General features: G+C 61.1%; 53 protein-coding genes (1 of these 53 running past the window's edge). 28 read left to right on the top strand and 25 right to left on the bottom strand.

All coding sequences use genetic code 11. From position 1 onward, the window contains the following. The 4 genes in view from EN845_RS14380 to EN845_RS14395 are tightly spaced (at most 52 nt apart) and all read right to left on the bottom strand, a layout consistent with a single transcriptional unit that may run on beyond the window. Positions 1-170 carry the 5' end (the start) of a tetratricopeptide repeat protein gene (locus EN845_RS14380; RefSeq protein ID WP_167531359.1) on the bottom strand. The gene continues 391 nt to the left of window position 1, outside the view, so the window shows 170 of its 561 coding nt (coding positions 1-170); the start codon lies at positions 168-170; its stop codon lies off the left edge, out of view. A 52-nt stretch (positions 171-222) separates the two neighbouring features. Beyond that, positions 223-1,173, bottom strand: a complete 951-nt coding sequence (locus EN845_RS14385; RefSeq protein ID WP_127870467.1) for a type II secretion system F family protein — start codon at positions 1,171-1,173, stop codon at positions 223-225. An 18-nt stretch (positions 1,174-1,191) separates the two neighbouring features. Then, the gene (locus EN845_RS14390; RefSeq protein WP_127870466.1) at positions 1,192-2,163 is read right to left on the bottom strand and encodes a type II secretion system F family protein; all 972 of its coding nucleotides are present in this window, start codon (positions 2,161-2,163) and stop codon (positions 1,192-1,194) included. Next, entirely contained in the window at positions 2,163-3,551 is a 1,389-nt protein-coding gene (locus EN845_RS14395) for a CpaF family protein (RefSeq protein WP_127870465.1), read from the bottom strand. Before EN845_RS14395 ends, EN845_RS14390 begins: the two co-directional genes overlap by 1 nt. A gap of 540 nt (positions 3,552-4,091) precedes the next feature. On the opposite strand from EN845_RS14395, the gene EN845_RS14400 reads away from it, so the two are divergent. The 11 genes from EN845_RS14400 (at position 4,092) to EN845_RS14450 (ending at position 12,484) form a co-directional block, all read left to right on the top strand. After that, entirely contained in the window at positions 4,092-4,307 is a 216-nt protein-coding gene (locus EN845_RS14400; RefSeq protein WP_127870464.1) for a Flp family type IVb pilin, read from the top strand. 51 nt (positions 4,308-4,358) lie between these two features. Further along, positions 4,359-4,574 (top strand): Flp family type IVb pilin, encoded by a 216-nt coding sequence (locus EN845_RS14405; protein ID WP_127870463.1) that lies wholly within the window; start codon positions 4,359-4,361, stop codon positions 4,572-4,574. A gap of 93 nt (positions 4,575-4,667) precedes the next feature. Continuing rightward, positions 4,668-5,702 (top strand): Flp pilus assembly protein CpaB, encoded by a 1,035-nt coding sequence (cpaB, locus tag EN845_RS14410; RefSeq protein ID WP_127870462.1) that lies wholly within the window; start codon positions 4,668-4,670, stop codon positions 5,700-5,702. A gap of 63 nt (positions 5,703-5,765) precedes the next feature. Further along, on the top strand, positions 5,766-7,211 hold the full coding sequence (locus EN845_RS14415) for a type II and III secretion system protein family protein (protein WP_127870461.1): 1,446 nt from the start codon (positions 5,766-5,768) through the stop codon (positions 7,209-7,211). A 4-nt stretch (positions 7,212-7,215) separates the two neighbouring features. Beyond that, positions 7,216-7,491: a hypothetical protein gene (locus EN845_RS14420; protein WP_245511741.1), complete on the top strand. Its 276-nt coding sequence runs from the start codon at positions 7,216-7,218 to the stop codon at positions 7,489-7,491. Positions 7,492-7,535: 44 nt separating this feature from the next. Further along, on the top strand, positions 7,536-9,077 hold the full coding sequence (locus EN845_RS14425) for a pilus assembly protein TadG-related protein (protein ID WP_127870459.1): 1,542 nt from the start codon (positions 7,536-7,538) through the stop codon (positions 9,075-9,077). A 4-nt stretch (positions 9,078-9,081) separates the two neighbouring features. Beyond that, on the top strand, positions 9,082-9,576 hold the full coding sequence (locus tag EN845_RS14430; RefSeq protein ID WP_167531360.1) for a TadE/TadG family type IV pilus assembly protein: 495 nt from the start codon (positions 9,082-9,084) through the stop codon (positions 9,574-9,576). Further along, on the top strand, positions 9,570-10,205 hold the full coding sequence (locus tag EN845_RS14435; RefSeq protein WP_127870457.1) for a TadE/TadG family type IV pilus assembly protein: 636 nt from the start codon (positions 9,570-9,572) through the stop codon (positions 10,203-10,205). Before EN845_RS14430 ends, EN845_RS14435 begins: the two co-directional genes overlap by 7 nt. Next, complete coding sequence (locus tag EN845_RS14440) at positions 10,202-11,365, top strand: AAA family ATPase (RefSeq protein ID WP_127275395.1); 1,164 nt, start codon at positions 10,202-10,204, stop codon at positions 11,363-11,365. The genes EN845_RS14435 and EN845_RS14440 overlap by 4 nt, the downstream gene beginning before the upstream one ends. Next, positions 11,352-11,924, top strand: coding sequence for a L,D-transpeptidase (locus EN845_RS14445; RefSeq protein ID WP_127870456.1), 573 nt, complete (start codon positions 11,352-11,354; stop codon positions 11,922-11,924). Before EN845_RS14440 ends, EN845_RS14445 begins: the two co-directional genes overlap by 14 nt. Then, the gene (locus tag EN845_RS14450; RefSeq protein ID WP_127870455.1) at positions 11,921-12,484 is read left to right on the top strand and encodes a hypothetical protein; all 564 of its coding nucleotides are present in this window, start codon (positions 11,921-11,923) and stop codon (positions 12,482-12,484) included. Before EN845_RS14445 ends, EN845_RS14450 begins: the two co-directional genes overlap by 4 nt. A gap of 22 nt (positions 12,485-12,506) precedes the next feature. Here the strand turns inward: EN845_RS14450 and EN845_RS14455 are convergent, their stop codons facing one another. The 3 genes from EN845_RS14455 to EN845_RS14465 all read right to left on the bottom strand — a co-directional run bounded on the left by EN845_RS14455 (position 12,507) and on the right by EN845_RS14465 (position 15,114). Then, a complete protein-coding gene (locus EN845_RS14455) occupies positions 12,507-13,043 on the bottom strand; it encodes a hypothetical protein (RefSeq protein ID WP_127870454.1) in 537 nt (178 codons plus the stop codon). A 272-nt stretch (positions 13,044-13,315) separates the two neighbouring features. Then, positions 13,316-13,942 carry an MraY family glycosyltransferase gene (locus EN845_RS14460; protein ID WP_245464228.1) on the bottom strand — a complete coding sequence of 209 codons (627 nt, stop codon included), beginning with the start codon at positions 13,940-13,942 and terminating at the stop codon, positions 13,316-13,318. Between the two features lie 158 nt (positions 13,943-14,100). Beyond that, on the bottom strand, positions 14,101-15,114 hold the full coding sequence (locus tag EN845_RS14465; RefSeq protein WP_127870453.1) for an NAD-dependent epimerase/dehydratase family protein: 1,014 nt from the start codon (positions 15,112-15,114) through the stop codon (positions 14,101-14,103). 380 nt (positions 15,115-15,494) lie between these two features. On the opposite strand from EN845_RS14465, the gene EN845_RS14470 reads away from it, so the two are divergent. Beyond that, entirely contained in the window at positions 15,495-17,510 is a 2,016-nt protein-coding gene (locus EN845_RS14470; protein ID WP_167531361.1) for an acyltransferase family protein, read from the top strand. Positions 17,511-17,610: 100 nt separating this feature from the next. Here EN845_RS14470 and EN845_RS14475 read toward each other — a convergent pair whose 3' ends face one another. The 3 genes from EN845_RS14475 to EN845_RS14485 all read right to left on the bottom strand — a co-directional run bounded on the left by EN845_RS14475 (position 17,611) and on the right by EN845_RS14485 (position 21,948). Further along, a complete protein-coding gene (locus EN845_RS14475) occupies positions 17,611-19,638 on the bottom strand; it encodes an O-antigen ligase family protein (protein WP_127870451.1) in 2,028 nt (675 codons plus the stop codon). Between the two features lie 3 nt (positions 19,639-19,641). Further along, a complete protein-coding gene (locus tag EN845_RS14480; RefSeq protein ID WP_167531362.1) occupies positions 19,642-20,901 on the bottom strand; it encodes a glycosyltransferase in 1,260 nt (419 codons plus the stop codon). A 135-nt stretch (positions 20,902-21,036) separates the two neighbouring features. Beyond that, a complete protein-coding gene (locus EN845_RS14485) occupies positions 21,037-21,948 on the bottom strand; it encodes a hypothetical protein (RefSeq protein ID WP_127870449.1) in 912 nt (303 codons plus the stop codon). Between the two features lie 138 nt (positions 21,949-22,086). Here EN845_RS14485 and EN845_RS14490 point away from each other — a divergent pair, with 138 nt between their 5' ends. Beyond that, entirely contained in the window at positions 22,087-23,895 is a 1,809-nt protein-coding gene (locus EN845_RS14490; RefSeq protein WP_245511742.1) for an ABC transporter ATP-binding protein, read from the top strand. Here the strand turns inward: EN845_RS14490 and EN845_RS14495 are convergent. Continuing rightward, entirely contained in the window at positions 23,892-24,740 is an 849-nt protein-coding gene (locus tag EN845_RS14495; RefSeq protein ID WP_127870448.1) for a class I SAM-dependent methyltransferase, read from the bottom strand. The genes EN845_RS14490 and EN845_RS14495 overlap by 4 nt on opposite strands. Continuing rightward, the gene (locus EN845_RS14500; protein WP_127870447.1) at positions 24,737-25,867 is read right to left on the bottom strand and encodes a glycosyltransferase family 4 protein; all 1,131 of its coding nucleotides are present in this window, start codon (positions 25,865-25,867) and stop codon (positions 24,737-24,739) included. Before EN845_RS14500 ends, EN845_RS14495 begins: the two co-directional genes overlap by 4 nt. Before the next feature lie 238 nt (positions 25,868-26,105). Between EN845_RS14500 and EN845_RS14505 the strand changes: the two genes are divergently transcribed. The 4 genes from EN845_RS14505 (at position 26,106) to EN845_RS14520 (ending at position 31,870) form a co-directional block, all read left to right on the top strand. Further along, entirely contained in the window at positions 26,106-27,386 is a 1,281-nt protein-coding gene (locus EN845_RS14505) for a nucleotide sugar dehydrogenase (RefSeq protein ID WP_127275383.1), read from the top strand. Between the two features lie 200 nt (positions 27,387-27,586). Next, positions 27,587-28,381 carry a class I SAM-dependent methyltransferase gene (locus EN845_RS14510; RefSeq protein WP_127275382.1) on the top strand — a complete coding sequence of 265 codons (795 nt, stop codon included), beginning with the start codon at positions 27,587-27,589 and terminating at the stop codon, positions 28,379-28,381. Between the two features lie 73 nt (positions 28,382-28,454). Next, positions 28,455-30,425 (top strand): asparagine synthase (glutamine-hydrolyzing), encoded by a 1,971-nt coding sequence (gene asnB / locus EN845_RS14515; protein WP_127870446.1) that lies wholly within the window; start codon positions 28,455-28,457, stop codon positions 30,423-30,425. A 176-nt stretch (positions 30,426-30,601) separates the two neighbouring features. Then, on the top strand, positions 30,602-31,870 hold the full coding sequence (locus tag EN845_RS14520) for an O-antigen ligase (RefSeq protein WP_127870445.1): 1,269 nt from the start codon (positions 30,602-30,604) through the stop codon (positions 31,868-31,870). Between the two features lie 51 nt (positions 31,871-31,921). On the opposite strand, the gene EN845_RS14525 is transcribed toward EN845_RS14520, so the two are convergent. The 3 genes from EN845_RS14525 to EN845_RS14535 all read right to left on the bottom strand — a co-directional run bounded on the left by EN845_RS14525 (position 31,922) and on the right by EN845_RS14535 (position 35,478). Further along, a complete protein-coding gene (locus EN845_RS14525; RefSeq protein WP_348631097.1) occupies positions 31,922-32,683 on the bottom strand; it encodes an alpha/beta hydrolase in 762 nt (253 codons plus the stop codon). Positions 32,684-32,746: 63 nt separating this feature from the next. After that, on the bottom strand, positions 32,747-34,234 hold the full coding sequence (locus EN845_RS14530; protein ID WP_127870443.1) for an NAD-dependent succinate-semialdehyde dehydrogenase: 1,488 nt from the start codon (positions 34,232-34,234) through the stop codon (positions 32,747-32,749). A 17-nt stretch (positions 34,235-34,251) separates the two neighbouring features. Further along, positions 34,252-35,478, bottom strand: coding sequence for an iron-containing alcohol dehydrogenase (locus EN845_RS14535; RefSeq protein WP_127870442.1), 1,227 nt, complete (start codon positions 35,476-35,478; stop codon positions 34,252-34,254). Positions 35,479-35,634: 156 nt separating this feature from the next. Here EN845_RS14535 and EN845_RS14540 point away from each other — a divergent pair, with 156 nt between their 5' ends. The 5 genes from EN845_RS14540 to EN845_RS14560 all read left to right on the top strand — a co-directional run bounded on the left by EN845_RS14540 (position 35,635) and on the right by EN845_RS14560 (position 40,594). After that, positions 35,635-36,336, top strand: a complete 702-nt coding sequence (locus EN845_RS14540; RefSeq protein ID WP_127275482.1) for a GntR family transcriptional regulator — start codon at positions 35,635-35,637, stop codon at positions 36,334-36,336. Between the two features lie 11 nt (positions 36,337-36,347). Further along, positions 36,348-37,940, top strand: a complete 1,593-nt coding sequence (locus EN845_RS14545; protein WP_127870441.1) for a sugar ABC transporter ATP-binding protein — start codon at positions 36,348-36,350, stop codon at positions 37,938-37,940. Beyond that, positions 37,928-38,926 carry an ABC transporter permease gene (locus EN845_RS14550; RefSeq protein WP_127870440.1) on the top strand — a complete coding sequence of 333 codons (999 nt, stop codon included), beginning with the start codon at positions 37,928-37,930 and terminating at the stop codon, positions 38,924-38,926. Before EN845_RS14545 ends, EN845_RS14550 begins: the two co-directional genes overlap by 13 nt. 55 nt (positions 38,927-38,981) lie before the next feature. Next, on the top strand, positions 38,982-39,932 hold the full coding sequence (locus tag EN845_RS14555; protein WP_127870439.1) for a substrate-binding domain-containing protein: 951 nt from the start codon (positions 38,982-38,984) through the stop codon (positions 39,930-39,932). 68 nt (positions 39,933-40,000) lie between these two features. Next, entirely contained in the window at positions 40,001-40,594 is a 594-nt protein-coding gene (locus tag EN845_RS14560; protein WP_127275508.1) for a DJ-1/PfpI family protein, read from the top strand. 110 nt (positions 40,595-40,704) lie between these two features. Here the strand turns inward: EN845_RS14560 and EN845_RS14565 are convergent, their stop codons facing one another. The 5 genes from EN845_RS14565 to EN845_RS14585 form a co-directional block, all read right to left on the bottom strand. Beyond that, positions 40,705-41,904 carry a mandelate racemase/muconate lactonizing enzyme family protein gene (locus EN845_RS14565; RefSeq protein WP_127870438.1) on the bottom strand — a complete coding sequence of 400 codons (1,200 nt, stop codon included), beginning with the start codon at positions 41,902-41,904 and terminating at the stop codon, positions 40,705-40,707. A gap of 9 nt (positions 41,905-41,913) precedes the next feature. Continuing rightward, on the bottom strand, positions 41,914-42,240 hold the full coding sequence (locus EN845_RS14570) for an NIPSNAP family protein (RefSeq protein ID WP_127275484.1): 327 nt from the start codon (positions 42,238-42,240) through the stop codon (positions 41,914-41,916). Between the two features lie 104 nt (positions 42,241-42,344). Further along, positions 42,345-43,703: a mandelate racemase/muconate lactonizing enzyme family protein gene (locus EN845_RS14575; protein ID WP_127275485.1), complete on the bottom strand. Its 1,359-nt coding sequence runs from the start codon at positions 43,701-43,703 to the stop codon at positions 42,345-42,347. A 58-nt stretch (positions 43,704-43,761) separates the two neighbouring features. Beyond that, positions 43,762-44,928 (bottom strand): mandelate racemase/muconate lactonizing enzyme family protein, encoded by a 1,167-nt coding sequence (locus EN845_RS14580; protein ID WP_127870437.1) that lies wholly within the window; start codon positions 44,926-44,928, stop codon positions 43,762-43,764. A gap of 56 nt (positions 44,929-44,984) precedes the next feature. Then, positions 44,985-45,695, bottom strand: a complete 711-nt coding sequence (locus EN845_RS14585) for a GntR family transcriptional regulator (protein WP_127275487.1) — start codon at positions 45,693-45,695, stop codon at positions 44,985-44,987. A 182-nt stretch (positions 45,696-45,877) separates the two neighbouring features. Between EN845_RS14585 and EN845_RS14590 the strand changes: the two genes are divergently transcribed. From EN845_RS14590 to EN845_RS14615, 6 genes are all read left to right on the top strand, one after another. Next, positions 45,878-47,356 carry a sugar ABC transporter substrate-binding protein gene (locus EN845_RS14590; protein ID WP_127870436.1) on the top strand — a complete coding sequence of 493 codons (1,479 nt, stop codon included), beginning with the start codon at positions 45,878-45,880 and terminating at the stop codon, positions 47,354-47,356. 77 nt (positions 47,357-47,433) lie between these two features. After that, a complete protein-coding gene (locus EN845_RS14595; protein WP_127275489.1) occupies positions 47,434-48,393 on the top strand; it encodes a sugar ABC transporter permease in 960 nt (319 codons plus the stop codon). After that, complete coding sequence (locus EN845_RS14600; RefSeq protein WP_127275490.1) at positions 48,390-49,280, top strand: carbohydrate ABC transporter permease; 891 nt, start codon at positions 48,390-48,392, stop codon at positions 49,278-49,280. The genes EN845_RS14595 and EN845_RS14600 overlap by 4 nt, the downstream gene beginning before the upstream one ends. Positions 49,281-49,290: 10 nt before the next feature. After that, complete coding sequence (locus EN845_RS14605; protein WP_127275491.1) at positions 49,291-50,388, top strand: ABC transporter ATP-binding protein; 1,098 nt, start codon at positions 49,291-49,293, stop codon at positions 50,386-50,388. Between the two features lie 31 nt (positions 50,389-50,419). Further along, on the top strand, positions 50,420-51,583 hold the full coding sequence (locus tag EN845_RS14610; protein WP_127275492.1) for a mandelate racemase/muconate lactonizing enzyme family protein: 1,164 nt from the start codon (positions 50,420-50,422) through the stop codon (positions 51,581-51,583). Between the two features lie 23 nt (positions 51,584-51,606). Next, a complete protein-coding gene (locus EN845_RS14615) occupies positions 51,607-52,347 on the top strand; it encodes a ribonuclease activity regulator RraA (RefSeq protein WP_127275493.1) in 741 nt (246 codons plus the stop codon). A 97-nt stretch (positions 52,348-52,444) separates the two neighbouring features. On the opposite strand, the gene EN845_RS14620 is transcribed toward EN845_RS14615, so the two are convergent. The 5 genes from EN845_RS14620 to EN845_RS14640 form a co-directional block, all read right to left on the bottom strand. Continuing rightward, positions 52,445-53,497: an ABC transporter permease gene (locus EN845_RS14620; protein ID WP_127870435.1), complete on the bottom strand. Its 1,053-nt coding sequence runs from the start codon at positions 53,495-53,497 to the stop codon at positions 52,445-52,447. Further along, complete coding sequence (locus EN845_RS14625; protein ID WP_127870434.1) at positions 53,494-54,291, bottom strand: ATP-binding cassette domain-containing protein; 798 nt, start codon at positions 54,289-54,291, stop codon at positions 53,494-53,496. The genes EN845_RS14620 and EN845_RS14625 overlap by 4 nt, the downstream gene beginning before the upstream one ends. Before the next feature lie 86 nt (positions 54,292-54,377). Continuing rightward, entirely contained in the window at positions 54,378-55,391 is a 1,014-nt protein-coding gene (locus EN845_RS14630) for a substrate-binding domain-containing protein (RefSeq protein ID WP_127870433.1), read from the bottom strand. A gap of 98 nt (positions 55,392-55,489) precedes the next feature. Further along, on the bottom strand, positions 55,490-56,398 hold the full coding sequence (locus EN845_RS14635; protein WP_127275497.1) for a sugar phosphate isomerase/epimerase: 909 nt from the start codon (positions 56,396-56,398) through the stop codon (positions 55,490-55,492). Next, entirely contained in the window at positions 56,395-57,426 is a 1,032-nt protein-coding gene (locus EN845_RS14640; RefSeq protein ID WP_127275498.1) for a Gfo/Idh/MocA family oxidoreductase, read from the bottom strand. The genes EN845_RS14635 and EN845_RS14640 overlap by 4 nt, the downstream gene beginning before the upstream one ends. Positions 57,427-57,450: the final 24 nt, after the last annotated feature.

A 57,450-nucleotide genomic window follows, 5' to 3' on the forward strand; every position in this document is an offset into this window, starting at 1 on the left:
GTCTTCAATCCGTCGAACGCATCGCCAAAGGACGTCACATCGCCTTTCGACGGTTCATTGGTGCGCACGACACCGCCAGTGGTGTCGGCGCCGTTTGTCTGGCAGCCGGCAAGGGCTGCCATCAACAGACTGGCAGCGACGACGGTTGCGAGGCGCATTGGCCCTGTCATTTTATCCCCCAGAGTCCGGCGACTCTATTTTAGAATCAAAGCATAGAACCGTTTAGAAGAAAATGCCCTTCATGCGGATGATCACCGGCAACATGATCACCATCATGACCACCGGGAAGATGCATAATCCCAACGGGATCATCATTTTGACCGGCAGAGCATTGGCCTTCTCCTCAGCGGTCAGAATTCTTTGTCCGCGCATCTCGTCGCTATAGACGCGCAGCGCCTCCGTCAGGCTGGTGCCGAGTTCTTCCGACTGCCGGAACAGCACGGCCAGGGAGCGCGCTTCTTCCAGCCCGATGCGGTCCGCGAGTTCACGCAGCGCCTCCCGCAACGGTTTGCCGGCCCGTAATTGCAGGTTCATGATCGCAAGCTGGATACCCAGCCATTTGTGGGTGCCTGCCAGCTCGGCGCCGACACGTTCGACCGCCGCCTCCAGGCTCATGCCGGCATCGGCACAGGTGATCATCATGTCCATGAAATCGGGGAACCCGCGACGATAGATCTGTTTTTGGGCATTCTCGAAGCGGTCGAGCAGGATAGCTGGGATCACGATGCAGGCGAGTCCGAACAACGCGGAACCGGCAAAGGCCATGAAAGCAGGGAGTTGAGGCGGGAGTACTCGTACAAGGAGGGCATAGGCAACCAAAAAGCCGATACAGACCGCGCCCAGCCGCGACAAGGTGTAGATGAGCGGAGCACTGGGTTGATAAAACCCGGCGCGAAAAAGCTTCGCCTCGAGCGCATTTGGCTCGTTGCGTTCCTTCTCCATCGATCGAAAGTAGGCGTCAACTGGACGCTGCGCCGAGATTTTGAGCAACTGTTCCTGCCCCGCGAGCGAGCGGCGGTCGACGATGCCTTCCGACGTCAGGCTCTGGGCAACCAGCTTGCGCGTCTGCAACGCCGGCAAGAAGACAAGCGCACCGAACAGAAACAGCGACGCAGCCGCCACGAACACCGCGGTGGAAACCAGGAAACTCAGTCCCTGAATATTCGATAGCAGGTTTATGGCTCGCTCCTGTCAGAAATCGAAATTGACCATGCGATACATGATGAAGTCACCCAGCAGCGCCCATGTTCCGAAGATCACGAACACCGGCATGATCAAAGGGTCGTGCCATATCTGGCCGTAATATGTCGGAGCGGCGAGCTGGAGGAGCAGGAACATTACGAGCGGGAAAAGCGAAATGATCCACGCGGACACCCGGCCCTCCGACGAAAGCGCCCTGATCTTCATCCTGAGTTTTTGACGTTCGCGCAGAACCGACGAAAGATTAGCCAGGATCTCGGTCAGGTTGCCGCCCGTTTTCGATTGGATCGACAGCGACACCGACAACAGGTGGAGGCCTTCGAAGCCCACGCGCTGGGAAAGCTTCCGCACCGCCTGTTCGATGCTCAGTCCGAAGGTGATTTCGTCGGAGACGATGCCGAATTCCGTGCCAATCGGATCGGGCATTTCGCGCGCGACCAGGCCTATGGCCACCGTTGCCGGGTGCCCCGCCCGCAGCGAACGCACGATCATGTCGAGCGCATTGGGGAGCTGTTTCGCGAATTTCTGGATCCGTTTCCTGCGCGCACGACGCAGAAGCAGAAGTGGCAGGACAAATCCGGTCACCAGAAAAATCAGGATGCAAGGCAATATGGAAAAACGCAGAAGGAATGAGAACAGCAGCGCAATCGCAAGGGCTGAGAGCAGGAACATCGCGGCGAAAGTCAGCGGGTTTCCGGTAATGCCGGATTGGGTGTAGAGCCTGTTCAAGCCGACCATGCCGAACAGAAAATCACCGGTATCCGTCAGGCCGCGTTCGCGCAGCAATCCCTGCAAGGTCCTTTCGGCCGGGACCTCATCGGACAATCGCTTCAGCCGCCGGTTGATCATGCCGGCACGGGATCGGCGATCGGCGAAAGACAGATACAGCGCCTCGCCGGCGAGAATGACGGCCGCGGCCGTAAGCGTGTAAATAAAGTAGAGCAAGGTCTGGCCGGTGGGCATCAGAGCGCAACCTGGGGATTGAAGGCGTCCTTGGCGAAATGGTGCCCGAGAGTCGCCGCTTCCGGGGCAAAACGTGGGCGAACGCCGGTAGCGCGAAATTCCCCGACGATCTGACCGTCAACCGTCACCTCGCGACGCACGAAGGTGTAGATCTCCTGCATCTGGACGACATTTCCTTCCATACCGGTAATCTCCGATATCGATGTCACGCGCCGGCCGCCGTCGGACAGGCGCTGTGTCTGCACGATGACGTCGATGGCGGAAGCGATCTGCGCCCTGATGGACTCATGCGTCATCGGCATTCCCGCCATGCCGACCATCTGCTCAAGCCGCGAGATCGCATCGCGCGGCGTGTTGGCATGGATGGTGGTCATCGAGCCCTCGTGGCCGGTGTTCATGGCCTGGAGCATGTCGAAGGCCTCTTCGCCGCGAACCTCGCCGACGATGATACGGTCGGGGCGCATGCGGAGCGCGTTCTTGACCAGCTCGCGCTGGCGAACCTCTCCCTTTCCTTCCACACTGGGCGGGCGTGTCTCCAGCCGGCCGACATGAGGCTGCTGCAGCTGCAGTTCCGCCGCGTCCTCGATGGTGATCAGGCGCTCCCTGGACGGGATGTAGCTCGACAGCGCGTTGAGCAAAGTCGTCTTGCCGCTGCCCGTCCCTCCCGAAACGAGGACCGACTTGCGCGCTTGCACGGCGATCCGCAGCAGATCGACCATTGGCGGACGGATCGAATTGAGCGCCACCAGGCGTTCGAGCGAATAGGGATTCTTGGAAAACTTTCGAATCGACACCAGCGGGCCGTCGACCGAGATCGGCCGCACCGCGATGTTGACGCGCGATCCATCCTCCAGCCTGGCATCGACCATCGGCGAGGATTCATCGACGCGCCGGCCGATGGCTGAAACGATCTTGTTGATGACCCGCAGCAGATGCGCCTCGTCACGAAAGCGGATGGCCGTCTCTTCAACCAGGCCACGCCGCTCGATGAAGACGCGTTTGTGGGTGTTGATCAGGATATCGGTGATCGTGTCATCCTTGAGCAACGGTTCGATCGGGCCGAGTCCCAGCATCTCGTCGGCAGTCTCGCTGGTAATTTGATCAAGCTCGCGTGCGTTCAGCGGCACACTGTGGCTGCGCACGAACTCGCGCACGATCGGGCGGATCTCGTTCAGGATCTCGTCCTTGGACGCGGTTTCGAGCGCGGATAGATTGAACCTGTCAATCAAATGGCGATGCAGTTCGACTTTCAGCGTCAGGAAGTCGTCGCCATGGGGTTCTATATCAACAACTGGAGAAACAGCCGGAACGATGGGCAGTACAGTCAGCGGCTCGGCCTTTGTCGCGGCCTGCTGCTCGCTTGGTCCCTTGATAAACCGCCCCAGCATAATCCCTTATACCCCTCCAGCGCATATTAGCGGAAACTAAACGTTAACCAAGCGACGCACAAGCGCCGGAGCGCCTCACATGCCGGCAATACTTTCAACATAGTTAAGGAGCGCACCCAAAAAATATCGTTTTTATTTATGATCCCCGCGTTGCCAAACATGAGTGTGCGACTATGCTTTATATCCTCCTGTGCCCTTGCGTGCTCCGACATCGGAATCCACTCCATATCTGGCTATAACCCCCTAGATATAAAGGGATATGCTACACATCTAAAGTAGCCATCACTTTATTAGTCCTTACGCATAATTGTGAACGAATGGTTAAGGACGCTTGAAAAATTAGACGAATCAAGCTCTTGCTGAAATTTAAAGCCGCTCTCAACTCGCAAGTTCATGTATTGGGAAGTTAAGGAACCGTTAATCCCGTTTGACTCCGCAATTTCTCGGGACCTAGGATCGAGATGACGGGGGATGCTTGGGTATGGAGTTCATCCTTGGCTCTGTCTCGTCGGGTTCAAACCTCCAAAGGGAGAAATTGACATGAAGAAGCTCATGACGATGACCCGGCAGTTCCGCGACGATGAAAACGGCGCTGCCATGGTCGAATATTCTATCCTGATCGGCATCATTGCAGCGGCATCCATCGTTGCGGTCATCGCTATCGGCGGATGGGTCGGCAGCCAGTTCACCGGCCTCTGCGCGAAGCTGAACACCAAGGGTGTATCAAGCACTGGCTCGGGCACTGGCACCTGCTGACGCTGTAACCAGCTCTTTGGGCCGGAATCGGCCAATGAAGGAGAGATAGGCATGAAAAGGCTTATCGACGTAGCCAGGCGGTTCCACGACGATGAGAACGGCGCTGCCATGGTGGAATACTCGATCCTGATCGGCATTGTTGCCGCGGCATCGATCGTTGCGATTATTGCCATCGGCGGATGGGTCGGCAGTCAATTCACCGGCCTTTGCGCGAACCTGAACACCAAGGGTGTATCCAGCACCGGCGGTGCCGGTGGCACCTGCTAAAACACTCTGGGCCGGAATCATTCGATTTCGGCCCAGTATTCTGCGCTTTGAAGGGGCTTACATTCGCCCGGCGGGCGATGGTGGGGTGGAAAAATGCGCGCTAATACGCTTATCATGATTGTCCTCGCCGGCGTGTTCGGCGTGCTGGCGGTGGTGCTCGCCAATATCTGGCTGGCCAGCCAGCGCAATGCCATGGCGCGGACGGATGACGTCCCGCATGATACGGTGGTGGTGGCAGCCATACCTTTGAAATTCGGTGACACGCTGACCGAGGACAAGTTGCGCGAAATCGCGTGGCCGGCGGGCGCGGTTCCGGCCGGCGCTTTCAAGACAACGAAAGAAATGCTGACTGGCGAAGGCGTAAAGCAGGCGCTGCAGGCGATCGGCACCAATGAGCCTGTCCTCGCCACCAAGATCACCGGCCCCGGCCAGCGCGCCACGCTCTCGGCGGTGCTGGGCGAAGGCATGAAAGCCGTTTCCATCAGGGTCAACGACGTGCTTGGGGTGGCTGGATTCGTTTTCCCCGGCGACCGCGTCGATATTCTGCTGACGCGCACGGTGCGTGGCGACGACGGTGCGGACAAGAGTTTCGTCGACGTGCTGCTGCAGAGCATGAAGGTTCTCGCCATCGACCAGGTTGCAGATGTGAGCAAGGACAGCCCGACCGTCGTCAAGTCAGTGACGCTCGAGGTCAGCACCAAGGACGCACAGAAGCTGACCCTGGCAGCCGGCGCCGGCCAATTGTCTCTGGCGCTGCGCCAGGCGGCGGCCAGCAAGGGCGAGGCCACCGAGCGGGTGACGCTTTCCGACCTGACCGGCGAAATGCCAGAAGACGTCGCCAAGCGACAGGCCGAACTCGAGAAGAAAGCTGCCGCGGACGCATTGGCGGAAGCTGAGCGCAAGCGTGCCGAGGACAAGATTGCCGGGCTCACCCAGGCCGTGGAGCGCGTTGGAAGCCGGCTTGACGAACTGGGCAAGGCTAAGCCCGCTCCAGCGGCGGCAGCTGAAGTGCGGGAAGTCGTCAAGGAAGTGGTCAAGTATGTACAGCCCGAGCCGCCGAAGAATGTGTCGGTAGGCGTGTTCCGGGGCGTGAAGCTCGAGACATATGACGTGCCGCGACAACCATGATAGTATTGCGGCATAATACCGCGCGACACGGTGGCTGCCTTAAGCAGCATTTGGGAGACGGGGATGCAGGGGACTTGGTTGAGGATGGCGGCGGGCGCGTTGGCCTGTCTGGTGGCGTTTTTGCTGTCGAGCCTCGTGGCCGAGGCGGCTGACCGCTTCATCGACGTGTCCAACCCCAGCGTCCATCGTGTTTTCCTGCCGATGTCGCAATCGGTGACAATCCAGGTAAATGCCAATCTCGGCGACATCGTCGTCGGCGACGAGAAGATCGCCGATGCGCAGCCAATGACCGACCGCACGCTCTATGTCATCGGCAAGGGCGCCGGCACCACCACGGTCAACCTGTTCTCGCCGGACAAGCGCTCGCTTGGCGTCATCCAGATCGAGGTCGGCGTCGATGTCAGCGACATGGCGGCGGCGATCCGCCAGGTTTCGCCGAGATCGCGCATCGAAATCGGCTCGGTGAATGGCAGGGTGCGGCTTGGCGGCCATGTCAAGGACGGCGCCACGCTGGCGGCCATCATGGAGGTTGCCCAGCAATACGGGCCCGATGCCATCATCAATGCCGTCACGGTCGACGACAGCCAGCAGGTCAACCTCGAAGTGCGTGTGCTGGAAGCAAAACGCAATGCCGGCCGCGACCTTGGCGTGTCGATCAGGAGCAGGAACAGCAGCGGCACGACTCGAGTCGCAACTGGTATTGCCACCGTGGACAAGGACGGGGCGGAGCTCGGAGCGGGCGACCTCGTCAGTGGTCTGTTGTCGAACAGCAATCCGTTCGCAGCGCTGATCACGCGCGTCATCGACAGCAACATCAAGGTCGATCTGATCATCGAGGCGCTGGAGGCCAAGGGCGTGGTGCGCACACTGGCCGAGCCAAACCTGACCACGCTCTCCGGCGAACCCGCCAGTTTCAACGCCGGCGGCCAGGTTCCCATCCGCAGTGTCAACAAAGATGGCGAGGTCCAGATCGAGTACAAGCAATTCGGCGTCAATCTCCTGTTCACGCCGGTGGTGCTCGCCGACGACAAGATCCACATCCAGCTGGCGCCCGAGGTCAGCGACCTGACCGGCTTCACCACAGCCGGCGATCCGATCTTCACCAACCGCAAGCTGGAAACCGTCGTCGAGCTGCGCGACGGTCAGAGCTTCGCGGTCGGCGGGCTCCTGTCGAGCAAGACGGCGAAGCTTCAGGAGCAGGTGCCATGGCTCGGCCAGGTGCCGGTCATCGGCACGCTGTTTCGCAATTCGAACAGCCAGAAGGAAGAGACCGAACTGGTCGTCGTCGTCACGCCGCACATCGTGCGGCCGGTGAAGCCCGGCGAACAGCTGGCGACGCCTTTCGACAAGACGCGGCCCGCGAACGATCCGGAGTTCTTCGTGCTCGGGCAGCTCGAAGTGAACAAGGACATGATCCGCAAATATGAAACAGGCGACGGCGTCACCGGCCCCTATGGCCACATGCTGGATTTCAAATCGAAGGACAAGATGCTCTATGTCAAGAAATAGCGCCTTGATCCTCATTCTGTGCGCCGGGTCGCTTTCGGGCTGCGCCGCGGACTATCTGAACCACTACGACACGGTGACCTTGGCCGCCGGCGACACGCAGAAGTTCAACTCGATGCTTCAGACGGTCGACCCGCTCAATCCGGCCTCCAGGAACACGCATATCGAAGGCGACGGCACGCGCGCCGCCGCTATCGCGCACAACTACAAATTTCCGCCGCCACCCCCGCCACCGCCGGCCATCACGGTCAATGTCGGTGGATCGGGTGTGACGACGCCGTGAACTGAACGGAAGGATGCGGAGGGCGCTGGGCATGCGAGGGGCCCTTGCGCGAGAGAGCAGAGAGTAAGGTCATGTTGGGGACCATTCGAGCCTTCTGGAACGATCAACGCGGCATAGCGATGATCCTCGTAGCGATTATGATACCCGTGCTCATCGGCTTCTCGGTGCTTGCCATCGACATGAGCCGCGTCAACAGCCTCCACAACGATCTGCAGAAGGGCATCGACGCGATGGCGCTTGCCGCCGCCGCGGAACTGGACGGCAGATCGGATTCCATCACCCGGGCCAACTTGGCCGTGACAACCCTCGTCACCAACAACACCCTGTTTTCGACATCCGGGGATCATCCGCTGGTTTTAGCCGATATGACCGTCACCTATCTGACCGGCATCCCCGCCAGCGACGAAACCGCATTGAGTGCTGCCGGCGTCGATGCCGATGGCACAAACTGGGCAAGCACCGATCCCAAGGCTGTTTCATTCGCTGAAGTCACGATCAACGCTTCCGGCGTTGCGGCTGGCGCAGGTGCCTTCGCGACGATCTTTCCGGCAAGTCTGGTCGGCAGCAAGGACACCATGGATATCCAGCCGCAGGCGGTGGCCGGGTTCGTTCAGTCAATCTGCGAAACCGTTCCCCTGTTCATGTGCAACCCGTTCGAGACAGCGGATTCTTCGACCAGCAAGACGATCCAGCAAGCCTTTGCCTCGGGCGATACTTACGGGAGAGAGTTCCGTATTTTGAAAGTCGATTCCAATCCTGGCCCCGGCAATTTCGGCCTGATCGACAACAATCTCAGCTCGCTGCGAGATGCCATTGCGATCGGCACCTCGGGAACCTGTTACAATCGCAACGCACTGACCACGAAGACCGGCGTCACCCTTGGCCAGGTCAACACTGGCCTCAACACCCGATTCGATCTCTACAGCGGCTCGTTGAACAACGACAGCAAGGACTTCAATTACAGGCCGGCGACCAACGTTCGCAAGGGCCAGAAGACCGGCTGCAGCAAGTACGATCCCGTGACGGACAACACCGCGTTGCCTTTGCCTCCGGGCACCAACTACGTCGATGCGAAGGGAATGTCCGACGCGATCGGATCGCAGAGCTTCTGGACAAGCTACTGGCAGGTCAACCACGGGACGGCGTATCCGAACGTCCCCAGCACCACCAACCCGACCGGCTCCACGAGCGCTCCCGCATCAAGATATGACGTCTACAAGTACGAGATCGCCAAAAGCCTTGTCGGTGACAAGTCGCTGAATCCGACCAAGGAAAGCGGCGATCCATCCTGCTACAAGGGTCCTAACCCGACACTCGATCCAGATCGCCGGCTGCTCAACATGGCGATCGTCAACTGCCTCGCCAACGAGGACAAGCTAAACGGTCACGTCTCGATCAAGCCGGACGGCTATGTCAGCGTGTTCATTAACACGCCGGTTCAGAAGCAGGACAACACGAAGGATCCAGACGATCCTTCCGCAGGCGAGAAACCCATCAGTCTGGAGATCGTCGACGTGGATGGCGCCTTTGCCAATAATACCCTTGTCGACAAGGCGTTTCGCAACGAAGCGCAACTGTACCGGTAGCGCCATGTTCATCAAACTAAGGCAGTTCCTCCAGCGGTTCCACCATGACGAACAAGGCTCTGCCTTGGTCGAGATAGCGATCGTCATGCCACTCGTGTTGCTGCTGTCGGCCGGCGTCTTCGAATTCTCGAACATCTTCAACACGCGTCTGCTTCTCGCAGCTGGCGTCGAGGATGCCGCTCGCTATATGGCGCGCTGCAGCAGCGACTGGGATACTTGTTCCGCGTTGGCAACAAACCTGGCCGTGAACGGGGCCGTCACGAACGGTAGCGCTAGGGTTACCGGGTGGACCACGGGTCAAGTCTCCATCACCAAAGCAAAATCGATCCAGGCGATCGATTCGACCGGCACCGAGCTCTATCTCAGCAGCACCGGCACGGTCATTGTGGTGAAGGTCAGCACCGCATATCCGTATCCCACTCTGGGCCTCTGGTCTTATCTTGGCTTTGGTGCCCTTACGCTCAATGTTTTCCATCAGGAGCGTGTCTTGGGATGGTGATGTCGCGCGGCAGGTTCTGGAGAAACCAATCCGGCGCGACAATGGTGGAGGCGGCCATTGCAATGCCCGTGCTGCTCACTCTGCTGCTTGGTTTCGTCGACTTCGGCTACGCTTTCTACCAATGGAATGCCGGCAACAAGGCGGTGCAGGCTGGCGCCAGGCTGGCGCAGATTTCCGCTCCGATCGCCAGCGGACTTCTGCTCGAGGCAAAAACCCCCAGCGACCCACTGGACGTGGGAAAGGCGGTTCCAGCCAACACTTACAGCTACATCTGTACCGCCAGTGCCGCCGGAGCAGTATCTTGCAGCTGCGGAACAGGCGCCACGTGCCAGAACCTCAATGTGAGCCAAGCCGCTTTCGACTTTATCTTTAGCGGCAGCAGCTCCCGGCCGGGCATGCTGACATTCCTGCCAACCCTTCTGAAATCCGAGGTCCAGATCCAATATCAGGCTTCAGGCCTCGGTTACTGGACACGCCCCAGTGGGCCGGTGCCAACGATCACCGTCAGCATCGTCAATCATCCCTTCCAGTTCTTCTTTCTGGCCGGGTTTCTCGGATTCGGAACCATCACCATGCCCTCCATGCTGAGCACGGTCACGGGCGAAGACATGAAGAGCACCTATCCATGAACGCCATCAACACCAAGGTCCTGCCCACCAAGCGAAAGCAGGTCGCGCTGTTTTCCTCCGATCCGAATTTCAAGCGCGATGTGGCGACCCGGCTCGATGCGCTGGCGATCTATGACGTGCGGGTTGCCGAGACGGGCGACTTCCTCAAAGGCCCACCGGCCGAGACGCGCCCGGGCATCGTCATCCTCGATCTCGGCAATGGCGAATTGCTTGGCAATCCAGGCATCGTCGAGGCGCGTGGACTGTGGGCAACCGTGCCGCTGATCGCGGTTTCGGACGAGTTGACGTCCGAACAGACGCGCGTGCTGGTGCGCATGAACGCCTCCGACTGGCTGCACAAGCCGCTCGACGGCAAGGAGCTGCTCAACGCCGTCACCTTCCACGACAGCGGCAACCAGGGTACCAAAAGCCGCATCATCACCTTCGTCGGCGCCAGCGGCGGCGCCGGCGCCACGACGCTGGCGTTGTCGGCAGCTGAATTCCTGGCCTCGAAATCGACCGAGCGCGCGGCCTCGACCTGCCTGGTCGACCTCGACTTCCAGAGCGCCAATTGCGGCGCCTATCTCAACCTGTTCAACCAGTTCGACCTTGCCGGCATCATCGGCCAGCCGGAACGGCTCGATGTCGAACTGATGGATGTCATCAAGCTGTCGCGGCCTTCCGGCCTGACGCTCTATGCCTTCGAGCGGCCGCAGCTGCCGTTCGAGCGGCAGGGCGCCGATTTCGTCTTCCGGCTGCTCGACCTTGTCGCCTACCGTTTCGACGACATCGTCATCGACCTGCCGAACATCGAAACGCCCTGGCAAAATTCCGTGCTGTCGACGAGCGACGAGATCTTCATCGTCTTCGAGCTCAATGTCGCTTCGCTGCGGCAAGGCAAACGGCTCTACAAGAAGATCCGCGAGCTGCGCGGCAATAACGTCAGCATCACGCTGGTGGCCAACAAGCACAAGCGCAAATGGTTCGGCAACCACTTCTCGCGCGGCGAGCTGGAGAAGATCTTCAAGGCGCCGAACATCAAATCGGTCAGCCTCGACAACGCCCTGCTGGCCGACGCCCTGAACCGCGCGATGCTGCCGTCCGAAGTGGATGGCCGAGCGCGCTTCAACAAGGATCTGAAGAAGATGTTCCGCGAGCGGCTCGACGATGCGGCCCGCTAGCGGCCATCGCTTTCGACTGACGGCCGCCTGCCTCCTCGGCCTGGCGCTGGCGCTTCCAGCCGGACAGAGCGCGTGGGCGGACAGCCGCCCGCCTTTGCCGGCCATGGGTCCCAGCCTGCGCAAGATGGTGGCGTTTCCCACGGCCGAGAAGATTGGAACCATAATCATCCGCAAGCAGGAAAAAGCGCTCTACCTGGTGACCGGCAAGGGCGAGGCCCTGCGCTACCGGATCAGCGTCGGACGCGATGGATTTGGCTGGACGGGTACGGTCCAGGTGGGGTCAAAGACCGAGTGGCCGGCTTGGCGCCCGCCCAAAGAAATGCGCGCCCGCCGGCCGGAGTTGCCTGAGATGGTTCCCTCGGGGCCGTACAATCCGCTCGGCGCAAGGGCGCTCTATCTGCTTCGGGACGGTCGCGACACGCTCTATCGCATCCATGGCACCAACGACCCTTCGGGCGTGGGTTTCGACGGCACGTCGGGCTGTTTTCGCTTGACCAATACCGATGTCATCGATCTTTTCAGGCGCGTGCCTGTCGGCACCAAGGTGGTGGTCCAATGACAACGATCAGCGATCCCGACGAACTGGTGGCGGCGGTCGAACCGCCATTGCTCGACAAGGAGAAGAGCCGGTTCAGAGTGGCCGTTGCCGTCTGTGTCGGCCTGGCGCTGTTTGCCCTTCTGAACGCCACCGCGGCCGTCTATCTCTACCGTGGCATCAACGACCTGCGCGCGATCGAGGCGCGGCTGGAAGACCTCGGCCAGTTCGAGCAGCGAATGAGCGCGCGGCTGGACACCGTCAACAACGGATTTCAAAGCCGGTTCGAGGCGCTGGACGACCGGTTGCGGGGGAGCTTCGGCGAGGTCAACGCCAACATCGCCAAGCAGGCACCGGAAATGTCGGGAAATCACGGTGGCGACGAGCCGCGCGTCGTGGAGCTCCCCCCGCCCGCCGAAGATACGGCGGCGGTTGCCAGCGCCACCGAGGCGGAACCGGCCACCGAGGATATGCCGCGCACAACGCGACGGAGGCCGGCTCCGGCAGCGCCTCCCGCGCCAAGTTCCAACTACCAGCGGATCGTATCCCCGGAAGGCAAGGTCACCTATCACAAGATAAACTAGCTTTGGCCTCGGCCACGCTGCGCTAGAAATCTCTCTGCAGTGCCATGAGCCGGACACGCATCGGTTCAACGCGCATGCCGAGTTCACGCATATAGGCAAAATGGCAATAGGCGCACGCCGTAACCCCGATGACCGCCAGCAGGCAGTTCAGCCAGGTGAAGTCCATCGTCAGTGAGAACTGAAAGCCGCTCGGCGCCGAGAACCCGGCAATGGTGCTGGCGGTCTGCGAGTGGCCGCCGATCAAAATCATCAACGCCGCGAGGATCAAGGTGCCATGGTTGGCAAGAAAGAAAGCGGCCGACCTTCTGGCCTGACTTGCCATCCAGCAGATCCCCAGCGCCGCACCCAGCAGGGCGAAATCCAGGACCATCGACCCTCCCAGATAGACATCGACCTGCTGCCAGACCATTCCGGACGATGGGTGCAAGGTGAGCCAGACCTTCCACATACCGGGGCTTGCGGGATAGGTCCCGAGCAGGATCGTGGCCATTCGCTCCGCCGCCAGGATCAGCAGGACAAAGGCCGGGAAGGCGAAAAGCAATAATGGTTTGCGCTTCATGGTGCCTCGCAATCTGGCGGGCAGTCTATGCTGCATAGATTGCATGAAGCTTAACGGCGCGTTTTGCTTGCCAATCAACAGCGTCTGCCCGTAGCGATCAGTGTCGGGGCCCACCCGTGCCACGACGGCCTCGCGTCTCCGCCCTCAAGCCGATTCTGCAAATCTGCGTGAGCTCGGCAGCCAGCGAGCCGCTGATGTGGGTCCGGCAGGCGTTCGTAGCGGACAATGAGCGGAGCCGCCGAGTCTGATCCATCGGTATCGCGAAGAGCGGCCTAAGGATTAGCCAAAGCAGAAAATGTCAGCCCTATCGCCAGTGCCGTCACTGCGTAGATAGCCGGCAAAACCTGACGGTTCACACCAATCCGAAGCAAGCTATGACCAAGGTGATCCGTGCCGCCCATCCAGGGCCTGCGCCCCTGTAGCAAGCGGCGAGTCGTTACGAATATTGCATCAATCAGCGGGACGGCAATCCACGCCAACGAGGCGTCAAAACCTCTTTTCGAGGCAAGAAGCACGATTGCCGCCCCGAGGAGAAGGCTGCCGCTGTCGCCCATGAAAACGCGGGCGGGCGGATAGTTGAAGCAAAGGAACCCGACACACGCACCCGCGCCGGCCATCCCGATATCGCCGCCGAGCCCCAGGAAGGCGGCCGTGATTGCACTCGCGGCAAGACCATCCGCATGGTCGAGCATGTTGACCGCGTTGCAAGCTATCCAAATGACGATCGGGACCCACCACAGACCTGTAATGATGCCAGCTAAAATCGCGGCAGCGGCCAATGCCGCTGCCTTGACACCGGCGGAAAGGGATCGGACGTCATCCAGCGCGCCGATCAGGCAGAAAACAGCCAGCAGAAGAATATACTCAACCGGAAGCCACGGAGACATCGCGATCAGCATGGCCGGCCCTGCCAGCCGGGGCACCTCGCCCGATGTATGCCATCGGTCGCTCTTGACCTTTGAGACCGCTCCGATGCGTATCGCCAGACGCGCAAACAGCCACACACAAACGGCCGATATGAGCAGAGCCCCGATGAACGGGACCAATGGACCAGGTGTCAAGCCATCGCTCGTTCGGCACGCATGTGCTCGATGCAGTCGACCACTGTCTGTTTGGTGCTTCGCAGTGGTCGCCATCCGGTCATGGAGGTCAACAGACTTGTGTCAGGCACGCGGTCATGCGTCACGGCAAACCGCTCACCAAAGACCGCACTGGAAGGTTTCATAACGATGGGCGCACTCGTCCTGGTGGCGTCTACGACCATCTTGGCGAGATTTCCAATCTGAACCGCCTCGCTGCCGCCCAGGTTGACTGGCCGGCCTCGCAACGACCGGCACTGCATCACCAGAAGCAACCCCTCGGCGGCATCGGCTACGTGGAGAAACGCGCGCCTCTGCTCGCCATCGTCGTGAACCACAAGCGGTTCGCCCCGCAACGCCGCGTTGACAAACACTGGCAATACGAGGCCGGTCGCCGAGCGCTGGCGCGGTCCGGCCATGTTGAATGGTCGAACGATCCAGCTAGGGATGCCCAAATCGAAAAACAGTCCAGCAACCAGATGCTCAACGGCTGCCTTGGCAGCGGCATAACCCCATCGCGGTCGGAGATCCGTCATAACTGGATCGGACTCTGTGATTGGCCGGTCCCGACCGGAGCCGTAAACTTCTGAACTCGACGTATAAAGAAGCGGGCGCCTGTGCAGCCGGCATGCTTCGACGATTGAACAGCCTGATTCGAGAATGCCGCTGGTGACGGCGAAGCGTTCCTTGTGAGCACGCTCAACGCCGATCGGACTCGCCAGATGGAAGACGGCATCGGCAAGGCCAACCTCATCCTGGACCGCCCCATTATATGCCGGATCGCCGACCCTGAAGGTACGGATCGTCAGGCGAGGGTCACCAGTCGGCAGATTGCGAAGCAGGCCGTTCGAAAGATCATCGACAACGGTCACGGTGCAATTGCGCGCAAGCAACATATCGACCAGTGCCGACCCTACGAAGCCTGCGCCACCAGTAACCAACACATGTGCGTGCTGGCCGAATTCAACCATGTCCGCGCTATGGTTGTCCAACGTTGACGGCCTCCAGAACGACCCGTGGCCTCGCAACGCACGGGACAATCTTCTATACAGTCAGGGACGGGACGAACAACCCGTTTTTCTATCAAGCGAGCAAGTTTTCATCGCCCCGATATCATTAACGAATGAATACTCCCTCCGAAAAGCCGCCACTGGTCCGATGCCCCGGTCCAGGAGCAGGACTGATTCTGGCACACGCGCACCAATGTTTAGGTTTTCGTCGCTCCAGCGCGAAACAAATTGTGAGGGTATCCCCACGTTTCTCGAAATGCGACTTGTAAGTCGAATCGCGGGTGCCGCCGTTGCATATGTCCGGCCATCGACTCATGATACGCAATTGGGCTGTGAGGCCGGGAAATAACCCGGAGGGAGCCGTGAAGTCCGACTATCGGCCAGATATCGACGGATTGCGCGCAATCGCAGTGGTCGCCGTCATTCTTTTCCATTTTGACGTGCCCGGCTTTCGAGGCGGCTTCGTCGGCGTCGATATCTTCTTTGTCATTTCTGGCTATTTGATCACCCGCCTTTTGGTGGCTGAAGGCGGCGAACTGTCCCTGATCGAGTTCTACGCCAGGCGCATGCGCCGCATTCTGCCGGCGATGCTGGTAACGATCTGCTTCTCGCTCATTGCGGGATGGTTTCTGTTGCTCCCCGGGGACTATGCCGACTTGGGGCGCAGTGCCACCTATTCGACGTTCGGGCTGGGGAACTACTACTTTCTCTGGAACACGGGCTATTTCGATCGCGAGTCGGCGCTTCTGCCGCTGCTCCATCTCTGGTCGCTGGGCGTCGAAGAGCAATTCTACCTGGCATGGCCGGTTTTGCTTCTGGCCGCGAACCGGTTGGCGCGGGGCCGCCATCTGCCGGTCATCGCGCTCATCGGTGCCGTCGCACTGATTAGTTTCTCGATTGCCCTCCATCTGGTGGCGATCGATCCAAAACAGGCGTTCTATCTTCCCTTCGGCCGAGCCTGGGAACTGGCTCTCGGCGGCCTGCTGGTCTTTGCGGCGCCCGTTCGCCACCGAGGCACTTCCGAAGCTTTCGGACTGGTCGGCCTTTGCCTGGTCGCCGCCAGCACCATCTGGCTGTCGCCGAACCAACCGTTTCCGGGGCTGAGCGCTCTCTTCCCGGTGATCGGCGCTGGCCTGCTCATCTGGCCGCGTTCGCAGTCAATGATCTCGGCGCTGCTTGCGAGCGCACCTTTGCGATCGACGGGCAAGATTTCTTATAGCCTTTATCTCTGGCATTGGCCGATCCTGGTTTTCTTCCGTCACTATGCAGGCACCGAAATGCCGACGGCGGCCGAAGCGTCTGTCCTTGTCGCCGTGGCAGGGCTGGCGGCGTATTTCTCTTGGCGGTTCGTCGAGGAACCCGTTCGCCGTCCGCGGGCGCCTCCATCCAGGGCATTTGCCGCCGGTGTTGCCGCCGCGGTGACAGTTTGCCTGAGCGGCAATGCGATCTTCGAAGCCGGCGGTTTCACCAGCAGGATTCCGAAAGAAGCCGAGGCAATGCGCAGCCTCGAGGTGATGTGGGACTGGCCGTGTCCACAGACGGTCGTCATTCCTGAGCTGGGCAGCACGTTTTGCGCGTTTGGGGCCCCCTGGGGCAAAGCGAGACATCACGCCGTCCTGTGGGGCGATAGCCACGCCGAACACCTCGCCCCGCTGTTCGATGCTGCCGGCCAGCACGAGAATACCGCCTTCTTTCTTTATCGCGCGTGCCCGGCCGCATTCGGAGAAGGTGTCCATCGCGATTTTCCAGAGCACCCCGACTACCAGGAAAGCTGCGCGTCTTCCCGAAAGGCGGTCGTCCATATGCTGAGACAGCGAAAAGATATCGACCTCGTGGTCCTGTCTTCCGCCTGGACAAACCTTGCTGACACCAATGTCGTCGCCGATGACGGCCGGCAGGCGGACAGGGTCCTGCTGTTGCGCGATGGCTTGCTCAGCCTCGTAAAAGAAATCACCGCTCGGCAACGACGCATCGGAATCATTGGACAGGTGCCTGTGCCAGGCGTGGATCTGACGTCCTGCGCGGCAATGCGCGAAAGCGGCATGCTGAGACGTTGTCCGACAGACATGGATAGCGAGCAAATCCTACGGCGTTGGTCGCCGGTGGTGACCGCGTTAGAGTCGCTTGCGGATGAAAATGGGGTGTTCTTCGTCGATCCACTCAAAGGCATGTGTCCGGACAGGCATTGCGCCACCTACATCAATGGCGAGTTCATTTACCGCGACAAAGCTCACCTGCGCCGAAACTTGACACCGGAGACCGACGTCGGCCTTGCGCGAACGATCGGTCTCCACCAGGCCCTAGCCGCAGCCGACGGGCGAACTCGTGTATCGACAGCGAACGCCATGCAGCCTTCGACAACCAGCATGAGCAATTGAGCCCGCAGCTCTGTGCCATGCGACGACAGCGCCGGACATAGCCTCTACGTCGAAGATCATCACCTGTCGATCTTCGGCGCGAGGCTTATTGTTCCGAAAATCATCCGGAGGCTTTAGACCGACTTGTTAGTGGCGTCACGGCAGCCACAGTTGCAATCGACCATGCAATGATCGTGCCCAGAAGAATGAAGCATAGTGCACTGACCGACAGCGGAACGGCGACCTCGTAGGTTCGGTCATTGCTGCGAGGGTCGCTCGAATCCGTGGGCGCGAACAGCACAGCATCCGGCCGGCGAAAAGTATACTCGCCCTGCCTGACGGCAGGCCATGCGTGAGAAGACCAGCCGACGCGATGTAGCGATGTTCCGTTTTCGCGCAGATTGGATGCTTGCAAAGGCGGAATGTCAGACAGGTTGCCTAACTGGAAAAGGCCGGGAAATGGTGGCCGCGGAAGCAGCGTTTCGTATCCGCCTCGGGCGGCAAACATGGTTTCGTTCTGCAGCCGCCCGGTAATAAGCGGTGGTGTGACGAGCAGTATCGCGATGCAGCCGGCCCCGAAGGCGACGACGCCTGCCACTGTTCCGCAAGCAAAGCTCCAAGGCTCGCCTTTCTCTGTCGGCGACGACTTTGAGGCAGCCACTTTTCGTGCGGCGAGCATGCCGCCAATTCCGAGCGCGATTGGAAGAAAGAGACTTGGTGTCAGCAAGAGGTCATGCGAGGTCAGCATCACCCCTAGAACCGCGACACCAAGGGCAAGATCACCGGCGTTCCGGGCAAAGCAAAAGGCGAAGCAGACCAAGCCAATCGGAATCAGCCAGCCGAGGTGACCGAAAGCGATTGCAAACAGGACGAAGGTGTTGTGCGGCGCAAGGGCTTGCGCCTGTTCAAGTCCGCGACCGAAAAAACCGCCTTCTCGATAGGCGAGCAGGCCGCGCTCGAGAAAGAGAGCCCTTGCCGAAATCGAGTTCCTCTTGCCTTCATCGGTCAGGCGTTCGCCGAGCGCCTGCATCTTGGCGACGTTCGTGGATTGGTTAGCCGCGGGCGCGGGGCCGGATGGCAGAGGAGACGAATTTACGGCGTCCGCGGATGCACCGCCCTTAGCGGCGGCCGAACCGCTCGGGGGTTCGACGGCGAGGGGCGTGGTAGTGTCAGCAGAACTTGCCCGAGGCGGAGCCGGTTGATTTGCCGACGCCCCTTCAGGCGGTGGCGCAATTGACACCGTAGCGGCTGGCGGAGATCGATCGACAGCCTTCGATGCTTCGTTGAGCGCCGTGCTTACAGACAAAATTCCGGCATAGGATTCGTCCGTGGCAATACGGAAGGAAGCATTTGTGGTCAACGCGATGCCGATCGCCCCCAGCAGTGCAAAAGCGACGACGACCGCACGGCCCAAGCCCCCAAGATCGATCTGAAAACGACGGCCGCTGCGAAATTGTTGCCAAATGCGGACGACAATCGGAACCGCCACCGTTGCAAGGGCGGCAAGAAGGGTCGAGCGAGAAAGCGTCGCGAGGAGCGTTATGGCTACGAGCACGAGGAAGCTTGCACGCCACTTTTGTGCGACGGCGCGGTAGCTCGCCGCAGCCCCAAGCAGAAGTCCGGCCGCTGCGACATTGGGATTGACCGCCAAACCGGCGGCCCGGCCAGGCGTGTTGGTGAAGCCGCTGGCAAAGAGGAGGTCGAGCAAGCAAACCACCGCATTGAGCGCTGTGACTGACGCCGAGAGGCGCAACACGATTGCGGGAGCTGAGGCAAGCATGAGCACAATCGCCGCGCCGCCGAGGAAAAGTGTGATCAGGTAACACTTGGCGACGATCCCGATCGGATGAAGCGCAACCGGGACGACTGCCATGGCGGCGGTGATAGCAAGCAGAAGGATCGCGCTACGCACGTCTCGACGCGTCACAAGAACGGCCACCGAAACAATCAGCACTCCGCCATAGAGCGCATGGAACACCAGCCTGGCGAACTCGTCCCGTCCGGTGAAGAACGGCATAAAGTATGGCAAGAACCAGGACTGGCAGATGACGATGAGGAACGCACAGAGTCCGGCCGAAATGTTCGTCAGGACCGCCCGCAGCGGATGCGTTGAGCTCGCCGAGCGTTCCGAGTGGGCAATCCCGCTCATTCGTCAGCCCACGAGATAGAGGCGTTCATATGCGTCGACCATAGCTCCTGTCGAATACCGCTCGCGCATCATCCGTTGCCTAAATTCCCGGTCGGCTGTCGGCTCCGGCAATCGGTCGAGAACGGCTAGAAGCCCGCGAGCCAGATCGGCAGGGTCACGAGGTTTCACCAATACACAACCCGGCATACCGGAGATAGCCTCCGGATTTCCGCCGACATTGGTGGCGACAACAGGAAGACCCGCCGCGAGCTTTTCCATCAGGGCATTGCAAAAACCTTCCTCATGGGAGGCGATCACGCCAACATCCATGCCGGCGAGCAATTCCGGCACCTCGCTCTGTGATCCCAATGCATGGACTTTCGATCCGACGCCGAGCCGCCGTGCCTCTTCCGCCAGGCCCGGCCCGATGCCTCGGTCCTGTCCCGCCATGAACAGCTTCAGATTCGGCCGGCTTTCGCTCGCAAGAGCGAATGCTTGAATGAGATCCCTGTGCCCTTTGTATGGGATTAAATTCGCGACTATGATGATGCCGACTTCGTCCTGGCTGAGGCCGAGCCGCCGCCGGGTTTCGTCCCGGCGATGGACGATGTCATCGAAGCGGCTGAGATCGAGACCGTTCGGGATCACCCTTATTCTGTCGATATCATAGGCGTCGCGAGCCGCCATATCGGCCGCGACCGCATGCGAATTCGCGACCACCACATGGGAAAGCCGATTGGCGATCCGGTCCATTCGCTTGAGCCTGGGCCACCGTTCCTGATGGTTGCCGAGACCGCGTCGCGACGTGATGACAAATGGCGCCAGCGCAACCCGCCCCGCCAAGGCGCCCAGGAAATTGGTCAGCGGCAGGAAGGCGTGGACCACGCGCGGCCGGGTCAAGACGATGCGCAGGACAAGCGAAGTGACGGCTGCGCCGAGAACCAGCATCGCCTTCACACTCGGGCGCCTCGTCGGCGCCGCGCCCGACTTGGCACCCACTTTGGCCACTGTCGGCGACGCAGGTAGGGGATTCGGCCGATGAAGTCCGTACAATACCCGGATCCCGGCGCGATTCAGCGTCTCCGAGAGAACACCTCCTTGTGAAAGCGCAAAGACTTCTACCTTCCAGCCGCGCTGCTTCAATTCCTTGGCAAGCAGCACGAGCTGGCTCTCGGTGCCGCCCAGGTCAAGCGTTCCGATGACAAAGAGTACTTTGCGACGAGGCTTTCTAGCCAGTGCGGCAGAAGGCCCGGCAGCCGACTGTTGGCCTTCAGCATCAGTCATCGGAAATTTCTCTCGCAGCGTCATCCGCTCCGCCGCCTTTCCTCATTGGTCGCCGGTTGCCGCTAGGCGCAGCCGCTTGCAAGCGGAAGCCTCTGCGAGGCGATGGCTTATAGAAATGGTCACGAGCAAACGAAATCAAGAGGACCGAGCAATTCCGCGAACCCGCTGCAGCACAAGCCGGCCGCGTCCTAAAAGAAGATACTGGAGCAGAATGCCGATGGTGACGAGTAAAATACCAATGGCAAGGAACGCAAGCGGCGGAGCCCATTTCAGGCGTTCGAACTTTGCCTCGTACGCACGCACGCCGTTGAAGTCTTCGGCAGTTCCGAGCGGTTGCCAGTCCTGACCATACGCCCTTCTTAGCAAAGGCAGCATCGGCCCGAATTGCGCGTAGTACGTGTCGATGATCGACGGGTCTTGTTGTACATCCTCAAGCGAGTGAGGAACGAAGACACCATAGTCGGAATCGAGAATGTTGCCATTTGACTCAACTACAGTGTGCTCGGGGGCACTGTAGATCGTCGCTTCGATGCCCTGATCGGCAAGGACAGAGTAGACGATCTTCGAAACCTGGGAACAGAACCCATAGCCCCGATCCAGTGCCTTTCGGGGACTTACAAATTCATAGTTCCCCAGGTTTTCCCGATATTCCGAAAGAAAGCTGAGCATCCAGAGCAAGTAATTGTCGAAAACCCCGATCCGGGTGTAGGACGCATCGGCCTCCGACCAGCGGTCACCTTCTGTCCAATAGTGTACCATTCCACGCGCGACCGCCGTTGTCAGACGCTCAAGATATGGCTGCATCGGCTCACCCGTGCGGCGATAGAGATCATCAACGTCCGCAACTCTCTGTGCAAACCCCAGTGGCCCCTCAATTGCCGAAGCAGGTGGTGCCGGGTAGGCGCTGACCAATCCGAGCGGGTATGCCGACACAAAGAACAGAAATGCCGTCCCCACCCCTGCCGAGAACACGCCGAGTGCACGAAGCAATGCCGCAATTAAGGCCAGCCGCTGCCTTCGATCCCGAATCTTTATAGCGTCACCCATGATTGAAGCATATCACCTCACCGCAATCACGGTCTCTGGCCCATACGCGCAGTTGTGGACAGGTCACCTTCGCGCTTCTGTGATAAAGTTGCCAGCGGGCATCTGTTGTGACTTGTCGTGGAGCGCCGAACGTGTGCATTGAGCGCTCTGAATGCGGACATCGATTTGGCATTGAGCGGAAACCGAAACTCGGGCAGCACTCTCGACACACTGCGACGCTTGTGGCGGCAGGTATCGAAGCCTAGACAAAGGCAGTTTTTCGGCCTCCTTGTCTTGATGATGTTCGGAGCACTTGCGGAAGCCGCTACGCTTGGTGCCTTGCTGCCGTTTCTTGCGCGCATCGCCAATCCCGAGGCGGTTGGCGGCCAGTCGTTCCTCGCTCGCCAGCTTGCCGGCTTTCGGCTGACCAGCTCTTCAGACAGCCTTCTCGATTTGACGATTCTGTTTTCGGTGGTGGCGATCATAGCCGGCGCCGTGCGCATATTCCTTGCCTGGGCCACGAACTCTTATGTCTTCTCGCTGGGACATGAGGTGGGCGTGAAGGTCTATGACCAAGTACTCCGCCAACCCTACAGCTACCACGTTTCGCGCAATTCCAGTTCGGTGTTGGCCGCGCTTCGCCAGGTTCAAGCCATTACCGCGGGTGTAATGCTGCCCCTGTTGCAATCGATCAGCGGCATAATCATCGGCGTCTTCATCGTCGCTGCCCTTTTTGCTCTGAGTTCTTTCATCACCTTCGTTATCTTCGCGGGCCTTGGGGCGGTCTACCTCGCCGTGTCGCTCGTCATCCGCAAGCACCTCAAGAAGAATGCGCAAATTATCGCCAGCGCGCAGGCGGAAGGCATCCGATCTGTCCAAGAGGGACTGGGTGGCATCCGCGATGTTATCATCAACGACACCCAACCGTATTTTCTCTTGCGGTACACCGAACTCGATTTACGCCTGCAGCGCGCGAATGCAATGAACGCGCTTGCCGCGGGCGCTCCGCGTTTCGCGATCGAAGCTGCGGGTATGGTGATCATCGCGGCGCTTGCTTACTTCCTCATCACCCGCTCGAACGATGCCGGCCAGGTTCTGCCGATACTTGGAACATTTGTCCTTGGAGCGCAGCGTCTGCTCCCATCCATGCAGCTTGTATACGGCAATTGGGCCCTGATACTGAGCAATCTTGCCGGCGCCGAAGTCGTGCTCCAGGCGCTCGAGGCACCACTCGGCCCAGAGTGGAACCAGCCGCCGCCTAAGCGTCTCCCATTCGATCGAGCGATCATGCTCAAAGATGTGTCGTTCCGTTACGCTTCTGACCAAGCGCCGATACTCGAGCGATTCAATCTCACGATCTCGAAAGGAAGCAAGGTCGGGTTCATCGGCAAGACGGGCAGCGGCAAGAGCACGACGGTCGATCTGATAATGGGTCTGCTCGAGCCGACTGGCGGAGTGATCGAGATCGACGGGCAGCGGCTGGACGGAACCACACGGCGTGCCTGGCAAAGACAGATTGCCCATGTGCCGCAAAGCATCTTCCTGGCGGACGCCTCGATCGCCGACAATATCGCCTTCGGCATCGATCCCGCCAACATCGACCGCGACCGCGTGCGCAATGCAGCGCAGCAGGCCGCACTGGCGGATTTCATCGAAAGTTTGCCGCAAGGCTATGAGACGCGGGTCGGCGAGCGTGGTGTCCGTCTATCGGGTGGTCAGCGCCAGCGCATCGGCATCGCCCGGGCGTTGTACAGACAGGCTTCCGTGCTCGTCTTCGACGAAGCCACGAGCGCGCTCGACACGGAGACCGAGGCCGCGGTCATGGAGGCGATCCGCGAGCTGCCCGCCGGCCTGACGGTGCTGATCATCGCGCACCGGCTCACAACAGTCGAAAATTGCGACGAGATCGTCACCCTCGAAAACGGCCGGCCACATATCTGGACGAGAGCCGGCGGACAGACCGCTTAAAACGACTTGCTCCGTTTGGGCGGCCGACTGTTCGGGCTCCGGAAGAGGAACTCCGTGCATGCCTCACCCGTAGATATCCTGACGAGCTCGAAATCGAACCGTTTCTTCAGGAAATCGATCACCGCCTGGTCGTCGGCAAACTCCATAGGCCAGCCGCCCAGCCAGTCGCGGATGTCGGTCATGTAGCTCATGCCGCGACCTTTTTTCTTTTGATAGATCTGCTTCACGAGCAAGGGCAGTTGAAGTGGATTGCGACCGAGCCCGAAGCGCCAGATGTACCAGTACTCCATCCACCGCCTTTGGCGAGGGTTGGCGCCGTTGTATCGCCGTTTCACGTCGAGCCAGAATTGCGCGGAGGGCTTCACGACATTCGACGAATAGAGAGCGATGAAGAATAGACCGCCGGGGGCAACCGTGCGCGCCGCATTTTCGATCGCCTGCCACATCGCGCCGGTGTGGTGGAGCACGCCCCAGGAATAGACGAGGTTCCAGGTGCCTAGCTTCTCCATATAGTCGGCGTCGAGCACGTCGCCGCGTTCGACGATCCAGTTCGTCGGCTCACCCGCCAATTGCCGTAACTTGCCGGTTGTGCTTACCGAGAGGGGGTCAAAGTCGAAGGACTGTATCCTATCCGCTTTTGCATCGAAGGCGGCAAGCGAGTGCAGCCCGCTGCCGCTGCCGATATCGAGGAAGTCGAAGCCTTCGAGGGTCTGCTTGCCGAGGAAGGACAAGAGCTTCTCCGCCGCCATGCGGCGGCGTTCCGCCGAGTAGTGCTTGTCGATGAACGACGCCCAATTGGCTCCGAACTCGTATCGGTTCGACGATGGATTTCCCGCGAACGTCATTCTGTGGCTCGGTGCCGGGCTTCGATGATTTCCATCATATGAGCGGTAACTTTCCGAATATCATAGCGCTCTTCCGCGATCGATCGACTGTTTTTGCCCATGCATTCGGCTTCACCTGGGTTGTCGATCAAGCGGATCATGGCTTCCGCCAAGCGGGGCGCGGCGCCGACCGGCACCAGCAGGCCGCTCACGCCGGGAACGATCGGCGCGCGACAACCCGGCGCATCTGTCGTGATCACCGGGCGCCCCATTGCCATCGCCTCCAGGACAGATCGCGACGTACCCTCGCGGTAGGATGGAAGCACGAAGATACGCGAATCGGCGATCACCCCGCGGACGTCTTCCACAGGCCCGTGATAGCGGATGGTTCCGTCCGCGACCGCTGCCTCAACTTCCGATACCGGAAATCCCGCGGGATTTGGATCCGTATCGCCGACCAGGTCGAAACGGGCTTCAGGTCGAATTGCCTTAACCAGCCTTGCCGCACCCAGATATTCGCCGAGGCCTTTGTCGCGAAGCAGGCGTGCGATCATAAGAAATCGCGGCTTCTCTGGTAATGGCGCAACCTTGAATCGATCGAGATCTACCCCTGAACCGTTGGCTACATTGGCTGGTGTACGTCCGAGCAGTCCCAGACGACCGAAGTCATTCCGGTCATCGTCGTTCTGGAAGGTGGCCGTGGTGGCAACACGCAGGCTCGCGGCATAAAGAAGCCGGGCCACCGCATTGACCATCCTCCACCGTAGAGATTTGTGACGGTCCGTGAACGCATAGCCGAGGCCCGTGACAAGCGCGTGCCGGCGCGGTACCCCCGCAATCAGCGCCGCGGGTATGCCATAGACGATCGGCTTGATCGCACAGGTTAGCACGGCCTGGGGTTTGAGCTCTCGTAGCTTCCTGCAAAGACGAAAAGCCAAAAGCGTATCGCCGAATGGCGCAATAGCCGCACGCTCCATAGGCAATGGATGAAAACGGATGCCGTTCTCGGTCAGCCAACGAACGGTCATGGCATCGACTGGCGCCAGGGCATGCACTTCGTATCCGGCGGCGCGCAGCGCAAGCAGAAGATGTCCCCGCGTGGTTGCAAGGGATCTTGGTTCGCTCACGACAACAACGATGCGATCCATGCATTCAGGTTCTTGGCTGACTGGTCCAGACCATTCGGCTCTTGTAGGGTCTTGAGGCTCGAAACCCAATCCTGCCGCATCTTATCCACAACATCGAGCGCCACGAGACGATGGCGACACGCGCATCGATCAGGCGCTATTTTGAGTGGAGAGTTCCCACTTCGCAACTACACATCGTTGAATTGGCGTGCAGCCTGCCATACAAGCGCTGGACATAAGTGACTTAGGAACTCCGCCGATGTCCGAACGCATCGCCGTTATCGGTCTGGGATATGTCGGCCTGCCGGTAGCCGTCGCGTTTGGGAAGGTTTTCCCGGGCACCATTGCTTTCGATATAAGCGAAAGCCGGATTGAGGAATTGCGTCGCGGCGTCGATCGCACCGGAGAGGTCGACACGGCGGCGATCAAGGAATCCTCGATCGCGCTTACGACCGACCGAGAGATGTTGAAAGGCGCGACTTTCTTCATCGTTGCCGTGCCAACGCCTATCGACATCAACCGTGCTCCCGATCTTTCGCCTTTGAAACTGGCATCGGAGCTTGTCGGTGAAGCGGTGAGCAAAGGCGCCGTCGTCGTTTTCGAATCGACGGTCTATCCAGGCGTGACCGAGGAATTTTGCGGGCCGATCATCGAGCATATATCCGGCCTGCGGCATCCTCATGACTTCGCGCTCGGCTATTCGCCTGAAAGGGCGAACCCAGGCGATCGGGAACACTCGCTGCGGCGAATCATCAAAGTCGTCTCCGGTGAGAACGCAGAGACGCTGGAGCGCGTAGCCAGCGTCTATGGGAGCATCATCGATGCCGGCGTCTACCGCGCGCCGTCGATCAAGGTGGCCGAAGCGGCGAAGGTCATCGAGAACACACAGCGCGACCTCAACATCGCGCTGATGAATGAACTGGCAATGATCTTTGAACGGCTTGAGATCCGCACGCAGGATGTCATTGATGCCGCATCGACAAAATGGAACTTCCTCCCCTTCAAGCCGGGCTTCGTCGGCGGTCACTGCATCAGCGTCGATCCGTATTATCTGACTGCCAAGGCGGAGGCCGAAGGCTACCATCCGCAGATTATCCTCGCCGGACGCCGCATCAACGACGGCATGGGAGCCTTCGTTGCCCAGCAAGTCGTCAAACAGTTGATCCGCTCGGACATATCAGTCAAAGGAGCTTCCGTCGGCATTCTCGGACTGACCTTCAAGGAGGACGTTCCGGATTTGCGCAACAGCCGCGTGTTCGACATGGTCAAGGAACTGAGACAGTTCGGCATCGTGCCCAAGCTTCACGATCCCCTTGCCGACGCCGAATCCGCTCGACGCGATCACGGCGAAACGATCCTGCCGCTCGATGAGATAAGCGATTTGCAGGCGCTTGTCTTGGCGGTACCGCACAACGTCTATCTCACCAGTGAGAGAGCGCGTCTTTTTCAAATGATCAAGCAGGGCGGGACGCTGTTCGACATCAAGTCTGCCATCAAGCCGAATGAAATCCCTGACAATTTAAAGTATTGGAGTCTGTAAGGCTCGGCCTGAATTCAACACTGGGATCTACCGTGAGGTTAAGCAGGCCGATTCTGACCACTGACGCAGCCGGTCTTAGAGGATTCCATCTCCACAAGAGGCGGGCGTGGCTCGACCGGCTGAACGCATTCGTTTCGGGACTTCTATCTGGCATCAGCTAAAGGCTTCGGTCATTCGGAAAGGGCGACGGTGGGAAGCTTATGAACGCGCGTTATGATTTCGGCCGCAACTGGTCCGAGCTTGCCGCGCGCTTCGAGGACGAGCATCTGGATCGGGCTTGCGAGGATCTTCGCCGCCTGGTGGGCGATCTGGAGGGGAAGACATTTCTCGACATGGGCTGCGGATCGGGCCTGCATTCAGCGGCCGCTCTTCGGCTGGGGGCAGCGAAGGTTCACGCCGTTGACTATGATCCGGGTTGTGTCGAAACGACCAAGGCCGTGCTTTCTCGCTTCGCGCCGGAAGCCGAATGGAGCGTGGAGCGTGCCGATATCCTCGACAGGGCGTCGCTTCCGACCGGGACGTTCGATGTCGTCTACTCGTGGGGCGTCCTGCATCACACGGGCGACATGTGGGCGGCGATCAGCAACGCAGCCGGCCTCGTTGGTCACGGCGGAAGATTTGGCATTGCGATCTACCTGAAAACGCCACTTTGCGGACTGTGGACGGTCGAAAAAAGGCTCTACTCCTCTCATCGCTGGCTGCGGCCTCCGGTCAAAGCGCTGTTTGTCTCGGCCTACATGTCGGCGAGAACGCTGCGCCATCGGGACACGATCTCGTTTGTAAAGAACTATCGCGCGCGCCGAGGCATGGAATTCCTGGCGGATGTCGACGACTGGCTAGGCGGCTATCCCTATCAATCCACCTCGGCCGAGGAGTTGGAGACGTCAGTCGAAAAACTTGGGTTTCGCACGAAGCGGCGCTTCAATGCAGTGCCTGGAATTGGCCTCTTCGGCACCGGCTGTGGTGAATGGTGTTTCGAGCGAATGGATTTATAGCCGCTGGTTTCCTCCTCTGATTTCGCGGCACAGAGAGAAAGAACCGAGCCTGGTCATTGGAGAGTAACGCCGGATGTGCGGTATCGTCGGCATTGTGGGTGGAGCGGCCGCGACAAGCAGCGGCCCCTTCAGCGTGCGCCGCATGGCGGACATGATCCGGCATCGCGGACCGGATGGCGACGGCATCTGGACTGACGCCGAGGCCGGGGTCGCGCTCAGTCAGCGCCGACTGGCAATCATCGACCTGTCATCGGCCGGCGCGCAGCCGATGATTTCGCACAGCGGTCGCTATGTCATCGTCTTCAATGGAGAAATCTACAATCACGGCGAGATGCGGACGCATCTCGATCGGGACTTCGGCGCTCATGCATGGCGCGGTCATTCCGACACCGAGACCTTTCTGGCTGCAATCGAGGAGCTTGGAACCAACAAAGCGCTTGGACTGGCTGTCGGCATGTTTGCTTTCGGCTTGTGGGACCGCAAGGAGAGAACGCTCGTCCTCGGACGTGATCGCCTGGGGGAAAAGCCGTTATATTATGGCCGGATCGGCAAGGCCTTCGCGTTTGCCTCGGAACTCAAGGCCTTTCAACCGCTGCCGGATTGGCGCCCGGACATTGACCGGAATGCGCTGGCTTTGCTGATGCGCCACAATTACATCCCCGCGCCTTACAGCATTTACCAAGGCATTCGGAAATTAAGACCCGGCCATCTCCTCGTCCTTTCCGACCCGATGCGTGAGCCACATGTCGAGAGCTATTGGAGCGCCAGGGAAGCCGCTGAACAAGGCCAGCGCGACCCTTTTCAAGGGAGCCCCGAAGAGGCGGTCGACGAACTCGAACGTCATCTTCGCCGCGCCCTCGAAGGGCAGATGATCGCTGACGTGCCGCTCGGCGCCTTCCTCTCGGGCGGCATCGATTCTTCCGCCATCGTGGCGGTCATGCAGTCGATCAGTTCGCGACCGGTACGGACCTTCACGATCGGATTTGACGAAGTCGGCTACAACGAGGCGGGCCATGCCAAGGAAGTCGCGCGCCACCTTGGCACCGACCATACGGAACTTTATCTCAGCGAGCGGGACGCGCTAGAGGTTGTGCCCAATCTGCCCGGCATTTATTGTGAGCCCTTCTCCGACTCCTCGCAAATCCCGACATTCCTCGTCTCCAAACTGGCGCGTGGCAGCGTTACCGTGGCGTTGTCGGGCGATGGCGGCGACGAGCTGTTCTCCGGCTACACGCGCTACGCACTCGCCGATGCGTTATGGAACAAGCTTTCCCGCGTCCCGATGGGGCTGCGCCGCGCGTCGGCCAGCCTGGCGACACTGCCCTCGCCCGGTCTCTACAACAATGTCGCGGGTGGGATCATGCCGCTTCTGCCGCAGCGCCTGCGCCGCGAGCGCGTCGGCGACAAGATCCACAAGGCGGCGTCGGTTCTTTCATTGCGAACAATGGACGATGTCTACCGCCGCCTCTGCTCGCATTGGGAAGCGACCGAAATCATCCCGGATGCGGACGAGCCGCCCACCATGCTGACGGGATTGGAGGCGCTTCCAGCGCTGCCGGGCAACGTCGAGCGGATGATGTACATCGATATGATGAGCTATTTGCCGGACGACATCCTGGTAAAGGTTGATCGCGCGGCAATGGCAGTCAGCCTCGAGACCCGCGTGCCGCTGCTTGACCACCGGCTGATAGGCTTTGCACTTTCGCTGCCGCTTTCCATCCTGCGAGCCGGCGACCAGACAAAGTGGCCGCTCAGGCAACTGCTTTATCGACATGTTCCGAAAGCGCTCGTCGAACGTCCGAAAATGGGCTTCGGCGTGCCCATCGACACCTGGCTGCGCGGCGCGCTTCGCGAATGGGCGGAGGCGCTGCTCGACGAGCGCCGATTGCGGGAAGACGGGTTCTTTCGAGCCGATGCAATCCGGCGCGCGTGGTCTGAACACCTCTCCGGACACCGTAACAATCAGTATCTGCTTTGGGACGTCCTGATGTTCCAATCCTGGCAGGAAGGAACCCAGGGAGCTTCATCGGCGGTCGCGGCCTGAACAGGCATCAGGGCCAGGTTTTTTCACTCGCGCAGCCGGATCGGGAGCGAGACGGTCCCGCACTATCAGATACCTGAGCAAGCAGCTATACGGGTTCGAGGACAGGGGCGAAGCACGGGTGAGCAAGGATCGTTCGAACGATTCGCACGCGACCCGGAACATTGCGAAGCAAGGCATTGAACTCGTTTACATCGCTGCGGCGCCACCTGACGGCAGAACAGGTCAACCGTGGCTTCTCGATCATCTGCTTCTTTTCGCCGCCAGTGCTCGGGTCGGTGGTGAGCTTCGTATTTCATGGTGGAGCGTTCTGGTCGGTGGTGTTGCTGGTCGCCAGGCGACGCCGCTTGAACATCGACCGGCCGATGCTCGCCATGACCCTTGCGATCTATGCCTATTGCGCGGCGATGGTCCTGGCATCGATCGTCAACGGCACCCTGCGGGCTGATGTCACGCACTTCCTGCCGCTGATCACCTTGTTGGTGTTCCCGATCTCCTATTCGACCTGGAGCATCACCGACAAGGCGACGCTTGCACGCATTGCTGTGCGGGCCAGCGCGGCAGCATGTGGCGGAGCGCTGGTGCTGACCATTGTCCAATATTACTGGATCGGGATGCTGAGAGCCGAAGGAGGGGCTGGAAATCCGATCGTGTTCGCGACGGTCACCTGCCTCGCCGTGATGATGTGCCTTGCGGGCGCTGTGTCAGGAATAGAGAAAGCCTGGAAGACACTCACCGTCGCCGTACTCGCCGGCGCCGTAGCGACCGTCTATTCCGGCTCGCGCATGATCTGGGTAGCCTTGCTGATCGCCATTGTCGCCGTCCTTGTGATCAATCGCCAGAGATTCACGCGATCGAATATGAGGCGGTTGCTGGTGATTGCGGGCGCCTGCTGCCTGCTCACCGCGGCAATCACCTCTCCAATCATCGTAGGTCGCACTCATTTCCTGTTCGATGACTGGAACGCCCTCGCCACCAAGGATGATCATTCCACTCCGCTCGGGCTACGCGTTGGGCTCTGGGACATTGGGATGGATGCATTTCGCGAAGCGCCATTTTTCGGCCACGGCATGTCCGCCAGCCGGGCGATTTCACAGCAGGGTTTCAAAAAGCAATTTGGGGTGAGCCAGGGCTTCAACCATTTTCACAACGGCTTTCTGACAGCCTTGGTGCAGGCCGGACTTGTTGGCGCGTTATCATTGGCGGCGATCTTCATCGTCGCGATCTGGAACGCAACGAGGGTTCTTCGCTTCAGTGCCGATCCGTTAGAGAGGTTCGGGGCGACCATGATAGTGGTCGCCGTCATCGTATACCTTGTTGGTGGCCTAACAGGCATCCTTGTCGGCCACGACATTCTCGATTCAACGCTAATGATCTTCCTGATTTCGGGCACATACCTGGCTTGCGGACGAACCGTTTCGCCGATCCGTGAAAGTCAGACGACATAACGGCTGCCGCGACGGCAGGCCCGTGATGTTCTCGCGGGCCGCGTGTCGAATTTATGCGGCCACGACGACGTGGTGAAGCCAGTCGCCCGCGATTGTCCCGCGCAGCCCTAAATCACGTACGCTGTCCATGTGGTTGCGCGCCGTGAGCACGCCCATCGATACACTCAGGTCCTGCCCTATCAGACGATCAGCAAACAATCTGGCTTGCAGGTGAAACGGCTGTGTTTCCCGCTCGCCGACCAACATCCTGACTTTTGTCCGCGAAGAGTGGGATTTGCTTATCGGCGAAAATGCCGCAACTTCCGCGTCGGTCAAGCCTATCAAAGGCTCGAGGAAGGAATGCTGAAGAGGCTTCAAATCATACAGACCGCCGAGCAGAAGTGCCGCCGAGGGGGGATGTGTCGAATCCTCGTTGAACAAAAAGGTCGCCAGATGCGCGCCGGCGGAATGGCCACTGACGCTTAGCCGACCGGGATCGCCGCCATGGCTGGCGATATTATCCTGCACCCATTGCCTCGCGCGCCGGACCTGGTCGACGATTGCCGCCATCCTGACGGCAGGCATCAGCGCATAGTCGATCACGACCGCGATTGCCCCTGCGCTCGTGACCGTTTCGGCAACGTAGGAATAATCGCTTTTGGTGAACATGCGCCAATAGCCGCCATGGATGAAGATGTGCACCGGGAGGTCCTTGCGCGGTCCCTCCGGAAAGAACAGGTCGAGGCGCTCGGCCTCGTGCGGACCATAGGCGACATCCGCCAGCATAGGCAGCGAAGCCCGCGTCGCAGCGCTGCGGGCGACGATATCGGCCACGATGTCATCGAAATCGGCAACGTGGTCGCGGGTGCGAAAAGGATCCTTCGACATGGCGTCCGCTCAAAAGGTTACAGCGATGTATTTGGCCTCCATGAACTCGGAGATACCGTGGTGCTGGCCCCCTTCCCGTCCTAGGCCGCTCTGCTTGACTCCGCCAAAGGGCGCGGCGGGATCCGACATCAAGCCGCGGTTGAGGCCGATCATGCCGGCCTCGATCTCCGAAGCAACCCGCATGCCGCGCGCCACATCGCGGGTGTAGAGGTAAGCGGCAAGGCCGTATTCGGTGTCGTTGGCGTGGAGGATGGCCTGTGCCTCGCTCTCGAAGCGGGTGATGGGCGCCACCGGTCCGAAGATTTCTTCATGCGCCATGTCAGCGTCCGGCGAGACTTCGGACAAGACGGTCGGAGGATAGAAAAAACCATCTCCCTCAAGCACCGAGCCGCCGCACAGCACCTTGGCACCCCGATTGACCGCGTCCTTGACCAACCGGTCGATCTTGTCGACCGCCTTCTTGGTGATCATGGGTCCACATTCGGTGTCCGCCTTGGTGCCGGCGCCGATCTTGAGCGCGGCCATGCGCCGGGACAGGCCGTCGGCGAACGCATCGTGGATGCCCGACTGGACGTAGATGCGATTGGCGGCCGTACAGGCTTCGCCGGCATTGCGCATTTTGGCGATCATGGCGCCATCGAGGGCCGCATCGAGATCAGCATCGTCGAAGACAATGAAGGGTGCATTGCCGCCGAGTTCCATGGAACAGGAAATCACATGTTTGGCGGCCCCGGCGAGCAAGGCCCGGCCGACCCCGGTCGAACCGGTGAAGGATAGCTTCCTGACGCGCGGATCGGCCAGCATGGCCGACGTCAGGGGGCCTGGGGTCGACGTCGTCAGCACGTTCACGACACCGTCCGGAACGCCGGCTTCGCTGTAAAGCGCGGCCAGCGCATAGGCCGTCAGCGGCGTCTCGCTGGCCGGCTTCAAAATGACCGTGCAGCCCGCCGCGAGGGCCGGTGCGATCTTGCGTGTCGCCATCGCGGCAGGGAAATTCCAAGGTGTGATGAGGACGCAGATGCCGATCGGCTGGTAGTCGACCACGATCCGGTTGGTCCCGGACGGAGCGGTGCCAAACTCACCGGTGATGCGAACAGCTTCTTCGGCGTTCCAGCGGAAGAATTCGGCCGCGTAAGCTACCTCGCCGCGCGCGTCGCGCAGGGCCTTGCCGTTCTCCAGCGAAATCAGCATGGCAAGCGTCTCCGACCGCTCGACCATCAGTTCGAAACAGCGCCTGAGAATCTCGGAGCGTTTGCGTGGCGCGGTCTCACGCCACCCCTTGGCGGCTTTGGCCGCTGCCTCGACCGCAGCGGTGGCGTCCTCCAGGGTCGCATCGGGAACCGCCGCGATCACCGCCCCGGAGGATGGATCGGTGACCTCGATGAGCCTGCCGTCGGCAGACGGCAGCCATTGTCCGCCGATATAGAGCCGGTGCGGGAAACCTCGCACATCGTAGGGATCCTGATCGAGCTGGAAGGCATTGTAAGGAAGGTTCATCGTCTTGTTCCTGACGTTCACATGGCGCAGGCGGTGAGATCGCCGTCATAGGCCGCCTGGACAAGGCGGCGCATGGCGGCGAGGTCGAATGGGCGCGGGTTGTTCTTGATCAGACGATCGATGCCAAGCGCCTGCTCGGCGGTCCAGTCGAGCCTGTCGGCCGGAAGCCCCAGACCGGCCAGCGTCGGAGTGATACCGATCGCGGCGAACAAGCGTCTGATCTCCTCGATGGTCGCTTCCGCCATTTCGTCGGCGCCACGACCGTTCGCCTCAAGGCCGAGAGCAATCCCTATCTCGGCGATTTCCGCCGCGGCCACACGGCTGTTGTAGCTCATGACATAAGGCATCATCGTCGCCACCCCCAGCCCATGCGGCGTGTGCGTGAGCGCGCCGGCCGGGTATTGCACCGCGTGCGCCGCCGCCGTGCCAGCAGTGCCGAAGGCGCAACCCGCAGCCAGCGCTCCCATCATCACGTCGGCGCGCGCCTCGGCGTCATCGCCGTCGGCGCACGCCTTCTCCAGACTGCGGCCGAGCAGTTTGACGGCCAGCAGCGCGAAATGATCGGTCAACGGCGTCTTGCCGATGAAAACGTGGCGCTGCGGCAGGCTGAAGTCACCGTCCCGACGCATGGCCGTGAAGGCCTCGATCGCATGGGTGAGCGCGTCGGCACCGGCGATCGCGGTCAGGCCCCGCGGACAGGTCATTGTCAGTTCGGGGTCGCAGATGGCAACCGCGGCAATGAGATGGGGGCTCGATATGCCTACTTTGAGCGTCCGGTCCGGATCGGATATCACCGCGACGGGCGTCACCTCCGATCCTGTGCCGGCCGTGGTCGGTATGGCGATGAGCGGCAGCGTTGGTCCCGGGACTTTGAACTCGCCATAGTAGTCCTGCAGCTCGCCACCGTGGCTGATCAGCAAGGCGGCGCATTTGGCGAAATCGAGACAGCTGCCGCCGCCGATGCCGATCACCATGTCGGGTCGGACGCCCCTCGCTTCCTCGACGCAGACCGCCACCGAGTCGCGCGGCACGTCAGGGAGGACACCGTCGTGAACCAGCACGTCGACCGACGCTGACTGCAAGGATTCCATGATTTCGGCAAACACCGCCGTGCCGGCGAAACGCTCGTCGGTGCAGACCAGGGCGCGTCGGCCATGGCGACAGGCCACGGCTGGCAGTGCATGACGTTGCCCCTTTCCGAATAGAATTTCGCGTGGGAGCCGGAGGGCTGTGAGAAGGCTCATGACAGGCTGCATCCTTGAGGGTGTCGGAGAAACTCGCATTGCAAAATCCGCACCGAAGGGGTCCTGAACTGAACGGCGCCGATAAAATCGTATAGGATATAGTATTGCATCGGTCAAACCCTCGTGTTAGCAGTCTCCCCTGTCGAGAGGCGAAAGATGCAACCTGTCAGTTTGAGCAATAATGGTGAGACGCCCACGGGAGCGGGCCGCATCCAGCGCGCGAGCAGCCTGGCCGAGGACGTTTACGAGGCCATCTTCGCGCAGCTGATGTCGCTGAAGATCGCGCCCGGTTCACGCATCACCGTCGACAATCTGGTCAAGGAATTCGACGTTTCCCATACGCCGATCCGCGAGGCGCTCGGGCGTCTGGAAGGCGAAGGCCTGGTTCTGAAAACGCATCTGATCGGATACCGCGCCGCACAGCAGATCACCCGGCGCCGTTTCGACGAATTGTACGAAATGCGTCTCCTGCTCGAACCGCACGGCGCGGCGAAGGCCGCCGCCGCGATGGACGAGGCCAAACTCGGCACACTGCTTGAGGCGGCAGGCGTGATGTCGCGCCGCGAAGGCAAGGACGAGCGCCTGCGTTATTCAAACTTCGCCCGGCAAGACGCGATTTTCCACGACAAGATCATGGAATATGCCGAAAACGAGCTCATTCGCGAGACGCTGGGTCATCAACACACCCACTTCCACATATTCCGCCTGATGTACCACTCCCGCGTCACCGAGGAGGCGCTGGACGAGCATGAGGCGATCCTCGCCGCGTTCGGCTCAGCCGATCCCGATGCCGCCGCGAAAGCAATGCGCGCCCACATCGAGCACTCGCGCGATCGCCTGCTGCCGGCCTTCGATTGAGGCCTGAACGAATGTCCATTACCGCCAATATTGCCGCAGAGCGAGGACGTGCGCTGCCTGGCGGCAACGCGCCCGCGGCCGCGGAGCCGGTGCTACGCGCTCAGGGTCTCTCGAAACAATATGGGCCGGTCACCGTGCTCTCCGACGTGACGCTCGACATCCTGCCGGGCGAGATCCATGCCATTATCGGCGAGAACGGCGCCGGAAAATCCACACTGATGCGGCTGCTGTCCGGCTATGCCGAGCCAACCCGTGGCACCTTGTCCATGGCCGGTCGGCCGGTGACGTTCGCCAAGCCCGACCAGGCCCAGGAAGCCGGCATTGCCCTCGTCCACCAAGAGATCCTGCTCGCCGAAGCACTTACGGTGACGGACAACCTGTTTCTCGGCCGCGAGCTTTCGCGCCGCCATGTCATGGACGACCGCGCCATGCGGGGGCTGGCAGCCGAAAAGCTGGCGCAGATCGGCTGCCCGGTCTCGCCGACCGCGCTGGTGCGCGACATCTCTCTGGCTGACCGCCAACTGGTCCAAATTGCCCGTGCCCTGCTCGACGATTACAAGGTCGTGATCTTCGACGAGCCGACCGCCGTGCTGACCGGCGCGGAAGTGGATCGGCTCCTCGAAATCGTCCTGCAATTGAGAGCCCACGGCACAGCCGTCCTCTACATCAGCCATCGGCTGGACGAAGTGCGGCAGCTTGCCGACAAGGTAACCGTGCTGCGCGACGGCAGGATGGTCGGTACCTATCCGGGCACCGCCCTGACGCAGATGGACATGGCGCGGCTGATGGTCGGCCGCGAGCTTGCAGCCCTCTATCCGCAGAAGAGCACACCGTCCAGCGAGCCTATGCTGAGCGTAAAAAACGCCACCGTCCCGGGCTACGCCGAGGATGTCGCTTTCACCCTCCACAAGGGCGAAATTCTTGGCTTTGCCGGCATGATCGGCGCGGGCCGCACGGAACTGTTCGAAGGGCTGGTAGGCCTGCGGCCGGCCCATGCGGAGATCGAACTCCGGGGACGACCCGTCCGGATCCACTCGCAACGCCAAGCGATCGACGCAGGCATCGGCTATCTGACCGAGGATCGAAAAAGCAAAGGCCTGCTCCTCGATGAGCGCCTGGCGCCCAACCTGACGCTTTCGGCATTGGAGCGGTTTCATCCCACACTGCTTCTCGGCAGAAGCCGCGAAGCGGCCGCACTGGCGGAGGCCGTCCGGAGCTACGACATCCGGCTCAAGACCCTTGGTGTCAAGGCGGGGCAACTTTCCGGCGGCAACCAGCAGAAACTGCTGCTCGCCAAGGTGCTGCTTACCAATCCCTCGGTGGTCATCATCGATGAGCCGACCCGTGGCATCGATATCGCCAACAAGGCTCAAATCTACGCCTTCATTCACGCCATCGTTGGCAGCGGCAAAGCCTGCATCGTCATCTCGTCGGAAATGCAGGAGCTGATCGGCATCTGCAATCGCATCCTCGTCATGCGTGAGGGCCGTCTGACCGGCGAACTCCAGGGCGCCGAGATGACCGAAAGCAATGTGGCGCTCCTGGCGACAAGCGGCCCGAAACCGAGGCCAATGGCCAAGGGAGGAACAGAATGGCTGTCATGACCGGATCCCCATCCACGCATCGCGCCGGCGATTTGAACATCACCTGGACCGACGTGGGCCCCTTCCTGGCATTGGCCGCCCTGCTGGTGGCCGGCTTCCTCATCAATCCGGACTTCCTCTCCGCGACCAATCTCGCCAACGTCATCACCCGCAGCGCCTTCATCGCCATCATCGCGGTCGGTGCGACGTTCGTAATCTCGTCGGGAGGGCTCGATCTCTCCGTCGGCTCGATGGCCGCCTTCGTCACCGGCATCACCATCATGTTCATGAACGCCGTGGCGCCACACGCTGGCCTGTGGGCGATACCGGCTGGAATGCTCGTGGCGATCCTGGTCGGCCTGCTGTGTGGCCTCGCCAACGGGCTGATCGTCACCATAGGCCGGATCGAACCGTTCATTGCGACGCTCGGCACAATGGGCATTTTCCGCGCGTTGATCACCTATCTGACCGATGGCGGCACGATACCGATCGACCGGTCGCTGCGCGAAGCCTATCGGCCGGTCTATTTCGGCACCGTCGGCGGTATACCGATTCCGATCCTGATATCGGTCGCCGTCGCCGCGATTGCATCGTTCGTCCTCTACAAGATGAAGTATGGGCGCAAATGCGCCGCGGTGGGCGCAAACGAGGACGTCGCGCGCTATTCCGGAATCTCCATCATCAAGACGCGCACCATCGCTTACATCGTCCAGGGCGTCTGCGTGGCCATCGCCGCGATCTGTTACGTGCCGCGTCTGGGCGCCGCAACGCCGACCACCGGACAGCTCTGGGAACTGCAGGTGATCACCGCCGTGGTGATCGGCGGCACGGCGCTGCGCGGCGGCAAGGGTCATGTCTGGGGGACCGTCGCCGGCGCTGTCATTCTGGAGCTGATCGCCAACCTCATGGTGCTGTCGGATTTCGTCTCCGAGTATCTGGTCGCAGCGGTCCAGGGCGTCATCATCATCATCGCGATGCTCATTCAGAGGTTTTCGAATTCGAAATAGCCCCGTGTCCGGACCACACGGGTGCGTAGTTGTGGGTCCAATCTGGGAGAAGAAAATGTTCAGTAGAAAATGGATGGCTGCGGCCGCGCTCGGCTCGCTGCTCCTCACGGGCCATGCCATGGCCGAGGACAAGAAAGTCATCGCCGTTTCGATACCGGCCGCCGACCATGGCTGGACCGCCGGCGTCGTCTATCACGCACAGACGGCGGCCAAGGAAATCAACGCTGCCTTCCCCGGTGTCGAGGTCATCGTGAAGACATCGCCCTCTGCGGCCGAGCAGGTGTCTGCGATCGAGGATCTCTCGGCCTCCCGCAAGATCGATGCGCTGGTGATTCTGCCCTACTCGTCGGAAGAATTGACCGAGCCGGTCAAGGCCATCAAGGAGAAGGGCACCTTCATCACGGTCGTCGACCGAGGCCTGACCGACCCGACCGTCCAGAGCCTTTATGTGGCCGGCGACAACATCGCCGTCGGCCGCAACACGGCGAAATACATGATCGACAAGCTTGGCGGCAAGGGTGACCTGGTGGTCCTGCGCGGCATTCCGACCGTGATCGACGACGAGCGCATCAAGGGCTTCCAGGACGCCATCGCCGGCACCGGCCTCAAGGTTCTCGACATCCAGTACGCCCACTGGAACAGCGACGAAGCCTTCAAGCTGATGCAGGACTATCTCGCCAAATATCCCCATATCGACGCGGTGTGGGCGAACGACGACGACATGCTGCTGGGCGTGCTCGAGGCGGTCAAGCAGTCGGGCCGTACGGACATCAAGCTGGCGCTGGGCGGTAACGGCATGAAGGATATCGTCAAGAAGGTCATCGACGGCGACACCGTGACCCCCGTCGAGACGCCCTACCCGCCGTCCATGATCAAGACGGCCATCTACATGACCATGGCCAACCTGGTTGGCCAGGCCCCGGTTCGCGGCGCCGTCAAGCTGGACGCGCCGCTGATCACCAAGGACAACGCCAAGGAATATTATTTCCCCGACTCCCCGTTCTGAGACGAACGCAGTGAATGCGGGGCGCAGCCATGCTCGCCCACTCCTTTAACGCGACAGAGGACATGATCATGTCAGGCAAGAAAATATTGATGCTCACCGGCGAGTTCACCGAGGAGTACGAGATCTTCGTATACCAGCAGGCGATGGAAGCCGTCGGCCACACCGTCCACGTGGTCTGCCCGGACAAGAAGGCCGGAGACCTCATCAAGACCTCCCTGCACGACTTCGAAGGCGACCAGACCTACACAGAAAAGCTCGGCCATTTTCAGGTGATCAACAAGACGTTCGCCGAGGCGGAAAAGCAGCTCGATCAATACCACGCCGTATATTGCGCTGGCGGCCGCGGCCCGGAATACATCCGCACCGACAAACGGGTGCAAGCCATGGTGCGCCACTTCCACGATACCCAGAAGCCGATTTTCACGATCTGCCATGGGGTTCAGATCCTGATTGCCGTGGACGGCGTCGTGCGCGGCAAGAAGGTTGGCGCGCTCGCCGCCTGCGAACCGGAAGTGACGTTGGCCGGCGGCACTTACATCGACCTCTCGCCGACGGAGGCCTATGTCGACGGAACCATGGTGTCGGCCAAGGGTTGGACAGCGTTAGCCGCCTTCATTCGCGAGTGTCTGAAGGTTCTCGGGACCGAGATCCGCCATCCCTAGACTCGATCGGCGCATTTCAACAATGCGCCAATTTGCGTTGCGGCAAGATGTGCATCCACGCTTCTTTGAAGCAAGCCCTCGGTCGATGAGATCGAGGGCCGCCCTACCAATCAATCGAAGAAGCCGGCATCCTCCGCCAGCAAATACTTCCTGGCCCCTTCGGCATCGATATCGAGGCCGAGCCCCGGTGCCTCCAGCAGATCGACCATGCTGTCCTTCACGATCTGCTTGGGCAGGCCGATGACGATGTCGTTCCACCAGGGGTCCGAGGCGCTGGGATATTCGAACGCCACGTAGTTGGCGGGCAAGGTGGCGCAGACATTGATCAGCGCGCCGAGGCCCAGCAGGCCGTTCGCGGTGCCGTGCGGCGCCATCAGGATCGAGTGCATATAGGCGTGCTCGGCGACCCATTTGAGCTCGGCAATGCCGCCGATGTCGGCAGGATCCGGGCCGATGACGCGCACGGCCTGGGTCTCGATCAGTTCCTTGAAATTGTGCCTGAGGTAAATCTGCTCGCCGGTATGAATCGGCGTCGAGGTCGAGGTGGTCAGTTCCCGATAGGCTTGCGGATTGACCCACGGCACGTAATCGCCGGTCAGCATGTCCTCGAGCCACATCAAATTGTACTTCTCGACCGCGCGGGCGAACTTGATCGCGTCGGGCAGCATCCAGCCCGGGCCGCAGTCGAGCGCCAGGCTGACCTTGTCGCCCAGCACTTCCTTCATCGCGATCACGCAGTCGAGCATGTGGTTGAAACCGCGCTCGCTGATCACGCCCTGGTCCATGGCGCCGTGATAACCGGCCTTCTTCTGCGTCACGCCGTAATGGAAGCCGTCGATGGAGTCCTTCATGTTGGAGTGGAACGAGATACCCTGCTTGACCATGAAGAAGTTCTGCGGCTGCTCCATCATCCATTTGACGTCGGCGGCATAATCCTCCGGCCGGTCGCCGGTGCGCTTGCGGCGGATCGAGCCGTTATAGACGCGCACCTTGTCGCGCACCTTGCCGCCGAGCAGCTTGTAGACCGGCACGCCCGCGGCCTTGCCGGCGATGTCCCACAGCGCATGCTCGATGGCGCTCACCGCCGCGCCATAGGGCTTGAACGAGCCGCGCTGGCGGATCTTCAGCATCACCCGCTCGACGTCGGTGGGATCCTCGCCGATCAGCGCCTCGCGGAAATGCAGCACGAAGGGTTTCAGGTAGGTCTTTGTGTATTCGACCTCGCCCAGGCCATAGAGGCCCTCGTCGGTTACGACGCGAACGATGGGATGCTTGCCGATAACGGCACAGCGAAGGTCGGTAATCTTCATGGCGCAGTCCTATTTCACAGACGAGAAAGCTGTCGGCGTGAGCATCTGGCTGCTGATATTGGCAACGATCTGCCCGTCGCGCTCAGACTCGTCCCGGGCCCTGTGCCATGCCGGATCGGTGACGAAAGCCGCCCATTTCGCCTCACGCTCGGCCAGCGATTCCCAGGCGAGGAAATAGGTGAGGCGATTGCTGTTTTCGCCGATCGCCGTGGTGAAAAACCCGGCTTGGCGGATGCCATGCCTCTCCCAGATGGCCAGCGTTTGGTCGGAAAAGCGCTTGAGCAAAGCCGGCAGCCTGCCCGGCAGGCAGTCATAGATACGCAGTTCGTAGATCATGGTTTCGTCCGTTTCTTTCTTGGCCTCTCCCTTGGGAGAGGTCGACACCAATGGTCGATCGTTGGCCCTGTGAGCCTAGGGGGAATGAGGATAAGGGGTCTGGGCTAACTCCAGGTCCGGTCCCAGCTATATTCATTGTCCCAATGCTCGGTGGATTGCCATATCCCCGTGACACCGGGCTGCAGATGCTGGCTGATCACCTCGTCGACCACATCGTCTATGCCCAGCCCCGGCTTGTCGGGCACGGTGATGAAGCCGTCCTTGACGAGCGGCTTGGGCAGGCCGGTGACGATATCGTCCCACCAGTCGACATCGGCGGAGTGGTATTCGAGCGCCATGAAGTTCTCGGTCGCGGTGGCGACATGCGCGGCGGCCATCGCGGCGATCGGACTTTCGGCCATATGGATCGCCATGGCGACACCGTGATCCTGCGCCATATCGCCGATCTTCTTGGTCTCGAGAATGCCCCCGCTGGTGAGCAGATCCGGGTGGATGACCGAGAGGCCGCCGCTCTTGAGCAGCGGCTCGAAGCCTTCCTTGAGGTAGATGTCCTCGCCGGTGCAGATCGGCACCGTGGTAGCCTGCTGCAATTGCCGGTACTGCTCGGTGTATTGCCAGGGGATCACGTCCTCCAGCCAGGCCGGAACGTATTTCTCGATACGGCGCGACAGGCGTATGCCATCCTGCAGCGAAATGTGGCCGACATGGTCGATGGCGAGCGGGATCTCGTATCCGATCACCGCGCGAACCTCGTGGATGTACTGCTCGAGCAGATCGATCCCCTTTTCGGTGAAATGCAGGCCCGTGAACGGGTGCTGCACGTTCTGCGCGTCATAAGCGAGATTGCGGGCCTTGCGCTCCTCGAGCGTGCCGCCACGGCCGCGCGGATTGGCATGAAACCCTTCGAGCGCGCCGGCAGGCGCGGCCACGGCGCCCGGGACATGGGCGATCTGCATCAAGCCCAGGTCCATCTTGAGGAAGGTGAAACCCCGGTCCATGCGCTGCTTGAGGCGCTTTCCGGTTTCGGTGCCGCTCGGTTTCTCGGCGTCGGTATCGCAATAGACACGTACCTTGTCGCGGAATCGTCCCCCAAGCATCTGGTAGATGGGGACGCCATAGGCCTTGCCGGCGAGATCCCAGAGGGCGATTTCGACCGCCGAGACGCCGCCACCCTGCCGGCCATGCCCACCGAACTGCTGGATCCGGCGAAACAAGCGGTCGATGTCGCAGGGGTTCTCGCCAAGCAACCGGCTCTTCAGCATCAGCGCGTAGGTGGCGCTTGCGCCATCGCGCACCTCGCCAAGCCCGACGATGCCCTGGTTGGTGTAGATCTTGAGCAGCGCCGAGGTGAACGGCGCGCCGACGATTTCGGCCACCCGCATGTCGGTGATGCGAAGCTCGGACGGCTTCGAGTTGGTGTTGACCCGGTTGAGGGCCTCGTCGGCTCCATCCGTCTTTGGCATGACTTATCCTCGTTGTGGTCGGCGGGGCCTGTCGCCCCGCATGCTGCCGATGACGTTGCTAGCCCAGTTGGATCTCATGGGCTTGCAGGTAATCGCGGTTCATCTCGATGCCGAGACCCGGCCTCAACGAAAGCTTGAGGCTGCCGTTCGAAACGTCGAGCGGCCTGTCGATAAGATGATCGTACTTGCCCAAATTCCACTCCGACGTTTCGAGCTTGTAGAAATTGGGAACGGTCATCATCACCTGCGCTCCCGCAACCACGTTGATCGGTCCCGCGGCGTCATGGGGTGAGACCGGGATGTAGTAGGCTTCGCACAGAGCGGAAATCTTTTTGAGTTCGGTTATGCCGCCGGTCCAGGTGACGTCGGGCATGATGTAGTCGGCGAGCTTGTTCTCGAGTACCGGGATGAAATCCCACTTCGTGTGGCCGCGCTCGCCCCACGAGATAGCGGCGCTGACCTTGTCGCGCACCTGCTTGAGGGCGTTAAGGCTCTCGGGCGGGCAAGGTTCCTCGAACCAGTCGATCTGGCCGGCTTCCTCGAGGCTGCGACAGAGGCGAATGGCGGTGGGGACGTCGAAGCGGCCATGCGCATCGATAAGGATGTCGACATCGGGGCCTGCCGTTTCGCGGATCAGAGCCGTGAGTTCGGCCGCCTCGCGCTCGTCCTTGCGGGTCATGCCGCCATCGAGGTAGCCGTCCCGCTGTTCACGCGACACGCCGTCGGCACCGCGACCCTGGTGGGGGAAAGGATCGAACTTGAGAGCTGTGTGCCCGGACTCGACAATGTCCAGGATCTCGCGGACCACAGCATCCTTGCTGGTGAATTTGGCCTGGTTGGGATGGGTATAGAGCGCGATTTCATCGCGGACCGGCCCGCCCAACAGTTCGTAGATCGGCTTGCCGAGGACTTTGCCCCTGAGATCCCAGAGAGCTATATCGATCGCGCTCACGCATTCGACCGCGGCGCCACGGCTGCCCATATAGGTGAAGCTGCGGAATATCTTGTGCCAGAGGTATTCGATGCGCGCCGGGTCCTCTCCTGTCACCGCGGCTCCGATCTGTCGAAGGATCGTGCAGAGCGCGCGGTTGGCTAGCTTGGTGGTGGTGGTGATCTCTCCCCAGCCACTCACCCCCTCGTCTGTCGTCACCTCGACGAACAGGAATTCCCCCCAATAAGAAGCACCAGACTTGATCAGCCACGGCCGAACGCTCGTGATTTTCATTTCAATACCTTTGTCAGCAATGGTCAGCCACGATGTTCCAGACTTGACCCCTGGTCCTATCCGGCCCGGGCGGCGTTGCGCGCACGCATCTGTTCGAGAACATGCCGGCCGGAACCCTCGACATGACGGGAAATGAGTTCGGCTGCCTTGTCTGCCTCTCCCGCCTTGATGAGCGCGATGAGTTCGCGGTGCTCGCGAATGATCGCCGCACGCCGCGCCAGCGTGAAATTGAAGCGCCGGCTCACCGCCCGCAGCACTTCGCGATGCTTCCACCAGAGCTCAGCGGCATGGCGGTTATAGTGCCGCTGGTACATCACGGTGTGAAAGGCGGTGTCCAGTTCACTGTGCCTGAAGGTGTCGGCGAAATTGTTCTCTTCAATCAGCGCCTGGATACGTTCGAGCTCGGCGATGTCCTCGCCTGTAGCCATATTTACGAACCATCGCGTCAGGGCCGGCTCGATCAGCACACCGATCTCGTAGATATCGCGGACGAAGTCCTGATCGATGGGCCTTACACGCGCCCCGCGGTTGGGTGAGAAGATGACGAATCCCTCGCCCCGCAACAGCTGCAGGGCCTCGCGCACGGGATTGGTCGAGGTGCCGTGGCGACGGGCGAGATCGGTGACAACAAGCCGTTCGTTGGCGGCGAGCCGTCCCTCGATGATGTCTTCCCTTATCAGCTCGTAAAGGGAAGCGCCCTCGCTGGAGGCCCCGATAGCGTCGATCCCCGGAGGTGGTTTTGCTTTAAAATCGTTTGTTTCGGCCAAGGCCGGCTCCCCAAATTAATACACAGTCAGTCCGATATCATGCACGGTTTCCATAAACAATGTACGATCTGACGCGTTGACAGGCAATCCGTGATCTGAAAACGTACTAAGTGATCGAGAGGATACACCGTACTGAAAAGCCATCCTCGCGATCGCAGGGCGGAGAACCAGGGAGGATACCTATGACGAGGATCATGCTCGGCAGTGCGGTCCTGCGCGGCACTGTCGTCCGTGTTTTGGCGGCATCGCTTATGTCCACATCGGCGCTGGGTGCGCCGCCGGTCGACCTGAGCAAATGGTCGCCTGAATATGTGCGCTCGATCGCCGGAACACAGGATTTCGACACGGCCGGCGATTGCGCCAAGGTCACCCCGCTCGATTACAAGGGGCGACTGACTTTCTGGTATCAGGGCGTGTTCGAGGGCGATCCCGACCTCCTGCGCCAGTACTACAAGGATTTCTTCGAGACTTTCCGCAAGACCTATCCGAACATCCAGCTCGAGGAACAGGCCCTCACCTATAACGACCTTCTCGACAAATTCCGTACGGCACTGCTGGGCAATGCCGCGCCGATGGCGGTCCGTCTGCAGATCCTGGGTGGTACCGAATTCGCCTCGAAGGGCTATCTGCAGCCGCTCAAGCCGGAGGATGTTGGCTATTCGACCGAGGATTTCTGGCCGGGCGCCATGAAGGCGGTGACCTGGGATGGGGTGACCTACGGCGTTCCAACGAACAACGAGACGATGGCGTTCATCTGGAACGCCGACATCTTCAAGCGTGCGGGCCTCGATCCGGACAAGGCTCCGGCAACCTGGGACGACGTCGTCAAATATTCCAAGCAGATCCACGACAAGCTCGGCATTGCCGGCTACGGCCTCGTGGCTCGCAAGAATGCCGGCAACACGCCCTATCGCTTCATGCCGCAGCTGTGGGCCTATGGCGGCGGCGTCTTCGACGAGGCCACCGCGAACCCGACCTACAAGCAGGTGGAGCTCGACAGCCCGCAGAGCAAGGCCGCGCTGCAAGCCTCATATGACATGTACGTCCGCGACAAGTCGGTTCCGGTCTCTGCACTTACCAACCAGCAGGCCGACAACCAGCCTCTGTTCGTCGCCGGCCAATTGGGCATGATGGTCTCCCACCCATCCGACTACAACGTCATGCTCGACCTCCAGGCAAAGGCGACCGGGACCGACAAGGACAAGGCGCAGACCGTCATCGACAACATGCGCTACGGCCTGATCCCGACCGGCCCCGACGGCAAACGCGCCGTCGTGTTCGGCGGCTCGAACATTCACATCCTGAAGCCCGAATATGTAGAGGGCGGCAAGGTGGACGAGCCGGCCGCGAAGGCGATGATCTGCATGTGGGCTAGCCCTGAATGGTCGCTGAAAATGGCCTATGCCGGCTCCAACCCGGGCAATCTCAACGGCTTCAAGACCAAATGGATGAAGGAACGCCTGGACCATATCAAGTTCCTCGATGTCACGACCTCGATGCTGCCGTATGGCATCCCGTTCCCGGCGCTGCCGGAGTCCCCCGAGATCATGAACATCATCGTCCCGGACATGCTGCAGAATGCCCTGACCGGAGCTATGACCGTCGATCAGGCAGCGGACGACGCGGCCAAGAAGGTCAAAGACCTGATGGGCGGACTCTAGTCCGGACCTGACCTCCGATCTGGCCGGCTGCACCGAGAGCGCAGCCGGTTCGTTCCGAAGAACAAGGGCACGCCACAGTGACGATCGTGACCGGCAAGGCCGAGGCTCGCCGAAAATTGCAACCCGGCAGGTCCGGCGTATTGCGGAACATCTGGGCTCATCGCGCCGACTACGCATACGTGCTTCCGGCAATCGCCGTGATGCTCGTCGTCATCGCCTATCCGATCTACTACACGATCGAGCTGTCGTTCTATAAGACGCCGCCCGGCCTGCAACTCCGCGACAAGACCTTCATCGGCTTCGACAACTACACCACCATCCTGACCAGTGAGGTGTTCTGGAAAGTCACCTGGAACACCCTGGTCTGGACATTCGGATCGACTTTCATCTCCTTTGTCCTGGGTTTTGCGACGGCGCTGGCGCTGCATCGAGATTTTATCGGTCGCGGCGTCCTGCGTGCCATCCTGATCATTCCCTGGGTGATCAGCGCCGTCGCCGCCTCCTATATCTGGAAGTGGATCTACCATTCGGATTTCGGCATCATAGGCGCGGTACTGGTCGGCCTCGGATTGACCGACCGGCCGCCCAATTTCATCGACAACGTCAGCACGGTGCTGCCCTCCCTGATCGTCGTCAATATCTGGCGCGAGTTCCCGTTTGCCATGATCATGATGATGGCCGGCCTGCAGACAGTTCCCGACCAGTTGTTGCGCGCCGCCAAGGTCGACGGGGCCAATGCATGGCAGCGCTTCTGGCACGTCACCTTTCCGCACTTGCGCAACGTCTCGGTGGTGACGATCCTGCTGCTTGCGGTGGCCAACTTCAATTCCTTCATCATCCCCTGGATCATGACCGCAGGCGGGCCGTCGAACGCATCGCATATCTGGATAACCCATATTTACGAGCTCGCCTTCGGCCGGCAGCGCTGGGGTGTGGCATCGGCCTATTCGGTGCTCCTGTTCCTCATCCTGATGACCCTCGGCTATTTCTACGTCCGTGCGCTGAGCGGCAACGAGCGAAAAGAGGGTGGCGCATGAGCACGATCGCCGAGACAGCCTCTCGAGGCCAGACCCGTCGCCGTATGCGCTTGGACGGATGGCGGTGGGCCGGGCGCATCTTTCTTCTGTTCATGCTGCTCTACACCGCGCTGCCGATGATCTGGATGCTGATCACCTCGATCAAGTCCGGCTTCGCGGCGACGCAATTCCCGCCGCAATGGTGGCCGGACGAGCCTACGCTTGCCAGCTACCAGAAGCTGCTCGATCCGCAGAACAGCGTCGGCCAGGACTTCCTGCGCTTCTTCTGGAACAGCCTGTTCGTGTCGACCGTCACGACAATCCTCTCGGTGATCGTGGCTGTCCCCGCGGCCTACGCGTTTTCGCGCTTCACCTTCCCGGGCCGCAACTTCCTGTTCTTCGCAGTGCTGCTGCGCAACATGTTCCCGGCGGTGATCTTTCTCGTGCCGCTCTTCATCCTGATGCGCGCGATCGGGCTGGTGAACACGCATGGCTCGCTTGTTCTCACCTACCTCACCTTCGGCCTGCCACTGGCAATCTGGCTACTCAAGGGTTTCTACGACAACATTCCGGTGCAGCTCGAGCAGGCGGCGCGCATCGATGGCGCAACACGGTTCCAGGCCTTCATCATGATCGTGATGCCGCTTTCGACGCCGGGGATCATCGCCACCGCGATCTACTCCTTCATCGGCGCCTGGAACGAGTACATCTACGCCTACACCTTCCTCTCCAAGAACGAGCAGCTGACGCTGCCGGTCGGCATCCAGCGCTTCTTCTCGGAAAACACGACGGACTTTCCGGGCCTGATGGCGGCGAGCTTCATGATGAGCGTGCCCGTCGTGGTGCTGTTCCTCGTCCTGCAACGATACTTCGTACGCGCCCTGACAGAAGGCGCGGTCAAGCATTAGGGAGTTGCCGATGGCCCACGTGGTCCTCAAAGATCTCGTCAAGACCTACGGCAACTTCAAGGCCGTCAACGACGTTTCGCTGACGGTCAACGACGGCGAGTTCGTTGCGCTCGTCGGCCCTTCAGGCTGCGGCAAGACAACCACTCTCAATCTCGTCGCGGGGCTGACCCCGATCACCTCGGGCGACATCGTCATCGGCGACCGGGTGGTCAACGACCTCGACCCCAAGGACCGGGACATCGCAATGGTGTTTCAAAACTATGCGCTCTACCCGCAAAAGTCGGTTTACATGAACCTGGCGTTCCCGCTGCAGATGCGCAAACTGCCAAGGGACGAGATCGACAAGAAGGTCAAGGAGGCGGCGCGGGTGCTCGACATGACGCACCTGCTCGAGCGCAAGCCACGCGAACTTTCGGGAGGCCAACAGCAGCGTGTGGCCCTCGGCCGCGCCCTTGTGCGCGATCCCGCCGTGTTCCTCATGGACGAGCCGCTCTCCAACCTCGACGCCAAACTGCGCGTACAGATGCGGTCCGAGATCAAGCGCTTCCACCAGGACCTCAAGGCGACGATCATCTATGTGACGCACGACCAGCTCGAAGCCGTGACGATGGCCGACAAGATGGCGGTGATGAACGGTGGCTTCCTGCAGCAATACGATTCGCCGGCGCAGGTCTTTGCCCATCCGGTGAACATGTTCGTCGCCAGCTTCATCGGCAGCCCGGCGATGAGCCTCATTCCGCTGGAGATATCGACAGCGAACGGCGGCACCGTGTTGACCAGCGCGGAGGGCTGGAGCCTTGGGCTCTCGCCGCGCAACGTCCAGAAGGTCACGAAGGCAACGACCAAAAAAGTCGTGCTCGGCGCACGCCACTCGACGATCAAGCTGCACAAGAGTGCAGTGCCAGGCAGCATCCCGGCCAAGGTCTACACCGTGGAGCCAACCGGAGACGTGACCTTCGTGCAGGCGTTCCTGTCCGGTGCCATCGTCAACGTCAGCGTGCCACCGAACATTGCCGTGACGCCCGACGAGCGGATCTGGCTCGAGTTCGACCAGGAGCGGATGCATCTGTTCGACGGCGAAACCGAAATGGCCCTCGAGGCCAGCTGAGCAGGCGGATGCGTGTGGGACGTGGGTGTGGATGACCAGGAAGCTTAAGATTACCGCGATCAAGCCGTATCCGGTGTGGGTGGGAACGCGCAACCAGATGCTGGTCAAGGTCGAGACCGACCACGGCATCTTCGGCTGGGGCGAGAGCGGCCTGAGCGGCCGCGAGAAGGCCGTGGCTGGCGCGGTCGAGCACTATCGCGAGTTTCTGGTCGGACGCGAGCCCATGCGGATCGGGCGGATCTGGCAGGAGCTTTATCGCAGTCAGTATTTCGAAGGCGGCCGCGTTCTGCAGGCTGCGATATCCGCCATCGACATCGCCCTTCACGACATCAAGGGCAAGGCGCTGGGGGTACCGGTCTACGAGTTGCTGGGCGGCAAGCAGCGCGACCGGATCCCCACTTTCGCCTCGACCGGAGACGAGGCGGAGGGCGACGTGGCCATCGAACGGGCCCGCGAACTGCACGCGCAGGGCTGGCAGGCAATCCGCTTCTTTCCCGTCGGGCAAAACAGCAAGGATGTCTTCGAGCCGCGCGAGTCGATCGGCGCAACAGCGACGATGCTGAACAAGGCGCGCCAGGCGCTGGGCGACGACGTCGTCCTCGGCATCGATTATCATCATCGCCTGTCGGTGGCGGAGGCGGCGAGCTTCTGTAACAAGCTCGACCGCGGCGTGCTCGATTTCCTCGAGGAGCCGATACGCGACGAGACGCCGGAAGCCTACGAATCCCTGCGCAAGATGACCGAGATCCCCTTCGCCATCGGCGAGGAATTTGCCAGCAAGTGGCAGTTCCTGCCCTATGTCGAGCGCGGCATCCACCAGTTCAACCGGCTCGATATCTGCAATGTCGGGGGCTTCACCGAGGCGATGAAAGTCGCCGGCTGGAGCGAGGCGCACTATGTGGACCTGATGCCACACAATCCGCTGGGTCCAGTGTGCACGGCCGCGACAGTGCATCTCGCCGCCGCAGTGCCCAACTTCTCGTGGCTCGAGACCAGGGCGCCCGAAGCAAAGCTCGGTTTCGACAATTCCGACTTCTTTCCGGTGCAACCACGGCTGGACGGCCCCGATTATCCCGTCACCGATCTGCCGGGGCTCGGCGTCGAGGTCAACGAAGAGGCGGTCCAGGCGCAAAGCTTCCGTTTCTGGGAAGCGCCCCACCTCAAGCGCCGCGATGGTTCTGTCACGAACTGGTAGTTCCCTTTCAATCGGAGTCCACAATGACGCATACTTCCGACATCACGCGGCCGCCCAGGGATCTGATCGACGCGCTAAAGGAGATCGGCGCCGCGACGGTTGCCGGCACGCTTGGTCATATGGGTTTCCGCAATCCGCATATGGTCGGCCCGATGGCGCAGAACCATGGCAAGTCGATCGTCGGGCCGGCGCTGACGCTGCAGTTCCTGCCGCAGCGGCCCGATCTTTTCAACGAGGGAGAATATGCCGATCCGGAGACACAGCTGCACCGGCATGTGCTGTACCACGCACAAGAGGGGGATGTGGTCGTAGTCGACGCGCGCGGCGACATGAGCTCGGGCGTGTTCGGCGATATGATGTCGACATACTTCAAAGGCAGAGGCGGCGCGGGTATCGTCATCGACGGCTGCATGCGCGACCGGCCCAATGTCGAAAAACTCGACCTGGCCCTATGGCTGCGCGGCTGGACGCCCAACTACCATGTGCAAACCAGCATCTATCCCAATGCCGTCAACGTTCCGATTGCCTGCGGCGGCGTCACGGTGATCCCCGGCGACATCATCGTCGCCGACGATGACGGGGTGGTCGTGCTGCCCGTCGCAATGGCCGCGAAGGTGATCGAGGAATCCCAGAAGCATCACGACTGGGAGGAGTTCTCGCGTGAGAAACTCATGCAGGGCGGGTCGTTGCAACGCTACTATCCGCTCCACCCAAGTGCAAATGATGAGTATGAGGCTTGGCGGAAAGCCAACCCGAAATCTTGATGGACGGACGAGGTCGCGGGTATCTCCCAGTCGTCCATTGCCTTGTGAGGCACGGGCTTATTGCCGCGCCGTCGGCTCTCGCACCAAGCTGATCGTGTCACCGATACCGTGCCTGGTTCCATTTGTGGCCAAGCAGCGAAAGGATGATGATCAGCCCGTTGAAGAACTGGACGTAGAAGCCGCTCAGGCCAGCCGCCACGACGCCGGTTTGGATAAACGACACCGTGACGGCGCCGATCGCGCCGCCGGCCACCGTGCCGATGCCGCCCCAGGTCGGCGTACCGCCGACGAACACCGAGGCCAGCACCGGCAAGAGATAACCGTCGCCGGCCGTTGGCCACCAGGTGAAGTTGATCATTACGGAGAACGTGCCGGCGATCGCGGCCCCGATGCCGACGAAGACGAACACTTTCACCCGCACGCGCTTGACGTCGATGCCCATCTGCTGGGCACTGTCGGGATTGTCACCGACCACCCTCACCTGCGCGCCGAAGCGGTGGCGGTTGTAGAGCATCGCCGAAAAGACGACGAAGGCGATCGCCCAAAAAATCTGCACCGGAATGCCCCAGATCTGGCTGGAGAAGATCCGGTAGGCCCAGCTGTCGGCAAGGCTGGTCAGCGAGGTCGATCTGCCCTCATTGATGATCTGGATCAGGCCGCGCAGCAGGAAATTCATGCCGAGCGTGGCGATCAGCGACGACAGCCCGCCATAGACCACCAGCGACCCGACGAGGAAGCCGAGCAGCGTGCCTGTGACCAGCGCTGCCGCAATGCCGAGGAACGGATCATACCCGGCCTGCACCACCAGCGCGAAGACCCAGGAGGCGAAACCCATCGTCGCGGGAAACGACAGGTCGATCTCGCCGCACGTGACGACGAAGACCAGCGGCACGACCACGAACAGCGCCACGGGAAGCGTGGTGAGCACGGCGCTGTAGAGATACCAGGTTGTGAAGACCGTCGGGTTGGCGATCATGAAGACCGCCATCATGACGATGAACACGGCGAGCGTGCCAAGCGACGCCCGATTGTCGAGGACGAAGCCGCGCAGCCAGTGGTCGGACGGGTGCTTCCACTCGTTCCGGGAACTGCCTTGGCGGGAGATGCCAGCCGACGGCTCGCGCAGATCGGGCTCCATGGTCTTGCTCATCGTGCTCTCTGCTCCGCGTCGCCGGTGTCGTGCAGTCCGGCCAACCCGCCCGGATGCGCGACGTCTTCCATGAAATTGATGAGGTCTTCGGCCGACTTGACCTCGCTCCGGTCGGCGGTGAGCGCGACCTTGCCGCGATCCAGCACCACGAAGCGATCAGCGATGTCGAAGACATGATGGATGTTGTGGCCGATAAACAGGATCGAGCGACCGCTTGCCCGCACCTGGCGCACGAAATGGAAGACCTTGGCGGTCTCGGTCAGAGACAGCGCCGTCGTCGGCTCGTCGAGGACGATCAGCTCCGCCTGCTTGTAGATGGCGCGCGCGATCGCCACGCCCTGGCGTTCGCCGCCCGACAGCTGGCCGACGATCGAGTGCGGCGTGAATACTTTCGAGGTGAAGCCGATCTCGCGCATCAGCCGACTCGCCTCCTCGATTTCCTTGCCGACCTTCAGCCAGCCGAGAAAACCGGTGAGTTCGCGGCCCATGAAGATGTTGCGCACGATCGTCTGCTGTACGGCCAGCGCCCGGTCCTGGAACACCGTTTCGATGCCGGCCTCGCGCGAACGTGCCGCATTCCAACCGGTCACCGGCTTGCCGCGGATGAGGATCTCGCCGCTGGTCGGCTTGACCACGCCGGAGAGGATCTTGATCAGCGTCGACTTGCCGGCGCCGTTGTCGCCGATGAGGCCGACCACCTCGCCGCGGTCGACGCTGAGATTGACCCCGCCAAGTGCATAGACGTGGCCGTAGGACTTGGCGATATCGCGCAGTTCTATGAGACGTTCGGCCATCGGATCCTCGCTTGATTGTCTCGCACCGGCCTTCTCGCCGGCGGTCCCGTCGGCCGGGGCCTGATCCCGGCCGACGGCTTGGGAGGTCAGCGCAGCGCCTGTTTGGCGAGTTCTGCGACGATTGCGTAATTTTCGGGCGTCACGAAACCGGCGCCGGTGTCGACATTCATCGGCGCCAGACCCAGCACCACTTGCTGGCAAAGGCTGAGGATCGGCAGATAGCCCTGCAGGAATGGCTGCTGGTCGGCCGTCAGCTGCACCCAGCCGCCCTTGAAGCCCTCGACGATCTGCGGGCTGGTGTCGAAGCCGAAGTTGAAGATATCGCCGGGCTTGCGCCCCGCCGCCTGCATGTAGGTTGGGACATTTCCGAGCATCTGTCCCCCGGGATAGCCGACCGCCTTGATGTCGGGGTGATTGAGGAGCGCCGCCGTGATCACCGGTATGGCGAGGTTGGGATCGGACGCCCATTCGCCGCTCGGCGGCGAGGACAGCTGGATGACCTCGACCCCCGCTTCCTTCAACGCCGCCACCGTGCCGCGCTCGCGCGCGCCGCGGTTCTCGTTCTCGAACGGACCGATCATGATTGCCTTGTCGCCGGCCTTGAGCTTGCCGAGCTTGAACGCTTCGGCGCCGAGCGCGCGGCCCTGCTGTTCCTGCTGCGCGCCGACATAGCCGCCACCAAACGCCGCCGTCACCTTCGGCACCGGGACGTTCTGGTACATCATCTTGATGCCGTCCTTATGCGCCTCTTCGGCGAGCGGCATGATCGCGGCGTCGCCCGGATGGCCCATCATGGCGATGCCCTGGGGCTTGACCGCGACCGCTTCGCGCAATTGCTGCACCATCTTCTCCGCGTCCCACTGGGAGAAGATGTAGTCGACCTTCGGCCCGAGATCGGCCGCGGCCTGCTTGGCGCCATTGTAGACGATTGTGCCGAAGGCGTCGCCCTCGGCGCCGCCGACGAAGAAGCGGATGTGGACGTCCTTGCACCATTGGGCGTCGAGCGCCTGCGCCGGCAAGATGGAGATTGCGGCGGCAAGCGCCGTGGCCGCCGCCACGACGGTCGTGCGCAGAAATGTCGTTCTGGTCGCGATGCTCATGCACGTTCCTCCCATTGTTTCCCTCGTCAGCCGAGGGGTTTTTCGAACGATTGCCTTGGCAGTACCACTTACGGCCGGCTCCTCCCGCCGACCGGTCCTCACGCCGGATTTGGCAGGTAGCTCGCACCTCCCCGGCATAGCTTGAGATACTCCAGGGCGCGTGCTTGTCCCGTGATCTCGAGGTCGCCGCGATAGACCGGATCGTGCCAGCCTTCGATGTCGATGGCGCCCTTGTACCCGGCCAGCCGCAATTCGCTGATCACCCGCGTCCAGTCGCTGTCGCCGAAGCCCGGCGTGCGCATCTGCACGAATGGCAGCCGGCCGAACACGCCGTGCTCGCGAATGACGTCCCAGCGCACCGTCGCGTCCTTGCCATGGACGTGGAAGATGCGTGGCGCCCATTTGCGGATCTGTGGCATCGGATCGATCAGATAGACGAGTTGGTGGCAAGGCTCCCATTCGAGGCCGAGATTGTCGTCAGGCAACTCGTTGAACATCAGCTCCCAGGCGTCCGGATTGTGGGCGATGTTCCAGTCTCCGGCAGCCCAGTTGCCGTCCATCGCACAGTTCTCGAAGGCGATGCGAACGCCCTTGCCGGCGGCTCGCCTGGCCAGCGGCCCCCACACCTCGCGAAAGCGCGGCAGGCTGTCTGTCAGCGGTTTGCCGCGGAGCCGGCCGGTAAAGCCGCAGACCATCGAAGCGCCGAACAAATGGGCATTGTCGATGACCGTCTCCCAGGCCTGGAGGACGCCACGGTCGACATCGCCGCCCTCCAGCGGATTGCCGAAAACGCCGATCGAGGACACCGTGACATCGGCATCGCCGATCGCCTCGCGGATCTGACCGGCCAGCCGGGGCAGGTCCTTGCCACCAAGCGTCTGCCAGAAGAAGGGTTGAATGCTCTCGAAGCCGAGCGGCAGGATTGCCTTGATGTAGGCGGCCGGGTCGTCGAGGTTGGCCCGCACCATGGTGCCGATCCTGATGTCGAGAAGCGGGTTTGGCATCATTGTGCTTCCTCTGCGATCATCACGCGACGTCCGGTTTCGGCGCTTTCGATGGCACCGAAGACCATGGCCAGGCTCTTGATGTTGTCGGCGCCGCGCGTTTCCGGTTCCGTGCCGGTCTCGATGGCGCGCATGAAATCCCTGATGATGCCGAGATGGCCGTCGACGCGATCGGCGGGATCGAGCGCCGGCACCTCGATTGGCTGTATCTTGTCGAACATGCCGTCGCGACCCGGCACCACCACTTCCGCCCTCAACCCGTCATGGCCATCCCAGATCAGGCTGCCGCGCTCGGCGACGATGCGCCAGCTACCCTCCCAACTGGTGCGGAAGCCGGCCGCGCACCAGCTGCCCGCATAGGTGAAGACCTTGCCGCCGCCGAGATCGAAGACCGCGCTGGCCGATGAGCCCTGTCGGTACCAGGAATTGGCCGGTTCCCATTCCTGGCAATGGACCGCGGCCGGCTCGCCATTGACCATGTAGCGGGCGGCGTCGAATGTGTGGATCGCCATGTCGAGCAGCAGCACGTGCGCCATCTCTTCGCGAAATCCGCCGAAATGCGGTGCGACGAAAAAGTCGGCGTGGATGCTGGTCGCGGCACCGATGGCGCCGGAGTCCAGAAACCTCCGGATGCGTCGGACATTGGCGACGTAGCGGCGGTTTTGGACGACGGCATGGATGCGCCCGGCCTGGCGGGCGGCCTCGACGATGGCGCGGGCATTCTCCGGGCTATCGGCGAGCGGCTTTTCCGTCAGCAGATTGCAATGGTGGGCAAAGGCGGAAAGCGCAACGTCGCGCCGGGCGGCGGGAACCACCACATCGAACACCGCTTGCGGTCGGATCTGGTCGAGCACTGCGTCGAGACTGGTGCCGATGACGGCACCACCGAGATCGTATTCGCGCGCCCTCGCCTTCGCCCTGTCGGCATCGAGGTCGACAAGGCCGACTATGGCGAGCCCGTCGATCTGCCGCGCGGCATCTAGCCAGGCCTTGCTCATCGCTCCGCAGCCGACAAGAACGGCGTCGATCATCCAGCGCTCCTCCTCTCGGCCCCT

Source organism: Mesorhizobium sp. M8A.F.Ca.ET.202.01.1.1 (genome assembly GCF_004791595.1).
Taxonomy (GTDB): Bacteria; Pseudomonadota; Alphaproteobacteria; order Rhizobiales; family Rhizobiaceae; genus Mesorhizobium.

What these genes read in the sequence shown, in the direction of transcription:
- EN845_RS14460 (WP_245464228.1), bottom strand. Translation starts at nt 13,942, where the DNA reads ATGCTGATCGCGATGTCTCCGTGGCTTCCGGTTGAGTATATTCTTCTG.
- EN845_RS14565 (WP_127870438.1), bottom strand. Translation starts at nt 41,904, where the DNA reads ATGAAGATTACCGACCTTCGCTGTGCCGTTATCGGCAAGCATCCCATC.
- EN845_RS14555 (WP_127870439.1), top strand. Translation starts at nt 38,982, where the DNA reads ATGTTCAGTAGAAAATGGATGGCTGCGGCCGCGCTCGGCTCGCTGCTC.
- asnB (WP_127870446.1), top strand. Translation starts at nt 28,455, where the DNA reads ATGTGCGGTATCGTCGGCATTGTGGGTGGAGCGGCCGCGACAAGCAGC.
- EN845_RS14630 (WP_127870433.1), bottom strand. Translation starts at nt 55,391, where the DNA reads ATGAGCATCGCGACCAGAACGACATTTCTGCGCACGACCGTCGTGGCG.
- EN845_RS14500 (WP_127870447.1), bottom strand. Translation starts at nt 25,867, where the DNA reads ATGGATCGCATCGTTGTTGTCGTGAGCGAACCAAGATCCCTTGCAACC.
- EN845_RS14575 (WP_127275485.1), bottom strand. Translation starts at nt 43,703, where the DNA reads ATGCCAAAGACGGATGGAGCCGACGAGGCCCTCAACCGGGTCAACACC.
- EN845_RS14580 (WP_127870437.1), bottom strand. Translation starts at nt 44,928, where the DNA reads ATGAAAATCACGAGCGTTCGGCCGTGGCTGATCAAGTCTGGTGCTTCT.
- EN845_RS14505 (WP_127275383.1), top strand. Translation starts at nt 26,106, where the DNA reads ATGTCCGAACGCATCGCCGTTATCGGTCTGGGATATGTCGGCCTGCCG.
- EN845_RS14450 (WP_127870455.1), top strand. Translation starts at nt 11,921, where the DNA reads ATGACAACGATCAGCGATCCCGACGAACTGGTGGCGGCGGTCGAACCG.
- EN845_RS14615 (WP_127275493.1), top strand. Translation starts at nt 51,607, where the DNA reads ATGACGCATACTTCCGACATCACGCGGCCGCCCAGGGATCTGATCGAC.
- EN845_RS14640 (WP_127275498.1), bottom strand. Translation starts at nt 57,426, where the DNA reads ATGATCGACGCCGTTCTTGTCGGCTGCGGAGCGATGAGCAAGGCCTGG.
- EN845_RS14625 (WP_127870434.1), bottom strand. Translation starts at nt 54,291, where the DNA reads ATGGCCGAACGTCTCATAGAACTGCGCGATATCGCCAAGTCCTACGGC.
- EN845_RS14390 (WP_127870466.1), bottom strand. Translation starts at nt 2,163, where the DNA reads ATGCCCACCGGCCAGACCTTGCTCTACTTTATTTACACGCTTACGGCC.
- EN845_RS14405 (WP_127870463.1), top strand. Translation starts at nt 4,359, where the DNA reads ATGAAAAGGCTTATCGACGTAGCCAGGCGGTTCCACGACGATGAGAAC.
- EN845_RS14590 (WP_127870436.1), top strand. Translation starts at nt 45,878, where the DNA reads ATGACGAGGATCATGCTCGGCAGTGCGGTCCTGCGCGGCACTGTCGTC.
- EN845_RS14635 (WP_127275497.1), bottom strand. Translation starts at nt 56,398, where the DNA reads ATGATGCCAAACCCGCTTCTCGACATCAGGATCGGCACCATGGTGCGG.
- EN845_RS14495 (WP_127870448.1), bottom strand. Translation starts at nt 24,740, where the DNA reads ATGACGTTCGCGGGAAATCCATCGTCGAACCGATACGAGTTCGGAGCC.
- EN845_RS14600 (WP_127275490.1), top strand. Translation starts at nt 48,390, where the DNA reads ATGAGCACGATCGCCGAGACAGCCTCTCGAGGCCAGACCCGTCGCCGT.
- EN845_RS14485 (WP_127870449.1), bottom strand. Translation starts at nt 21,948, where the DNA reads ATGGGTGACGCTATAAAGATTCGGGATCGAAGGCAGCGGCTGGCCTTA.
- EN845_RS14475 (WP_127870451.1), bottom strand. Translation starts at nt 19,638, where the DNA reads ATGAGCGGGATTGCCCACTCGGAACGCTCGGCGAGCTCAACGCATCCG.
- EN845_RS14445 (WP_127870456.1), top strand. Translation starts at nt 11,352, where the DNA reads ATGCGGCCCGCTAGCGGCCATCGCTTTCGACTGACGGCCGCCTGCCTC.
- EN845_RS14510 (WP_127275382.1), top strand. Translation starts at nt 27,587, where the DNA reads ATGAACGCGCGTTATGATTTCGGCCGCAACTGGTCCGAGCTTGCCGCG.
- EN845_RS14605 (WP_127275491.1), top strand. Translation starts at nt 49,291, where the DNA reads ATGGCCCACGTGGTCCTCAAAGATCTCGTCAAGACCTACGGCAACTTC.
- EN845_RS14550 (WP_127870440.1), top strand. Translation starts at nt 37,928, where the DNA reads ATGGCTGTCATGACCGGATCCCCATCCACGCATCGCGCCGGCGATTTG.
- EN845_RS14610 (WP_127275492.1), top strand. Translation starts at nt 50,420, where the DNA reads ATGACCAGGAAGCTTAAGATTACCGCGATCAAGCCGTATCCGGTGTGG.
- EN845_RS14395 (WP_127870465.1), bottom strand. Translation starts at nt 3,551, where the DNA reads ATGCTGGGGCGGTTTATCAAGGGACCAAGCGAGCAGCAGGCCGCGACA.
- EN845_RS14530 (WP_127870443.1), bottom strand. Translation starts at nt 34,234, where the DNA reads ATGAACCTTCCTTACAATGCCTTCCAGCTCGATCAGGATCCCTACGAT.
- EN845_RS14480 (WP_167531362.1), bottom strand. Translation starts at nt 20,901, where the DNA reads ATGACTGATGCTGAAGGCCAACAGTCGGCTGCCGGGCCTTCTGCCGCA.
- EN845_RS14535 (WP_127870442.1), bottom strand. Translation starts at nt 35,478, where the DNA reads ATGAGCCTTCTCACAGCCCTCCGGCTCCCACGCGAAATTCTATTCGGA.
- EN845_RS14620 (WP_127870435.1), bottom strand. Translation starts at nt 53,497, where the DNA reads ATGAGCAAGACCATGGAGCCCGATCTGCGCGAGCCGTCGGCTGGCATC.
- EN845_RS14430 (WP_167531360.1), top strand. Translation starts at nt 9,082, where the DNA reads ATGTTCATCAAACTAAGGCAGTTCCTCCAGCGGTTCCACCATGACGAA.
- EN845_RS14560 (WP_127275508.1), top strand. Translation starts at nt 40,001, where the DNA reads ATGTCAGGCAAGAAAATATTGATGCTCACCGGCGAGTTCACCGAGGAG.
- EN845_RS14540 (WP_127275482.1), top strand. Translation starts at nt 35,635, where the DNA reads ATGCAACCTGTCAGTTTGAGCAATAATGGTGAGACGCCCACGGGAGCG.
- EN845_RS14455 (WP_127870454.1), bottom strand. Translation starts at nt 13,043, where the DNA reads ATGAAGCGCAAACCATTATTGCTTTTCGCCTTCCCGGCCTTTGTCCTG.
- EN845_RS14440 (WP_127275395.1), top strand. Translation starts at nt 10,202, where the DNA reads ATGAACGCCATCAACACCAAGGTCCTGCCCACCAAGCGAAAGCAGGTC.
- EN845_RS14400 (WP_127870464.1), top strand. Translation starts at nt 4,092, where the DNA reads ATGAAGAAGCTCATGACGATGACCCGGCAGTTCCGCGACGATGAAAAC.
- EN845_RS14435 (WP_127870457.1), top strand. Translation starts at nt 9,570, where the DNA reads ATGGTGATGTCGCGCGGCAGGTTCTGGAGAAACCAATCCGGCGCGACA.
- EN845_RS14545 (WP_127870441.1), top strand. Translation starts at nt 36,348, where the DNA reads ATGTCCATTACCGCCAATATTGCCGCAGAGCGAGGACGTGCGCTGCCT.
- EN845_RS14415 (WP_127870461.1), top strand. Translation starts at nt 5,766, where the DNA reads ATGCAGGGGACTTGGTTGAGGATGGCGGCGGGCGCGTTGGCCTGTCTG.
- EN845_RS14570 (WP_127275484.1), bottom strand. Translation starts at nt 42,240, where the DNA reads ATGATCTACGAACTGCGTATCTATGACTGCCTGCCGGGCAGGCTGCCG.
- cpaB (WP_127870462.1), top strand. Translation starts at nt 4,668, where the DNA reads ATGCGCGCTAATACGCTTATCATGATTGTCCTCGCCGGCGTGTTCGGC.